Below are 57,671 nucleotides of genomic sequence, written 5' to 3'. Positions count from 1 at the left end.
CCGAACCGCCGATGATACCGCTGGCCGTCAGGTCGAACGAGGCTTCGTCGTTGGTGGTCTGGATGGTCAGCTTACCGTCCTTGTTGACCGAAGCCTGCAGGTTGCTGTTGGCAAGCTTCTTGTTCAGGTCGTCGAGCGTGTTGACCTGACCTGCGCCACTGCCGAACGTGATAGTCTGGGCAGCGCTACCGTCAATCGCACCGATGGTCAGTGCCTGTCCAGCCAAAGTGCTGGTCGGGACGGTGGTGCCGGCAGTGAGGCCGAGCTTGCTGAGTGCGGTACCGCCGAGCGTGATACTGGTCGACTTATCGCCTGCCGTGATCGTTACCGCGTTGGTGGCAATCGCGAAGGAGCTGCCTGCACCAGCGAGGCTTTCAACGGCGGCCTTCAGCGTGGCAGTCGTGGACTGATCGCTGGTGCCGGCGTTGTCATAGGTGAGGTTGATGGTGACGTTGCCATCCGCATCAGTCACCGAAGCAGCCGTACCGGCAGTCGCGGCTCCGGTCGCGAAGGTGATCGTCTTGCCGTTGACGGTGAGCGTGTCACCAGCAGCGAAGGCACCACCAGCGGCCGTGCTCAGGTCAGAGCCGGTTGCGAGGGTGGCGACCGTGGAGCCGGTCAGTGTCGCAGCCGTGTCGGGTGCGAGCAGGGTCTCGGCGGTCGCGCCGTCGATCGTCGTAGAGAACTGCGACTTGGTCGAATAACCCGAGGTCGCCTGCAGCGCCTGGTTGGCGATCGACTTGGCGGAGTCAACGAGCTTCTGCAGCGAGGTGATGCCGGTATTGGCAGCCTGCAGGATCTGCACGCCGTTGCCGATACCATCGAGCAGGTTGTTGATGTCGCCAGCGCGGTTGTTCAGGCCCTGCGCGGTGAAGAAGTTGGTGGGACTGTCGAGCGCCGAGTTGACCTTGTTGCCGGTCGCGAGGCGGTTCTGGGTGGTGGAGAGAAGATCCGCGGTCGACTGCAGCGAGAGCAGGTTCTGACGGACGGAGGACGAGAGTGTAATGCCGGACATGTTTGGTTACCTTCCTGGTAGACACAACGAACGACCTTCTTGGTCGACACGGGGTAACATGACCGTCAGATTCTAAGATTGCGTAAAAGGGAAGCACGCGATTTTACACGCCCGGAGGATGTATTTAACTACCAGTTCGCCTCGAAAACCGAGGCCGAATATCCCATAAAAACAGCGATTAGTTGAATTGTATCAGCGACTTTTCAATCCGAGGCAGCGCCTCATGCCGTGCTCATCCGCGGCGTCAAATCACCGACCCGGTTGCAGCTTCCCCAGTGGGCATTCAGACAAACTTAACTAGATAGATCGTGGCGCATGCAACAATTTCGCGTCTGAAGCATGTACCAACCGCCGCGTCGGCAATTGCCCGACATGCATGGTCGATTGCGACCGGCGGCTGCCAGCCGCTTCATCCTCAAGCCATAGTGTCATTGAGTTTGCCGCCGATCCTGGCGCGGCATGACACGTCCACCGCCGTCGACGGTGAGCCGTGGCGGTTGCGCTCGATCGGGCGGCATGAGCTTACGACGTCGACTCCTCGCAATACCTGGTCCACATGGCCCGGTATTGCTCCTCGACCGCGCGAGTATAGGCGGCCGGACTGCAGCGCTCGGCGATCATGTCCGGAAGCCGGGCACGAATGTCCGCGAGTTCGTCGAGCGTCGCACCGAGCGCGCGCGCGATATACGCCTCATCATCATCGACGACCCAGTCATTGAGCCCGACGGCAGACAGGATCGCTCCCGATAACCGGCTGCCGACGGCGATGCCCAGCTTCGCCACCACGGGCACACCCATATAGAGTGCCTCCCAGGTCGAGACGCCGCCGCCTTGCGGAAACGTGTCCAGTCCAACATCGACGCTGGCATAGGCGGCGAGATGCTCCTCGCGCGACGTCGCGCCCAACAAAGTGATGCGATCGGCGGCAACACCTTGGGCGGTGAACCGGCCGAGCAGCGTCGCCTGCACGCGCGCATCGTCGAGCGCCGTATCCTTGATCAACAGGCGCGACGTGGGATCGGCATCGAGAATGCGCGCCCAGAGGGCAATGGCGGCGTCGGAGAATTTGGTGATCCGGTTGAAAATGCCATAGGTCGTATAGCCGTTCGTCGCGCGCGGCAGCGCCGCCGAATGCAAGCCCGCAGGCGGCTCCTCGACGATGATCAGGCACGGTAGATCAGCGATCTTCTCGGCATGCAGATGCCGCGCATGGTCGGGAATCGCGACCGGATCGGAGAACAGATAGTCCATGGTCTGCAGCCCAGTCCCCGTCGCATGGCCCCAGGCGGTCACCTGCACCGGCGCGGGCTTCAGCGAGAAACTGCGCAACCGATTGCCAAAGCTATGGCCGGACAGATCGACCAGGATGTCGACACCGTCTGCCTTGACCTGTTCGGCCAGTTCGCCGTCCGACATTTGGGACACATCGCGCCACCGGTCCGCGCAGGCCTTGAACGTCTCCGTCACGGCGTCCTGATGCGCGGACACCGAATAGCACACCACCTCGAAGCGCGACTTGTCGTGGTTTCGCAGCACCGGCCGAAAGGCGAACGCTGCTGAATGCTGCCTGAAGTCTCCCGACACATAGCCGACGACGATCCGCTTGTCGCTATCGCGCGCATTGTCGTGCAGAAGCGTTCGCTCGACGGCGATCTTGGCACCGATCTGGCGCCACCACTCCGACCTCGCCGCCCAATGCTGCTCGAAACCGGCGCCTTCGATGAAATCCAGCATATAGATCCGGTTCGACAGCGCAGCTTCGGCATACGGCTTGAGGGCAAGCGCGCGGTCGATGCAAGCGTTCGCCGCCTCGATGTCGCCGAGAAACGCGTGGCACTGACCGAGCTGCGACAGCGCGTTGACGAATTCCGGATTGATCTTCAGCGCCTCGGTGTAGGCTTCGAGCGCCTCCGAGACTTTCATCGCGTGGAGTAGCACGTTGCCGCGCCCGAGCCACGCCTCGGCGATCGTGCGGTCGAGTGACAGCGCCTTGTCGAAGCTGCGCAGCGCGTCGATGCGCTGGCCGCATGCGAACAAGGCTTCGCCGCGATTCACCCAGGCGCCGGTGTGGCTCGTATCAAGCGCCAGCGCGCATTCGAAATCCGTGACGGCTGCTGAAAAATGCCGGATCTCCAGATGCACGGCGCCACGGTTGACATGGGCCAGCAGGAACGTCGGCTTCAGACGGACCGCGACGCTGTAGCATTCGAGCGCTTCGGCGAAGCGGCGCAGCCGGTGCAGGGCATTGCCCTTGTTGTTGAACGCATTTGCATATGACGGCATCAGCGCGATCGAAGCATCGAAGCTCTCGATGGCGTCCACATTGCGGTGCAGTCCAGCCAGCGCATTGCCGCGGTTGAAATGTGCGTCCGCGAAATCCGAATCCAGCACCAGCGCCCGGTCGGCAAAATCGAGTGCATCGGCAAAGCGGAGCTGGGCGGAGAGAATCGCCGACATGTTCGAATAGGCGGCGGCCGACGCCGAATCGAGCATGATCGCCCGGCGCACCAGACGCTCGGCCGAATCCTGATTGCCCGTCTGATGCTCGCAGACGCCAAGCAGATGAAGCGCATCGAAGTGATTCGGATGCTTTTTGAGAACCTGCTTGTAGAACCCGCGCGCTTGCTCGATGTCGCCGCGCTGATGCACTTGCTGCGCCTGCATCAGCAGCGCCATGAGCTTGTCCTGCTTGCGATGGACCGCAGGCGCAGCGTGTCTGGCCAAACTCATTCGAAATATTCTCCCTGCCTCTGCGCGATCAGAGGAACTTGACCAGACTCATCTGATATAATGACGACGTAGTCTGGTACGAAGCTTGCAACGCGGTCTGCAGCGCCAGGATCTTCGTCGCGACCTCGTCGTCGTTGATGCCCTCGATGGAGTCGAGCATCGTCTGGGCCATCGCCTTGGTCTGGACCTGACGATCCGTGCTCGACTTGATCGACGCCTGCGCTCCGGCGAAGTCGGCCTGGATGTCCTGAATCGTCTGCTGGCCAGGGATATTCGCCAGGTTCTGCGCCACGCGCTGGTTCAGCGCCGCGATTTGCGCATTGGCGCTCTTTGCATAGGTCGCATTGCTGAGCTGTGCCGGATCGACGGCCACGGCCGCGAACACCGCGACTGTCTGCAGTTGCGCGCGCAGGGCCTGCTCGTCGGCGCGCGCGCCATATTGCACCTTGATCGATGTATCGATCTGGGAGACTGCCGATCCGCGGGCCGTGCCGTTGGCGGCCGTGTTCTGTTCGCCCTGATACCAGATCACGGTATTGTCGGCCGTACCGGCAATGAGCGTGGTCGCTGAGCCGAGCGGCGTCGAGCCGACGCGCAGCGGCGGCTGGTCGAAGAAATTGTCGCCAGCCTGAATCGCAGATGCCGCCACCATCGGTCCGTTGGCGAGATCCTTCATCGCGGAGCCTAGCGTGGTGTTGAGGTTCGCCGCCGTCGCGGTGCTGTCGGCGCCAATGGCAAAACTGCCCGCCGGCAGCGGCGTCTGGTCCGACGCCGTCAGGACGATGTCTTCGGTCGTCCCGTCGGGCATCGTGAGCGTGAACTTCACCTGATCGCCGGCATTCGGGTTGGTCGCTCCGAGATCGATCGACATCGATTTTGCCACAGGCGTCGCCGGCAGCGCAGGCGGGATGGTCGCTGGCAGATCGACCGGCTGGGTGACGGTGGCACCGGCGATCGTGGTAGACACGCCGGTGACCTTCATACCGAAGGGTTGAGCTTCCAACGGCGGGGCTGGCGTCGCGTCTTCTTCGGAGATTACGACCGATGTCACCGGGGTTCCGACCGCACTCCCGACGCGCCCGTTTGCGTTGACACCGAGATCGGCCGTCCTGCGCTCGGCGATCACCTGCTTGAGGCCGGCGACGAGCGCACCATTGCCGTTCATGATCTGGTCGGCGGGAGCAACAGGCGCCGTATCGGTGGCGCGGCCGGAGAACAGGTAGCGGTCGCCCGACCGCGCATTCAGCATATCGACGGAATCGAAGAAGCCGAGCGAAGCCGTCTTCTGCCCCGGCGTCTGACCGGTATTATCGAAATTGCTGCCGGCGCTGACGGCGGCGCCTTTGACATCCGATCCGACCGCCACGAGGCGCTGTAGCGACAGGTTGGCCACGCCGATGCGCGTGTTCAGATTCACCGCAGTGTCCGCATAAGCGGCAACACCGCTGATCTGCGCGCGCAACGCGATGGCGAGACTGCGACCGCTGCCCTGCCCTGCATAGGTGTTGGAGATCTTGCCGCTCGACAGCTGCTGCGTCAGCGTATCGAGCTGATCGCGCAGACTGGTAATTCCGGATCCGATATAGGATGTTCGCCCGCTGACACCGCTGATCGTCATGATTACCTCAGAATGCCTGCATCAGGGTTTTGTACAATTCGTTGACCGTCGACATCACGCGCGCATTGGCCGAATAGGCGTTCTGCAACGACAGCAGATGCGCCATCTCGTCATCCATATTCACGCCGGACGCGTCTGCCATCTTCTTGTCGAGTGTGTTGAGAACGACGTTCTGGCCATCCGCGAGTTGCTTGGCGGAATCCGCCGCAGCGCCCTGTTGCCCGACGAACTGGCGCATATAGCTCGACAGCGTCCCCTTGAACGGTGCCGTATCACTGCCCGTTCCCGTCGCCGGCGAATAAGTGAAACTGGCATTGTTCAACTGGTTGAGCAGGAGGGCCGACCGCGTCGTGTCGCCTGCTGCCGTCGATCCACTATAAACCACCAGCTTGGAGGGATCGGCGACGATCGCATTGTTGATCGTCAGCCGGCCGGCGAGACCGGCCATCTGCGAACCGCTCTTGCTGATGCCACCGCTATAAGCGGTGCCGCTATCGGTGAACAGCGCCAGCTCCGGGTTGCCGTTGCTCAGATCGTTGGGACCTTGTGTGACCGTCACCGACGCCGCATTGACGTTGGAGAATGCGGGATTGTTGACGACGGTGAGCGCGCCGGCCGTGCCGGAGAACGTAGCCTGGCCGCCAAGCGCCGCGTTCAACTGATTCAGAACCGAGCCGAAGCCCGAAGAAAAATCGAGGCCGATGACGGTATCATTCGGATCGGTCGTTGCCGTGTTCGGCAGCGGCAGCACGCTGGGATCATCGACCCGCATGAACGAAATTTCGCGCTGCGTGTTGGTCGCCGTATCCGTATACGTGAAGTGAATCACATTGCCCGGCTTCATCTGCGACACATCGAGCGTAAAGCCGGTCGGCGTCCCTGCCGGCAGCGCCGTCGGCGGCACCGTCGGCACAGGAAAGACGCTTCCAGCTGTCGTCTTGTCCGAGAGCGCGCTCGAGATCGACGCTGCGAACTGATCGAGCTGGTTCTGCGCCTCGACAAGCGTCTTGTCGCGAAGTTCGGTATATGCGGCGATCGTGCCCGACTTGATAGCGCCGGCAGCAGTCAGGTCGATCGATCCGCCGTTCGGAAATTCGATCACCACCGAGCCGAGATTGCTCTTGCTGGGATCCGCGCTCCACGTCGTGCCGGCCGATACTGTGCCTTGGGCATTAAACGCCAGTGTCGCCGCTTCGTTGCCCACCAGCTGCACACCGGAACCGGTGAAGATGGTGACCTGATTGGCGCCATTGGTGGTGACGCGGATATCCATCAGCTGCGATAGCTGCGTGACATATTGATCGCGCTGATCGAGCAGCGCGGCGGTGTTGGAATCCGTCGATGTTCCGCCTTGCGGATTGGCCGTCAACTGATTGTTGATCTTGGCAATCTGCTTCATCAGAGTGTTGGCGGTCGTTACGGAATCCTTGATGCCGTTTTCCGCCGCGCTACGCAGGCTCTGAATGCCCTGCGTCATCGAATTCAATTGTTGCGCGAGTGTTTGCGCGGCGTTGAGCACGCCGATCCGCGCCGACTGACTGTCTGCGCTCGTTGACAGCGCCTGCACTGCCGTCGTCAGGGCATTGAAGGAATATTCGAGCGAGCCGACTGAACCAGGATCGCCATAGAGGCTCTGCATCTGCTGCAGGAAGCTCGAACGGAGCGAGGCATAGCCCGCGCCCGACGTTTCGGTGCGGAGCTGCGCCTGGATATATTGATCGAGTTCGCGATTAACGCCAACGGTGCGGACGCTACTGCCGTTACCGGAATTGACTGCGACCTGATCCGTCGACTTGCGAATGTAGCCAGGCGTTTCCGCATTGGCCACATTCGAGGAGACCAGCGACATCGCGGCCTGATTGGCGCGCAGGCCGGACATGGCAATGGAGAGTGCGTCGTTCAGACTCATAACTAACTGTCGCTCTCAAGGTTCACGCGGGAAGAAGGCCGCAGATGCGGCCTTGCGATTAACGCATCACGTTCAGCAGATCCTGAACCATGGTGTTGGCGGTCGTGATCACCTTGGTATTGGCCGAATAGGCCTGCTGGGTGACGATGAGCTTGGTGAATTCGTCGGCGATGTCGGTGTTCGACGACTCCAGCGACGAGCCGGAAATGCTGCCACCCTTGCCGTACAGTGCCTCGCCGGATTCGTTGGTGGTCTCGAACGCGCCGCCGTCGATGCGCTTGAGGAAGTTGGCACCGTTGAAGGTGGCGATACTGACTTCAGCAAGATCGATGTTACGGCCGTTGGAGTAGCTGCCGACCACACGTCCTTCATTGCTGACCGATACGCTCTGGAGCTGACCCGCAGCGTAGCCGTCCTGCTCGAGCTGATTGACCTGAACGTTGCCGTTGGTGTCGGCGAACTGGGTCAGGCCACCGGTGCCGAACGCCATGGTCACGTTGCCGAGTGCCTTGCCCGAGACGGTCAGACCGGTCAGCGTGATCTGGCCGACGACCGGCTGCATCTGGCCGTTCGGTCCGAACTTGAAGTCGGTGCCGACATTCTGCCAGGCCGCGGTTGCGCCCGTGGCCGCGGGGTCGGTCTGGTAGAACAGGTTCCAGGTATCCGTTCCGCCCTGCGTGGCGGACTCGACCTTCGCCCACCTGAATTGCAGGCTGACCGGTGCACCGTTGCCGTCATAGACGGTCTTGGCGCCGCCGCTGATCGATTCATCGAGGAAGGTCTGAGCGTCACTGCCGATCACGATGCCGGTGCCCGCCGTGCCGCCGCCCGAACGAAGGCCGGTGACGGTGCCGGTGAAGCCCAGGGCCTGGAATGCGGCGACCGCCGTGGTCGTCGAACCTGCCGCCAGCGTAAAGTCGTTTGCCGTACCGGAGTTCAACGTGATCACGCCGGTGGCGGACACGCTCGATAGCGGCGACGTGTTGCCGGTCGCGGCATCGATGGCGGTGAGCACGTCGCCGACATAGGCCGTATCGATAGGGATGAAGGTCGTGCCTGCCACGGCCGCAGGAGCAACGGCACCCGTGTAGAACGAAAGCGTCTTGGTCGTGGTGACACCGGCGCTGGTGGTCTTCAGCACGAGCGTATCGCCGTTGGCGAAGCCGACCGGCAGCGTATCGCTGCCGGATACGGGCGCGAGCATGGTATTCGCCGAGATCGGCGCCGGCGTCGTCGCGAAATTGTTGCGCGCGTTTCCGGGAACAGCCGTATTCCCGAAGGGCGTTGCCGCAGTGCCCAGCACGCGCGGGTTTGATACGAAGTCGGCCGATCGCAGCAATTCGGAACCAGGCACCGCCGTCTGATGCTTGGTGGTCAGCGGATAGCTGGCGAGGTTGGCGCGGTAGTCGATCTTGGTGGTGGCTTGCGACGGCAGGAAGTCATTCTGGAAGCGCAGCACTTCCGGCGAGCTGCCGGCCGGGTTGCCGGTCGTGGGATCAATCTTGACGCCCTGAAGATAGTAGCCGGCGCCGTTGACGAGATAGCCGTTCTTGTCGAGTGAGAAGTCGCCGCGACGGGTGTATTTGTTGACGCCGTCAAACACCGGCGTGCTGTCGGAAACGTTGCCCGGCTTCTGCACCGCAAAGAAGCCGTCGCCATTGATCGCCATGTAAGTCGCAACCGAAGACGACTGCACCGAACCCGCGATGGTGTTGGTGCTGCGCGATTGCGCCGTCACGCTGCCGGCCACCTGCGCGGATGTGCCGGCATCGGGAATGAGGTCGAGGAAGCTGGTATCGATCCGCTTGAAGGCGGTGGTCTGCGAGTTCGCGATGTTGCCGGAAATGTTTTCCAGCGCATAGGAGTTCGCCCGCAGGCCCGCAACGGACGTGGTGAGAGCGCCGAAGATACCCATTACATCGTCTCCAACTTCAATCCGGGCGGCCCGCCGGATGGTGCCAAATTCGCAGCCGCTGTCGGAGGAGACGTCGCAAGCCCCGTGCCAAGGGCATAAGTCCAGTAAATTCAATGCACTAAACAAAAAGCCCCGGTCCGAAGACCGGGGCACAATTGCCTAGAGGGGTAATAATTGCCGGATCGGCGCCTGATTTCGCCGGGTTCTACGTAGCGGGCGTCAGGCCTCCGGCTCAGGTCGCCGACGGCGCGGCGGGTTTGAAGATCATCGCGAACCCGTCCATGCAGTAGCGCAGACCAGTCGGCTTCGGGCCGTCATCGAAGACGTGACCAAGATGGCCGCCGCAGCGACGGCAGTGGATCTCGGTGCGAACCATGCCGAGCGTCGAATCCTTGCGCTCGCCCACAGCATTCTGCAGCGGCTGCCAGAAACTCGGCCAGCCGGTGCCACTCTCGAACTTGGTCTCCGACGAGAACAGCGGATTGTCGCAGCCGGCGCAGGCGAAGGTGCCCTTGCGCTTTTCCTTGTTCAGCGGGCTCGAAAACGGCCGCTCGGTGCCTTCCTTGCGCAGGATCTCATATTGCTGCGGCGTCAGCTGCTTGCGCCATTCCTCATCGGTCTTCATGACTTCGAACTTCTCGTCCGAGGCAGCCCGCGCCGACGAAGCCGTCAGCCATTTCAGCGACAGCAATCCTCCCAGGCCAGCAGCGGTCGTCAAAAGAAAGCGGCGGTCGATCATGGTTGGTCTCCCTGACAATCGAGACGATCATCTCGTTCGCCTGAAATACGGGCGGACGAGCCGGAAGTTACACGCCGGTTCCGAAATATTACTCACGTTTTGTTGCGCGCCAAAACCGGGGGATCGGCCTAGCCCGGCCGCGGGCCCCGCGTTCCCGCACGCAGATTAGCCTCCGCCAGCCGCGCCTCACGGATCCGCTCCCGCGCCCGCGCCCGTTCGCGATACCGCGCCAGCGTGCCGGCCAGCGCCGAGCCCTGCCGCTCCCATAGCCCGACCGCGTAACCGACGGCCCGCCCGGTCGTGCCACCAGCCCAGACCAGTTCGAACGGCGCGAACAGCTTGAAGCGATCATCATAGGCATACATGCCACGGGCGATCAGTTGCCCGGCCATGGCCGTCGTGTTCAGGCCCCGATGGCTGAAGCCACTGGCGACCCACAATCCCTGACGGAGTTGCCCGATCTGCGGCATGCCGTGCACGGTCTGGCCGAGCGCGCCGCCGAAGGTCTCGGCCATGGCAACCTTGCCCAGCGCCGGAAACACGGTGCGGATCCGGCGCGCGATGGCGCCGGCATAGCGCTCTGGGTGCCCGGCCCAGGTTGTTTCCGGGCTCGACCACATCAGCCGATCACCATCGACAATACGGAAATGGTCGACGCCGTCGCTGTCACTCACCGAGCCCTGAAACGTCACCGCCTCGGTGAGACGCTCGCCGAGCGGTTCGGTGATGCCGGCATAGCGCCACACCGGCAACAGCGTGTCCGAAAGCTTTTGCGCAGGCGCACCAAGATGGATATTGCCGGCCAGCACGATGTGTGTGGCACGCATCCGCGCCGACGGAGTCACGATGCGCTTGCGGATGCCGCCGGCATCGATGCTGACCACCGGCGTGTCCTCGAAGATCCGCACACCGGCCTGTTTTGCCAGCGCTGCGAGACCCAACAGATATTTGCGGCCATCGATCTGGAACGCCTTCGGATAATGCACACCGTGAAAGTAGCGTTTAGTTTTCAGCACGTCGCGGACGCGGTCGATCTGCCAGCCGTCCACTTCAGTATCGAAATCTTCGCCGAGCATCTGCAGGCGTGCGATCAGGCGATCGCCGACATCGACATTGGAGACTTCCAGCGCCCCCTCGGACAGGCCGAGACCGGGGATCAGGTCGTCTGATGCCTGGGTCCGGACATACTCTGCGCCCTGCTTCGACAGCGCCCACAACTCCCGAGCGTCCTCCAGGCCAACACGCGCAATCAGATCGGCGAGCGGCAGGCCAAAGCCCGGCATCACGGTTCCCAGCTGATTGCCGGACGCGTTCCAGCCAACATGACGTCCTTCGAGCACCGCGACGCTTGCACCCAGACGCGCCGCTTCCAGCGCAATGCTGAGCCCGGCGAGCCCGGCCCCGACCACGCAGACATCGACATCGAGGCTGAAGGTCAGCCGCGCGCGGTCGGCGTCGGCGACCTCAGGTCCAAATGTCACGCTTGCGGAAGGGGCGGTCATGACGTTTTCTTACGGACAGGTGGGGCGCTTGTCACCTTGTCCTCACGGTTCATGTCCATTAATCCGCAGACCTGACGTCTGGCGCGACCGCGCCGCCTGCCTCGCTACTACCTCTTGCTCTTGCCGAATCGAGATCGCGCCATGCGCCGTTTACTGCTGCTGCGTCACGCCAAGACTGAAACGGACGCGCCGAGCGGCAAGGATTTCGATCGCAGGCTGGATGACCGCGGCCGGCTGGATGCGGCGCTCATGGGCGCCTGGCTCAGTAGAAATCCGCCCCTGCCCGACCTGGTCTGCGTCTCCACGGCGGTACGCGCGCAGCAGACCTGGAGCCTCGTCGCCGCGGCGATGCCGGCGGCGAAACCGACAGTCGCCAGCCTTGATGAACTCTATGGCGCCGGCCTCTCCGAATTACTGGCGGTGATCCGCGGCGCGGCCGTGGAAGACCCAGAGCAGCTGATGCTGGTCGGCCACAATCCCGGCCTGCATGAAATGGCGCTCAGCCTGATTGGCGGCGGCGATGCCGCAGGCAGGAAAGCTGTCGCCGACAACCTGCCGACCGGCAGCATCGTGGTGATCGACTTTCCCATCGAGGACTGGAACGACGTTGCCTTCCGCGATGGACAACTCGTGCAATTCGTCAGTCCGAAACTGCTGAAGGGTGCCGCGGGCGAATAAGCCGGGCCCATCGGAACACGGTTTGTGCTATCCTCCTCCGGACGACGATGGAGGTGGGCATGTACAAATCCATTCTGGTCCCGATTGATCTGGCCGAAACCGATGTGGCCAAACCCGCGATTGCCCAGGCCGCGACGCTGTCGCAAACCTTCGGTGCCACCGTCCGGCTGCTCAACGTAATGCCGATGACGCCGGTGATGCTGGCCGAATATGTCCCGGCGGATTTCGATACTCAGCAACTGGAATCGTCGCAGGCCGCTCTTGCGGCGGTGGCACGTGATTGCGGCATCGACAGTACCCGCGTCTCCAGCGTGGTGCGACAGGGCGGCATCTATCACGAGATTCTCGAAGAAGCCTCGGCGATCAAGGCCGATCTCATTGTGATGACCTCGCACCGCCCGGCGATGCGCACCTACTTTCTCGGCTCCAATGCCGGCCATGTGGTGCGCTATGCGAAATGTTCGGTACTAGTCGTGCGGCCGTGACTACGGCAACAGCTCTTGCGGCACGCTGTCGAACGCATAGTTGCGCGGCTTGTTGCGGCGGATGAAACCGCTGATCTGCCAGCCGAAGAATACTGCGAAGCCAATGATGAAGACCACGCCGGCAAACTCGCCAGTGAGGAGTGCACGCAGCAGCAGCGCGGTCATTGCGAGACCGACAAAGGCCAGTGCCGCGACAATCATTATGTAGATGCCTGGTCGCAGGCCGGAGCTCAGCCTGGCCAGACTACCTGCCGCAGCGAGACGTCGATGTAGCTCCAGGATAAACGCGCTGTAGCCCGACTGCGGCTCCATCAGCGCGACGGTTTGTTTCGACGTCGAGAAGATCGTGATGTGACGACCGTCGGCATGATCGATATCGGCGCGAAAGCGCCGGTGCTGCATCCCCATCGGCCGGTAGGACAGCCGGATTGCCGCGATATCCGCATAGGCCCAGACGCCAGAGCGATGACCTGTGCGCCATAACAAACCTTCATCGGTCAATTCATAGCGATGCGCGGCGCCAATCAGGGAGGCCTTGTAGGCATAGGTGTGCCCCGGCGCTGCCGCTTCTGCGGCAGACGATGCGTCCCTGCGCCTGAAGAGGGTCTTGAGCAAACAGAAGTCCCCTGCGCTGTCCGACCTCGCTTGCTTGCGCGATCGCCTGCATGTCCCTTACAAGCTTGCCATGGCCGAGACGACCACTTTTCCGCGCCGCCTGATTCTGGCCGGCGCGATGATTTCAGGATTGCTGCTGGCGCTGGCCGTACACATGCTCGGCCAGCGCTTCGGCCTCGATCTCGGTGGCCTCTGGCGCAACGATCCCGACAATTTCATGCCGATCGGATCGGCCTTCGCCTGGTGGTTGATTGCGGCGATGGCCTTTGTCGGCGGCTATGTCACCGCGAACCTGCTGCACAGCGCAGCATCCGGTCGCATCCCGCAGCGCATGCGGCAGTTTTTGATCACCATCGGCGTGCTGTTTCTGGCCGGCGCCGGTCAGGCGGCCTCGGCGCCCAACGCACTACCGACCGCATCAGGTGTTCTGGCCAGTCTTGCCGCCCTCGGCCTCGGCGGCGTCATGGCGTTCTGCGGAGCCCATTTCGCGCTGCGAAAGGCGTAGGCGAAGCAAAAAGTCGCGCAGGTTTCGCCCGCGCGACGTTTCTGTGCCGTGTGATCGCTAGTACCACGATCAGCTTGCGGCGCGCATATTGACCTTGCCTTCGGCCAGCGAGGTCAGCTTCTTGTCGGTGGTTTTTTCCTCATCGAGCGTCTTCTGCAGCACGGCCGCGCAGTCATTGCGGCCGAGTTGGCGCGCCCAGGCGATCAGGCTGCCGTAACGCGCGATCTCGTAGTGCTCGGCGGCCTGAGCCGCATTGATCAGCGCGGCGTCGAGTACCTTCTTGTCCTCGACCTCCCCGGCGGTCTCGTCGGCTTCCTTGATGATACCGTCGATCGCCGGGCAGGTAACCGCCTTCACCTCGGCGCCGTGCATGGCGAAGACCTGCTCAAGCCGCTGCACATGCACTTCGGTTTCCTGCAAATGCGTCTTGAAAGCCTGCTTCAACAGTGGTTCTGCAGCCTTGTCAGCCATTTTCGGCAGCGCCTTCAGAAGCTGCTTCTCCGCGTAATAAATGTCCTGCAGCTGGTGCACAAACAGGTCATCCATTGTCTTGATGTCCTTGGTGAACAGTCCCATCGTTTCAATCCCGGTGTTCTGGAACGGGGTCGCCGCTGCGGCGCATTGTCCCGCTCGGTTGCGATAGGCCGGTAACCATCGATATTGGGACGTGTTCCGGGCCCGTCTTGATTTGCCGCATGGAACATTCGACTTGCCCGCCTATATGAAATGCGGGACGAATGGCTTGGAATTATCTGTGTGATTGCCTTGCAGGGTCAGGGCTTTGCAGCCGGCGCGGGTATGTGGCGACCTTGCGGCGCGGCATTAACGCTGGCGCTGTCAAGGACTGCACAACGAAACGTTTTTGCCGTAAGGGTTTGGGCTTGATGAGTGAACTTCGCGTATGAGTGAATTGGTCGCCGCTTGCCGCCTGTTACCCCGATCGGCTTTCCACCTGTTCGCGCTCCGCCGGGAGGACGAATGCAACGATTGCTGACCGCGCTCGGGCGCGGCTTCAAGCAACACGTCGGCTGGAAACGGCTGGGTGTTGTCGCAAGCCTGATCGTCATCGCCCTCGCTATCTCCCATCTGGTCCATACGCTGAAGGGCCTCGATACCGCCAAGATCCTGGCAGCGATGGCCGCGAAATCGACGATGCAAATCGCCATGGCGACGCTGTGCGTGATAGGCGCCTTCTGCACCCTCACCTTCTACGACTACTTCGCACTCAGAACGATCGGCAAGAAGCATGTGCCGTATCGGATCGCGGCGCTGGCAGGTTTCACCAGCTACACTATTGGCCACAATATCGGCGCCACCGTTTTCACTGGCGGCGCCATCCGCTTCCGCATCTATTCGGATTACGGCCTTAACGCCATCGACGTCGCCAAGATCTGCTTCATTTCCGGACTGACCTTCTGGCTCGGCAATCTGTTCGTGCTGGGCATCGGCATGGTCTGGCATCCACAGGCCGCCTCGGCCATCGATCTCCTGCCCAACGCCATCAATCGGCTGATCGGGTTCGGCTGTCTGGCCGGCATCATCGGCTATCTGGTCTGGCTGTCGGTCGGCAAGCAGCGCCGCGAGCTCGGTCAGAACGGCTGGAAGGTCGTCCTGCCCTCCGCGCAGTTGACGCTGCTGCAGATCGCCATCGGCGTTGTCGATCTCGGCTTCTGCGCGCTGGCCATGTATCTGCTGATGCCAGATCAGCCCACTATCGATTTCGTCTCGCTGGCCGTGGTGTTTATCCTCGCCACCCTGCTGGGCTTCGCCAGCCATGCGCCGGGCAGCCTTGGCGTGTTTGACGCCGCTTTGCTGGTGGCGCTGCCGCAGTTCCGCCAAGAGGAGCTGGTCGCCACCGTGGTCATGTTCCGGATCCTGTATTTCATGATCCCGTTCGCCATCTCGATCTGCATCATGGGCAGCCGCGAAATCTGGCTCAGTGTCATCCAGCCATGGCACAGGCGCCGCCTGGATGACCGCAATGAACGTCGCGAGACCGAGCCCGCCCCGGTCGTGGTGCATGAGCAGCCATTGAAGCGTCAGTCACAGGGTTGAATCAGCAGCGGGCGCGCCACACCGCGCGTCCGACCAATCGATTTCTTACTTCCGCCCCATACGTGACGTTCAACACCGCCATGGCCCCCATTTATTTCAGACGTTCATTAATCAACCTCGCCGTGCTGCTGGGCATGCTGGGCGCGCTGCCGGTTGGACCGGCCGCCGCGCAGGGCATCGCCAACAGTTCGATCCAGATCTCCTGGGAAGTGCGCAACCGCTTCCGGCTGTTCCGCGAAGAGCGTGACTTCCAGCTCCATGTCGACGCCATGCACAACCGCAGCGTGCTGGCCGCCGAACAGGTTCTGGGCGTGCAGAGCGACGGCCGCGGCTGGGCGCGCAACACCGTCAACCGGCTATGCATCGATCTGGCCGGAAAGGTCAGCGAGCCCTGCACCCGTGACACCGTCAAGGAAAGCTACCTGACGCCGACCGAACATCCGATCACCGTCCGCCTTACCGGCGAAGTGCCGGTCGGTGCGATCTGCGCCTGGACCTTCGAGGACGGCGAAGGCCCGCGTCAATCCACTCTCGATTGCGCCGAGCCGATCAATTTCCGCGCCATCTATGGTCGCCGCACGGTGGCGACCGTGGAGGTCACCAGCGGCGCCGAGGCGCCTGTCCGTGTCACCGCCGACATCGCCGTGCGCGACATCCTGATTGCGGGCCTCGGCGATTCCATTGCTTCGGGCGAAGGCAATCCGGATCGTCCGGTCGCACTGTCCGATGACGGCTTCTGCTTCCGCTCTTATCTCGGCGGCCCGAGCGGGCAGTTCTATCGGCCGAGTCGCGCCGGCTTCAAAGGCGGCCGCTCCTGCGACTCCTATGAGTCGCTGCAGGCCTGGCAGCGCGCGGGCGCGCAGTGGTTCAACGCCGCGTGCCACCGCTCGCTCTATAGCTACCAGACCCGCGCCGCGCTGGCGCTCGCCGTGCAGTATCCGCACATCGCCGTCACCTATCTGCCGCTGGCCTGTTCGGGCGCGACAATCGCCGACGGATTGCTGGGCGGACAGCGCGCGCGTGAGTGCCTCACCACAAAGAATGCGAGCACCTGTGCGGGCAGCGTCAACGCGCAGATCGCCGAGCTGCGTGAAGCCATCACTGCCGCGAAGCGCCGGCAGCCGGCACGCCGGCTCGATCTCGTCCTGCTGTCGATCGGCGCCAACGACATCAACTTCTCGGGCCTCGTCGCTGACGTCATCGTCGAAAACGCAACCGAACGTGCGCTGTTCAGGCGCGGTGGCATTCTCGGATCGGTCGAGGACTCCCGCAGCGCGCTGGCTCGCGAACTGCCCGCCAGCTTCGGCAAGGTGAGGGAAGCGCTGAAGCCGCTGGTCGGCGGAGACATGTCGCGCGTGGTGTTTGCCGCTTACGCCAACCCGACTTTCGCCAATGGCGCGCCCTGCCCCGGCGGCCCGGCCGGCTTCGACGTGCATCCGTCATTCTCAGCCGATCCGCGGCGGCTGGCCAATGTCGCCAACTTCGTCGAGTCCGAATTCCTGCCGCAACTGAAGTCCATCGCGCTGTGCCAGGGCGGCGTACTGTGCCGCAATCCCGAAGCCGACCGCATGACCTTCGTCGATCAGCATCAGGCGAGTTTCGCCAATCACGGATTCTGCGCGCGGTCGTCGTCCGATCCCGAATTCGATCGCGCCTGCTTCTCGCCCAAGGGCGACAGCTTCGAGACCAGTCTCGTCGAAGCCGCAGCGCAGCCGATGGTGTGCGGTCGCGGCGCCAGCGAATTCCGCCCCTATTTGCCGCGTGGCCGCTGGATCCGCGACGCCAATGACAGCTACTTCGCGGCGATGACCTACCCGCAGGGCTATTCGGCGGCGATCCAGCCGGCCGATATCCATGACGCGACCTGGGGCATTCTCTCCGCCGTCTATGGCGGTGCGATCCATCCCACCGGCGAAGGCCACGCCGCGATGGCCGATGCCGTCGTGCCGGCAGCGGCGAGCGTATTGCGGCTGGGCGCGGAAGCTGATGTCACGCAGGAGCCGCTGGCACCGATGGTGCTGCAGCCAGCCGCGCGATAGGTCGGTCCGGACTACGCCCTACCGTCGCCTTCGACACAGCTTTGACCATGGCGCGCGCGTCTCGGCAGTCCATGGCCGAAGACAACAAAGCTGATGCCCGCGAGAATCCACACGCTCATTCCGCCATAAAGCAGGACCCAGCCGAATCCTTGGGTCAGGGCGTCTTGAATGGCGGCTCCGCCGAGATTGTATTCAGACGCGAGCGCCGTGCCGGCGGCGACGCTTTCTGCCAGCGAGCGTAATAGCTCAACACTGGTACCGCTCGGCAGCGCGAACTTCAAAGACGCGCGCACCCCCTCGACGAGAATGAGGCCCATGAGCGCGATATTGATGGCAAGCGCAATCATGCGGGCACTCATATCGATACCTGACGCCATGCCCGCGCGTTCCTGCGGCACCGATCCGGTCGTCGTGTTGGTCACAGGCGTATTGGTCAAACCCAATCCGATGCCGGCAAGGACGCATCCCGGCAGCATCGTCAGCCAGCTCGCATGCGCGACCGAGCTACCGATCTTCATGGCGAAGAACCCTGTTCCGATCGTGAACAGGCCGAGCGGGATGACCAGACCCGGATGGAAACGTAGCACGAGGCGTTCGGCCACCGGCGGCACGACCAGCGTCGGCAACGTATAGGCCAGAAGCGACAGTCCGGCGCCGACGCTGCCATAACCCAACCCTGCCTGGAAATAGATCGGCAGATAGATCATGAACGGCCAGAAGCTGAAGTTCATGGCCATCGAGCCGACCAGCGCGCCGGCAAAATTACGGATCCGGAAGACGGTGAAGTCGAACATCGGCCTCGGGCTGAGATGCTCGGCGACGATAAAGCCGATCAGGCTTGCAGCGAACACGCCGACGATCGCAAACGCCGTCCAGCTGTCGAAGCCAATATCCGGACCTTGCGTAATGAAGAATGCGAGGCAGAAGACCGCAAGCGAGAGCGTGATGATCCCTGCAAGATCGAGGCTGCTGGCCCCCGGATCGCGCGACTCGCGAACTCCGCTCCCGGCGAGGATCAGGGCGATCACGGCAAGCGGGACATGGATGAGGAAGGCCCATTCCCAGCTCGACAAAGCCACGATCGCACCACCGATGATCGGGCCGAAGCCCAGACCGATGCCAAAGATGATCCCCCACCAGCCGAATGCAACGGCGCGTTGCCGCCCTTCCGGAAATTGATGGGATAGCACCGCGACCTGGCAGATCAGCATCGCCCCGCCGCTGATGCCCTGGAGAAATCTGGCAACGATCAGCACCATTATATTTTCGGTCAGGCCGCAAAGCAGGGATGCAGCGGCAAACGCGACGATCGAAATCAGATAGATGCGCTTGCGCCCATAGCGATCCGCGAGCGTGCCGGTTGCCATCAGCACCGTCGTCACCGCGATCGTATACGCATTCATGACCCATTGGAGCTGTTTGAAATCGGCATGAAGCACTCGCTCCAGCGTCGGCAGGACCGCGGGAATGCTGGAAATCTCCAGACCGAACATCAGGGAGGTGAGACAGGCAGCCGCCAAAGCCAATGTGCTTTGTCGTGTCGATTCGGAGAGCATGGGAGCCTTTCGGGATAATAACGCGCCACAGTGAAGCCCGACGACAGAGGATGAGGTCCACCCGGTCTCCGTTGTGATGAACGCAACATAGGCAGAGGTTGACAATTTCAGAATTGGATGATTGAGTATTTCAGAGACAACAAATCTGGATAATTCAAATGAGCGCCCTGGACGTGGATGCCGTGCAGGCATTCGTGACCATCGCCAATCTTCAGAGCTTCACGCGTGCGGCGGAAGCGCTCGGCACGACCCAGGGCGCGATCAGCGTGAAGCTGAAGCGGCTGGAAGACCGCCTCGGCCATAAATTGATCGAACGAACCCCGCGAATGGTGCGCCTCTCGGCGCAAGGCGCGCTATTCGTCGATTCAGCCCGCGACTTCCTGGCCGCGCATGATCGCGCTGTCGCAGCTTTGTCTGCGACCCGTCGCCGTTTCGCACTCGGCATTGCGGCCCATGTGGCCGGGCCGGAGGTTCCGACGCTGCTGGCTCGCCTGAATGCGCATGACCCCACGCTCACGATCGAGGTTCGCCTCGATAATTCACGCAATTTGCTGGACGCATTCGACCGCGGCGAAATCGATGCGGCCATCGTCCGGCGTGAGGATGACCGACGCGACGGCGAAGTGCTTGCGCCCGAGCATTTCGGCTGGTTCGCAGCACCAGGCTTTGTGCACCGGCCGGGCGAGGCATTGCGACTGGCGGCGCTAACGCCAGTATGTGGCGTGCACGACGTTGCCATTCATGCGCTGGACGCGGCCGGCATCGCATGGACGGAGGTGTTTCTCGGTGGCGGCTCTTCAGTCGTGTCGGACGCTGTCTCGGCGGGCCTTGCCACCGCGGTCTTCTCCTGCCGGCTTGCACCGGCCGGCACCATCGAAGTCAGCCAGAAATTTGGCCTGCCACCGCTGGCGTCATCGGAAATCGTACTTCTCTCGACACTGTCGGATATGCAGTCTCGCCAAGCGCTGCGAACCCTCGCGGCTGCGTTCCGCGAACACCGCGCGCATACGAGCTAGGTAGCGTATGGAAGGCGATCCAGCAGCGGCTGCGCCAGATGCAGGATCTGATAGCAAGCACCAGCATCGGTGCATTCATTCTCCGAGAGCAGAACGCGGGTGAAGACCCACGTCTCGGCATCCAGTCCGATGACGGCCGCAACGATTCCGGCGCGTGCCGAGAGATCCGCGTTGCGCTCGATCTCGCCTGTCATTGCCGCTGCGAGATCGGCATCGGGCGGAATGGCGACGTCCTGCCGATAGGCAAAGCGGGCCTCCCGTCCAGCCCCCTTCCGGGCATCGAGGGCAACGCGTGTTTCGATCCGCGCCCGACCGAACATATCGACAACGATCTTGTATCCGCCGTTCACGAGAAAATCGCGAAACGCCTCGTCGTGCCGCCATAGATAAAGCGAGGAATAGCTCGACGTCGTTGCCCCGAAGTGCCCGCTCTCTCGCAAGAGAAATCCCTTGAAGTAAAGCTCCGGCTTTGCATCCCAGAGCGGACCGCGCTCCCTTGCGCGTGAGCGGATCAAGCCGAGATCATAGTCGGCGGGCAAGCGATGCTCGTAATGCGCAACGATCATCGTGATGGGCTCCTTCAGCAGCCATTGTCATTGAATCGATGCACGATATCGATCGACGGACCGCGAAGAACAGACGTGGAATCATATTTCTATGATCCGGTATTCAAATGAATGACGTCCGGAGAGAGCCGATAAGCAACGTTGGAAGCTGGCGCGCCACGATTGAATTGGCACCGAAATGGCCGACGCGCCATGGCGTCGGCTTCCAGAATGTGGGGTGTTGGACAGTCTTCGCTTGTGGGGGAGCCACAAGCAAGTTGGCGACGATCAGCGCGCGACGTTGCTACCCGGGGTCACGTTGCTGGCCTTCTTCATCGGCGCGACGGGGGCCTTCGCGGCGGCATTACCGACGGTTGGCGGCTTGACGACAGCTGCAGCGAGCGTCGGCACATATTTCGCGATCACCGTCGGATCAAGCGAGGCCATTTCGGTATCGGGCAGACGGTACCAGGTCTCGTCCTTGCCGAGCAGCGCAATGCCCCAATAGCCGCGCACGGTGAGCGCCCGACCATCGGCGCTGACGCTCATCTTGGCCTTGTAGACCTTGCCATCGCGCGGATCGAGAATGTTGCCGTTCTCGTATTTCAGTCCCTGCTGCTGCATGTTGCGGATGAAGGAGATACCCAGCACTGGCTGGCCCTTCCGGTCATCGACGCACTTGCCGCAGAAGTCGTCGCCCGGCTTGTCATCGGGGCTCGGAAACGTCTTGGCGATCGCACCTTCGAATACGCCGCCGCCATGGTCAACCACCAGAACCCAGACGACAGGCTTGTTATTCTCAACCTTCTGCCAAAGCCCGGCAGCAGTCGGCTCAGCTGCGTGGAGAGGGCCGGCCAACATCGCGCACGCGGCCAGACCTGAAGCGACTGTGAGCGCCAGACGTCGGGATCGGAATTGTGCCATCGTCTTCCCCGTGCAGTTCGTCGTCCATGCACCCGCCGAGCATCCACACTCGATGCGATTGCATTGACTATCAATCTTCCGCGACGAGAGAGTGACTGCGGTTGATGGCTTTTGCAAGATTGCCGATCGCGCGCTGGATGTCCGATTGTGTCGGCGGCCATAGCTTTGCCACAAGCTGCCCACCGAACCCGACGCGGTTACCGGCGATCCGAACCGCCTTTGCATCTCCGTCATACAAGATGATTCCAACAACTAGCCGAAGTTAGTTAACGCCAAGCTTCTTCTGCAGGCTTGAGGAGGACGTCGTGTACTGAAACACCAGCCGCTTGTCCGGATAGACGTAGTGATACGCCTTCTGCGCCATCAACGCGCCCTCGTGGAAGCCGGACAGGATGAGCTTCAGCTTGCCGGGATACGTATTGATATCTCCAATGGCGAAGATGCCGGGCACGTTGGTCTCGAACGATGCTGTCCCCACCGGGATCAGGTTGTTCTCCAGCGTGACGCCCCAGTTGGCGACCGGGCCAAGCTTCATGGTCAGGCCGAAGAACGGCAGGATCGTATTGCAGTCGATCCGGACACTTTCGTTGTCATTGCCCTTGATGACGGCCCCGGTGAGATGGCCGCCCTCGCCTTCAAGCGCTGTGACCTGACCGATCTGCAGGTCCATCTGACCGGCTGCCACGAGCTTGCGCATCTGCTCGACACTGTGAGGCGCAGCACGGAAATCATCGCGCCGATGCAACAGCGTGACGCGCCGCGCGACCGGATGCAGGTTGAGCGTCCAGTCCAGCGCGCTATCGCCGCCGCCGACGATCAGCAGATCCTTGTCGCGGAATTGCTCCATCTTGCGCACCGCGTAGAACACCGACGTGCCTTCATAGGCCTCGATGCCCGGCACCGGCGGACGCTTCGGCTGGAACGAGCCGCCGCCGGCGGAGATCACCACCACCTTGGTTTCGAACACCTGGCCGGCATCCGTCGTGACACGAAACAAGGGATCGCCGATCTTCTCGATGGTCTCGATCATTTCATTCAGATGAAAGGTCGGATGGAACGGCTTGATCTGCTCCAGCAGTGCTTCGGTCAGCCCCTGACCGGTGACCAGCGGGATCGCGGGAATGTCGTAGATCGGCTTTTCCGGATAGAGCTCGGCGCATTGGCCACCGATCTTGTCCAAGATATCGACGAGGTGGACCTTCATATCGAGCAGGCCGAGTTCAAACACGGCGAACAGCCCGCAGGGGCCGGCGCCGATGATCAGCACGTCCGTCTTGATCGTTTCGCCCATAGTGTTTTTTCTCGGTTGAACCAGCCCTGCGAGATCGCAGAGCCCGGCGCCATCCGGCTATTGCGTCCAGCCTAGCGGCGCCACACGGGGAAAGCCACAGCGGCTCGGCCTGAAATCAGCACGTGCCCCGCCCTTGCCTGGGCTGTGCAACTGCGCTGTAACAGGCGCAAACCTGCCAAGCATTGCTGGAGATCAATTTCGTGAACGCCCCTGCCCGCGCCCCGGCGCCCGTCCTCGACGACTATCCCTATCGCCTGTCGGACAATGTGCGCTTTGCGGATCTCGATCCGAACAACCACGTCAACAACGCGGTCTATTCCAGCTATTTCGAGACCAGCCGCGTGTTGCTGATGCGGGACCCGGCCTGCGGGCTGATCGCGCCTGGCCAAAGCTGGGTGTTAGCGCGGCTCGATATTCACTTTCGCGCCGAATTGCACTGGCCAGGCAAGATCGAACTCGGGCTCGGCGTCACCAAGATCGGCCGGACCTCGGTAACCTATTCGCAGGTGGTGTTCTCGGAAGGCAAGTGCATGGCCTCGGCGATCGCAACGACCGTGATGGTTGGCCTCACCAACCGTCAACCAACGCCGATCCCGCCCGACGTTGTCGACCGGTTTCAGCCATGGATGCTGCGCGGTTTGAACGCGCAGTAAATAACAAGTCTGGGGACGCTCAGGCCTGGCGTTCCGGCGTGATCACAACAAGGCCATCGAGCGCATCGGTGATCTTGATCTGGCACGACAGCCGGGAGTTCGGCTTGATGTCGTAACCGAAGTCCAGCATGTCCTCTTCCATCGGCGTCGGCGCACCGACGCGCTCCTGCCAGGCTTCATCGACATAGACGTGGCAGGTGGCACAGGCGCAGGCGCCGCCACATTCGGCTTCGATACCCGGAATGGCATTTCGAATGGCCGCCTCCATCACCGTGGAGCCGGTCTCGGCGTCAATGCTGCGGGTCTCACCGGAGTGATCGACAAAGTTTATCTTGGCCATGATGCTCGCGCTGCCGAAAGGAAGATACCGGCTGTCCTATAACGGGTCGATCCGGATCGCGCCAGCGCTCCGCAGCAAAACCGTCATCTGGAAAAGCAGGCCAAGCATGCCCCCTTTTGGGGGATCAAAAACGATCCCTCGGGGATCAAAGCTGATCCCTTGGGGATCAGGACCGCTTCAGAAGGACGTCGATCTCCGCCCGCGCCTCGAGAACGGCGTCGGTGAGCGTCATCAGGGCCTCAGCGGTATCGATGTTGTCGCGCAGCGCACTTTCCAGCCACTCGGCGGCTTCCGTGATGCGGAACGCGCCGACCGCCTGCGCGGAGCCCTTCAGCTTGTGCGTGAGCTCAGCCACATCCGCCGGCATTTTGACGATCTTCTCGATCAACTCGCTCGACTGGGCCGCGAACATCGCCAGAACTTCACGTTCCAGGCTGCTATCGCCCATAGTCATACGTTGAAGGTGGGGGAAATCGATCGGTCCGTCATCGGGAACCAGCGGCGGTGACGGCATCCATTGAACCCGTTCGAGATGAAGCGGCATTGATGATGGCCCAAATTCCCGCCAACCGAACGATCCGGCTGCGATTTTTTGCAGCCAAACACGGAATTGGTTAACGGAACGTTCTAGGTACAATCCGCCGGGTTGACGCAGTTTTGACGCAAACTCGCCACGATTGAGGGGCCATTCCGTTTATTTGAGGTACCACAAGAAGTTACCGCGGCAAGCCGTTAACTATCATTAAGAATGTCTTAACCAGAACCATTTCATTCGCGCGACCAAGCCAATAGGATGTTTGCGGAAGTAGCGGACAAGCCGAGCGACCGGCAGTCCGAAATTCGTCCCGCGGGGTGCACATGGCCAGTCGTTATGCTGCAGGCGGGAACGAATCGTGGGGACTTCTGTGTCAGTTGCGTAATCAGGGGGCGTGGAACGAGCATGGCAAACAACACCAAAAAGGCCAAGGATCCGACCGAAGTCGCGCTCTCTGCCATCCAGGAAGCACTCAACATCAGTGACCCCGCGCATGTCGATCGCGATCAACCCGCGATCCGTGCCGACAACGCTCCCGCCAATCCATCTTCCCCCATCGACCTCGACGACAACGCCTTCGACGCACGCATCACCAATGATCGCCCGGGCTTCGAGCCTCAGGACGATCAGCGCTTTGGGCGCCGTCCCGCGAACGATGACCGCGAAACCATCGGCCAGATCCTGCAGGCGCTGCAGAAGAACCGCCCCGCCCGCAACGTCTATACGCTCGCCACCCTGTTCGCCGGCTTGTGGATCGTCGGCGCAGGCCTGTTGACCGTTGCGTTCCTGCCGTCGCTGCAGGCCCTGATCGGTCAGGGCTCCGGCGGCACGCTGGCGCTGGCTGGCCTTGCTGCGCTGCTGTTCGCCCCGATCTTGCTGTTTTACTTCCTCGCCAGCCTCGCCTGGCGCGGCCAGGAAATGCGCCTGATCGCCCAGTCGATGGCACAGGTCGCGATTCGCTTCTCCGAGCCCGAAAGCACTGCCAGCGACTCGATGGTCACGGTCGGCCAGGCGATCCGCCGCGAAGTCGCCGCGATGGGCGACGGCGTCGAGCGCGCGATTGCGCGTGCCGGCGAACTCGAAACCCTCGTCGCCAACGAAGTTTCCGCGCTCGAGCGCGCTTACTCTGACAACGAAGTCCGTATCCGCGCGCTGCTGCAGGACATCGCGCATCAGCGCGACAACCTGGTCGGTCAGGCCGAGCAGGTTCGCTCCGCCATTTCAGGCGTGCAGATCGATCTCCGCCACGACATCGCACTGATTTCAGACGCCATCGCATCGCGCGTCGATGAAGTCGCCAAGAGCATCACCGGTGCGCTGGAAGAGCGCGGCGAACACATCACCCGTGCGCTCGGCAACGCCGGCGACAACATGATCCTCGCACTCGGCGAGCGTGGCGGCGACCTGCTCGACCGCCTCGAAGAGGCCAGCGCCGAGACCACCCGCGCGGTGCTCGACGCCAGCGAGCGTCTGACGACGAGCCTCAACTTCAAGACCGGCCACGTGCACGACGAGTTCGTCGATCTCGCCGACCGCGTCCACGAAATGCTCAACGAGCGTATCGACCGCATCACCAGCGAATTCGAACAGCGTTCGTCCACGATTGTCGATCGCGTGTCGGATCGCACCGAGCAGGTCCACGACTCGCTTAAGAATTCCAGCGACTCCTTGCTGCTCGAACTCGAGCTGCGCAGCGGCGACCTCGTCAGCAAGATCGACGATGCCGGCAACCGCCTGGCCAACCAGATCCTCACGTCAGGCGACAAGGCGGGCGAGTCCCTCGACGCCACCGTCAACGCACTGGTGGCCAAGGTCGCGAGCCAGACCGAAACCGCGCACGACACCATCAGCCTGCAGATGAACGCCTTCGACGAACTGGTGAAGGAACAGGGCAGCGAGCTGGCCGAGCGCTTCTCGCGCGACAGCGGCACGCTTGGGGCGCTCATCACCAAGCACATCTCGGAATTCGACCGCACCGTGAAGACCTTCGGCGGCGAAGTCGTCGATCGCCTGGGTCAGCGCACGCAGGACATCTCGGAGACGCTGAAGACCTATGTCGATAATTTCGACACCCGCGTCGCGTCCAATGTCGGGGGCATCACGTCGTCGCTCGACACCCGCCTCGCAGAATTCGAGACCAAATTCGAAGGCCGCGTCGTCAATCTCGATGCGTCGCTCGACACCAGGATCAAGTCGTTCGACGAGACCGTCGATGGACGTCTCAAGAGCCTTGAAGAAACGTTTGACGCTCGGGCGCAATCGGTCACCGCGACCATCGATACGCGTCTTGAAAACCTCGCATCGACGCTCTCGGAAGGTGCCAACCAGGCCGTCCAGTCGGTCGACGCGCGCCTGACGCATCTGACCACCGCCCTGACCGAAGGCGCGAACCTCGCAGTCAGCTCGGTCGACGGCCGCCTGACCCACCTGACCACCGCGCTCACGGAAGGCGCCGTGCAGGCGATCCACTCGATCGACGACCGCCTTTCCTACTTCACGAGCTCGCTCACCGAAGGCACGACGCAGGCGATCACGGCCATCGACAGCCGCATCAACAACGTCACCGATGCCATCGACAGCCGCAGCACACAGTTCGCGGATACCATCACTGCGCGCTTCCAGACGATCCACGACGGCATGGAAGGTCGTATCGGCATTGTTGCCGGCGGGATCGAAACCCGCGTCGAACAGTTCGAGGAACTGCTCGGCTCGCGCATTGAGGCCGTTGCCGGCCGTATCGAAACCTCCGGCCGCACGGCCAGCGACTCGCTCATGGCCCGCGCCGAAGAACTCTCGATCGGCATCAAGACCAATGTCGAGGACGCCGAACGTTCGCTCACGCATCTCATGGTCAATACCAGCGAGACCATTCAGGCCGGCGCCCGCGCCGCGCAGGAATCCCTCGTGTCTGTCTCGACCGATGTCGGCGCGCAGCTGAAGCTGACGGCGTCCGATATCGAGAGCTCGCTGACCGCTGTCGGCACCACTGCCGCCACGGCCATCGTCAACAGCGCCCGCGATGCGCAGGCCACACTGGTCAACGCGTCTTCGGAAGCTTCGCTGCAGGTGAAGTCGCTATCGGCCGATGTCGAACGCACCCTCACTGCGGCCGGTTCAGCCACAGCTGCCTCGATGCTCTCAGGTGCCCGCGACGCCCAGTCGACACTGGTCGCCACCTCTTCGGAAGTCGCCAGCCAGATCCAATCGCTCTCGGCCGATATCGAACGCACGCTCACTGCCGCCGGCACGGCGACGGCCGACTCGGTCCTGTCCGGCGCCCGCGCCGCGCAGAGCACACTGGTCGCCGCATCGACTGACGCCTCGCAGCAGGTCCGCACCCTTGCGGCCGACGTGGAGCGCACACTGATCGCCGCCGGCACCGCCAGCGCGGACTCGATCCTGGCCAGCACGCGCAACGTCCAGTCCTCGCTGATCGACGCCTCGACCGAAGCGTCGAACCACGCCCGCAACCTCGCGGCCGACATGGAACGCAGCCTCACGACCGCCGGCACCGCGACCGCGGAATCGATCGTTGCCGGCGCTCGCGAAGCCCAGAGCACCCTGGTCAATGCATCGTCGGACGCGGCAAACCACGTCAAGTCGCTCTCCATCGACGTGCAGCGCACGCTCACCGCCGTCGGCGCCGATACGGCCGCTGCCATCCTGTCGAGTGCCCGCGAAGTGCAGACCTCGCTGGCGACCTCGTCGGCCGATGCTGCAAGCCAGATCAAGGTGATCTCCGCCGACATCGAGCGTTCGCTCTCGAACGTCACTGCCAACACTACCGACAACATCCAGACCAGTGCGCAGAATGCGCACAACTCGCTGGTCGCCGCCTCGAACGAAATCACCACCAAGATCAAGACCACCTCGTCGGAGATCGAGCGGTCGGTGTTCGCCGCTTCGGGCAGCTTCGGCACCACGATGACCGGCAAGACCGACGAAATCGTCACCTACGTGCAGCAGCAGACCGACCGCCTGTCGCAGATGGTCGACGCCAAGCGCGGTTCGCTCGTCGACGCGCTGGGCGCCAAGGCCAATCAGCTCACGGTCGATATCGATCGCGTCACCGCCGACGCGCTCAAGGCCATCGAGAGCCGCGGCCAGACCTTCTCGCAGACCATGGTCACCAACAGCACGGACGTGGCTCGCGCGATCACCACGGCCGGCGAACTTGCCACCGGTGCGGTCAACAAGTCGCTGAAGGATCTCGAGCAGAGCTCGCGCACCGCCATCGAGCAGTCGCGTCAGGTCTCTATCACTGCGGTCACCGAGATGCAGGAAACCAGCAAGATCCTGCGCACCGATACCGTGGCGCTGTTCGAACGCCTGCGTGAAGGCAACATCCTGCTGCAGGAAGTCCTCACCGGCGCCCACGACAATCTCAACTCGCTGGAGCGCGCTCTGGTCACCCGCGTGGCAGATTTCGTGTCCACCATGAACGACGTGACGTCGCGCAACGGCCTGGCTACCCAGACGCTGGAAGAACAGCTCACCGTGTTCACCTCCAAGACGTCGAAGGCTCTGGAAGATCTCGGCTCGCTCTCGGGCCAGTTCGAAACCCATGGCCACGCCCTCGTGGATGCCGCGGCTTTGGTCGAACAGAGCAACCGCACCACGATGTCGTCGGTCGGCGAGCGCAAGGCCGCGCTGGAATCGCTGGTCACCACCATCGATCTGCGCACCACCGATCTCGATCAACGCCTCACCCGCTTCACCGGCCTGCTCGATGAATCGCTGGCAGCCGCTGAAGAGCGTGCCCGCGACATCGCCCGCGTCGTCGCGGAGACCGCAGGTCAGGGCTCGGCAGCGATCAGCCGGCAGTTCGAAGCCGTCCGCACCGCCGCGGAAGAAGAGCGCCGCGCGACAACGCAAGCCATGAGCGAAATCTACCAGCAGGGCACGCAGGAAGCCGATGCCATGTTCAAGCAGTCGGCCGACAAGTTCTCGTCGATGGTCGCCAGCATGAAGCAGATGGCTGCCGAAATGCACAACGAGCTCGAGAGCACCCGCACCGAACTGCGCCGTGGCGTTCTCGACATGCCGCAGGAAGCCGCCGAGAGCACTGCGCAGATGCGCAAGGTGATCGTCGACCAGATCGAGGCGCTCGCCGAGCTCAACCGCATCGTCGCACGCCACGGCCGCGGCCTCGACGTGGTCTCGACCAGCCGCACCACCAGCGTGCAGCGTGACGAGGAGCCTGCGATGGCGATCGCCAGCAGCCGTAGTGAAGCGCGCCACGAGGCTCCGCGTCCGGCCCCGCGCCGCGAGGAGCCGCCGGCCCGCAGCGCATCGTCGAGCCTGCCGATGCCCGATATCGGTGGCCCCGCCCCGCGTCGCACCGAAGCGCCGTCGGTCGCTCCAGCCAACTCCGACCAGGGCCGTGACGGCTGGCTGTCGGATCTGCTCGGCCGTGCCGATCACGTCGAAGAAGATCGCACGCCGCCGCGCCGCGCACCGGCTCCGCAGCAGCCTGCAGCCTCGGCCAATCCGCTGGAGTCTCTGTCACTCGACATCGGCCGCCTGATGGACCGTACGCTGGCCGCTGAAATGTGGGATCGCTATCAGCGCGGCGAGAGCAAGGCCTTCAGCAAGCGGCTCTATACGCCCGCCGGCCAGAAGGCTTTCGATGAAGTCGCCCGCAAGTATCGGTCGGACCGCAACTTCAAGGGCACGGTGGATCGCTACATCACTGAGTTCGAACGCCTGCTCGACGAAGTCGCCCGCGATGAACGCGGCCCGGCAGCGCTGCGCAGCCATCTGACCTCGGAAACGGGTCTGGTCTACACCCTGCTCGCGCATGCAGCAGGTCGGCTGGGCTAAGCAAGATTAAATACGAACGCGAAAAGCGGAGGCAGCGATGCCTCCGCTTTTTTGTTGGGCCTGCTGATGTGCCGGAGCGCTATAGGCGGGGCCAGGCCGGTGCCGTCATCACGCGGGATTTTTGTCGTGAATGTTGACGCCGAACGGCAAGGACACCCAGGCATGCCGCCGACAATGATAGACGGAGATCTCCGGAGGCGGAAAATCCGGATCAGCAAAGCAGCCGACCGCCACAGCTACGGAACGCGCTTCATATCCTTCTTCGGTGTGGAAGAGATTGGTGCCACAGACGGGACAGAACCGGAATCGGAAGCGCGCCCCCTGATCCCCTGTGCGGACATATTCGGTCGCGATGCCGCTCACATTGTAACTTGGCCCGAAGCCCGCGAGCGCGGCGAAGACGCTGCCGGTCCGGCGCTGGCAGGCGAAACAGTGGCATATACCGACGCCCCTCGGCTCGCCTTCGAGCACGATGGACAGCTGACCGCACGAACAGGACGCAGTTCTCGACATGACGGACCTCCTCGATGCAGCGGTCTGCTGGATCACGGGCCGCGACAGTTACCTTATGCGAACCCGATGCGTTGGGTGAAGCTGCGCGTCTCGCCAACCGCGATGTGCATCACGCCCGGCTTGTCGGCGAACTCGCCGTCAAAATCCACCGGGCTGGCATAGCCGTACCACGGCTCGATGCAGAGGAATGCAGCGCCGGATGGTTTCGACCAGATGCCAAGTTCGCGAAAACCTTCCCAGGCGAAGGTGATCGTCGGTCCGCCAGGCGCGCTATAACTCAGCGATCTGCTGGCGAGATGATCGAAGATCATCGCATCCTTCACGAACAGCGATTCCGACAGCGCCAGTGCGCCGCCCTGCACCGGCGACGATTCCGGCTCCCTCAGCAACAGTCCACCCTCAAGCCGTCTGATCGGCGCCGGTTCGGCATCGGAGAAGATGATCGTATGCGCGCGCTTGTCGGCGCCATCCTTCAGCGGCCAGTGAAATGCCGGATGCGCACCGATCGAGGCCGGCAGCATCTCGTCACCAGTGTTGGTCACGGCATAACCGATCACCAGTTCATCGCCTTCGATCACATAGGTGACGTCAAGCCGAAACGAGAACGGATATTTTGCCCGGCTGGCGTCATTGTCCGCCAGCGACAGCGAGCAGGACGCAGGTCCCTGCCCGGTCCAGCTGAAGCGCTGGTCGCGCGCAAAACCGTGCTGGGTCATCGCATAGACCTGGCCGCGATGGCGCAGCACATCGTCTTTCAGCTTCCCGACAATCGGAAACAGCAGCGGCGCGTGGCGAGGCCATTCCTCGCCGGCCTGCCAGAGCACTTCATGCCCATGCGCATCCTTCAGCGAGCACAGTTCAGCGCCGTCGGACTTGATGGTCGCCGTGATCCGGCCGTTACTGATGGTGAAACGGTCCTCGATCTCCATCAGCGTTCTCCGTCCCTATTGAGCTTGGCGACGACGCGGCGGAGCAGCGGGTGCCGGAGGCGCCGCCGATGCAGGCGCAGCCGCGGGTGTGCCGCTGCTGGCGCCAAACAACAGACGCGTCGGGTTGCGGTCAAGATTGTTCACGGCACGGCTGATATCCGCGAGGGTACGGCGGCCATCGAGCATCAATGCGCCGGAACGCTTGTCGAGGTTCTCGGTCAGCTCATGGAACGACTTCACGGCCGCCGTGAGTTCGCCGCCGTCCTTGCCGCCCGCCAGCGCATCGAGGCCGAGCAGGATATTGTCGGTTCGCGCGACGACGCTATCGGCCTTGCCCATGACCCCATCGGCCTTGCCCATCACGCTGTCGATCTTGAGCATGATGCCGTCGATCACTTCAGAATTCTTCGCCAGCGTCGCCGTGAAGGTCTCGACGTTCTTCATCGCACCTTTCAGGGTTTCCTGATTGTCGGCGACCAGACGATTGACGTTGTTGAGCGTCGCGCGGATCGATTCCGAAATATCCCGCAGCAGCTCCGGATCGGCCGTCAGCACCGGCACGCCGTCGGTATCCAGCGGCACCGCGGGCGCAGCTTCATCACCGCCCTTCAGCGCGATCGCCGCTACACCCGTGAGCCCCTGGAATTCCAGGCCGACCTGTGTGTCCTTGCGAATGGGCGCGATATTCTCGACCATCGCTAGCGCGACGACGCGCTTGGGATTGTCGAGCTTCACCGAGACGACTTCACCGACCCGTATACCATTGAAATTGACATTGCCGCCGTTGCGCAGGCCCGACGCCGCGCCTTCGAAAATGATGCGCAGCGGCGTGCGCTGCGTAGTCGAATGCAGATTCTGGAACCACAACACGAAGCCGAACGCTGCGGCGATCACCGCCAGCGTGAAAATTCCGATCAGGACGAAGTTCGCCCGCGTTTCCATCAAACCAACTCCAATACAACTAGCCGATAACAGCGCGTGCGCGCTTGCCGTGGAAATATTCCCGAAGCCAGGGATGCTGCGAGGCCAGCATGTCGGCCATCGTTCCCTGCGCGATGATCTTGCCATTACCGAGAACGGCGATCCGGTCGCAGGCTGTATGCAGGCTGTCGAGATCATGAGTTACCATGAAAACGGTCAGCCCCAAAGTTCGCTGCAGCGTGCGCACCAATTCGTCGAAATCGCCAGCGCCGATCGGATCGAGACCCGATGTCGGCTCGTCCAGGAACACAATCTCCGGATCGAGCGCGAGCGCCCGCGCCAGCGCAACGCGCTTGATCATGCCGCCCGACAGTTCCGACGGATAGCGATCCGCCACCTCGGGCTTGAGACCAACCATGGTGAGCTTGGCCATGGTGATCTCATCGAGCAGACGCTCCGAGACCTTGAGATATTCGCGCACCGGAAACTGGATGTTCTGCCGCACGTTGAGTGACGAGAACAACGCCCCGTGCTGAAACAGGATGCCCCAGCGCCGCTCGACATCGCGGCGTTCCTTGTCGCCGCCATCGAGATCAGTGCCGAACACCTCGATCGTGCCGGAGACTTTCGGCACGAGGCCAATGATCGTGCGCATCAGCACGGACTTGCCGGCTCCCGATGCACCGACGAAACCGAGGATCTCACCGCGCGCCACGTCCAGGTTGAGGCCGTCGAGCACCCGACGGCTGCCGAACGCCACCGTGAGATCGCGCACGCTGATGATCGCATCGGCAGAGGTGGAGGCAGCACCCGTCGGCGTCTCAGTAATGGGCGTCGCAGTCGTCGAGGTCATGGCCGTCAGATCCCGATCGATGCGAAGAAGATCGCGAACACACCATCCATCACGATCACAAAGAAGATTCCCTTCACCACCGATGACGTGGTGTGCTGCCCCAGCGACTCCGCACTGCCCTGCACGGCCAGGCCTTCGACACAAGCCACGATGCCGATCACCATGGCCATCACTGGCGCTTTCACCATTCCGACTATGAAGTGGTTGATCGAAATCGCCTCGCGCAGACGCGACAGGAACGACGATGGATCGACTCCGCCATAGAGCCAGGCGACCAGACCGCCGCCATAGAGCGCAGCCATCGCGCCGAGAAATGCGAGAATGGGCAGCGCCAGCACCAGCGCCACCATGCGCGGCAGGATCAGAACTTCGATGGCATCGAAGCCCATGGTGCGAAGCGCATCGATCTCCTCGCGCATCTTCATGGAGCCGAGTTCGGCTGTGTACGCGCTGCCGGACCGGCCGGCGACCATGATCGCCACCAGCAGCACGCCGAGCTCACGCAGCACCAGCACGCCGAGCATATCGACCACGAAGACGTCGGCGCCGAAGCGGCGAAAATGGAACAGACCCTGCTGGGCTACGATACAGCCGATCAGGAAGGTGATCAGGACCACGATCGGTACTGCGTTCCAGCACACCTGCTCCAGGTGATGCACCACCGAGGTGAGCCGGAATTTCGACGGATGCCGCCAGACGCGGAACCAAGCCGCGATCACGGCACCAATCATATCGACCAGCGCGACGAGGGTTTCCCCGATGCCATAGATATTGCGGCCGATGCCATCGAGCACGGCAGTCAAGGCGCTACCGCTTGCCGGTAACGGGACCGCAGGCTTCACGCGGCGGACCTCGTCGACCAGGGTCGCGTAATTCGCCGAAAGGCCCGCGATCTGCGCCTCGTGGCCGCCATTGGTCAGCGCCCGACGCAACCGCTCGATCAGCCAGGCGCCGAATGTATCCAGCTTGGAGACCTGCGACACGTCGATGAAGATGTTGGGGCGGCTACCGGTCAGCTTTTCGGCCTCGCCGACGAGTTTTTCGAGCGCGGGGGCAAAACGAGCCGTCCACGACCCAGCCGCGCATAGCGCCAAGCCGTCGCCTTTCGCGATCTGTTCCAAAGTCGGGCCGCTCAAAACAGGCTCCCGCGGGCGTTCAGTCTGTGCATGAACAAAGTATTAACACGCCCAAATACGTTTCTGAGAAGCCAAGTGAAGCCAACACGTTGCTATGGTTAATATAGCCTTAATCCGCCCTTTCAGACACCGGCATTGCGTCGCAAACAAGTTCACGGCGATCACGTAAACTTATAGACACGCCATTACCCGCCGTTACCGGCACAGCCCGAAAGACGCCGCATTGTCCGCATCCGACGCTGCCCCCGCCCTAATAACCGCCCGGATCGAGCAATGGCCGATCGCTGGCGCCTTCACCATCAGCCGCGGCGCCAAAACAGAGGCCGTCGTCGTGGTCGCCGAGATCAGCCGCGGCGGACTGACCGGCCGCGGCGAATGCGTGCCCTATGCGCGCTATGGCGAGACCCCGGAGGCCACGCTGGCGGCCATCCTGGCGATGCAGGACCGATTTGCCGCGGGCCTCGACCGAAGCGCCCTGCAATCGGCCATGCCTGCCGGTGCGGCCCGTAACGCCGTGGATTGCGCCCTGCTCGACCTCGAGGCCAAGAGCCAAGGCTTGCGCGTCTGGGACATGCTGCAGCGGCCGGCACCGCGCGCCTGCACCACCGCCTATACGATCTCGCTTGGTACGCCCGAGGCGATGGCCTCCGCCACCGCAAAGGCGGCCTACCGGCCACTGCTGAAGATCAAGCTCGGCAGTGACGACGACATCAGCCGCATCACGGCCGTGCGCCAGGCCGCACCGGAATCCGAGTTGATCGTCGATGCCAATGAGGCGTGGACGCCGGACAACCTGAAAGCCAATCTCGATGCCTGCCACAACGCCGGCGTCACGCTGATCGAGCAGCCGCTACCGGCAGGCAAGGATGATGCGCTGATGCATGTGCATCGGCCGATCATGGTTTGCGCCGACGAGAGCGTGCATGGCCTCGCTTCGCTCAAGGCGTTACGCGGGCGTTACGATGCGATCAACATCAAGCTCGACAAAGCCGGCGGCCTGACCGAAGCGCTGGCGATGGCCGATGCCGCGCGCGCCATGAATCTCGACATCATGGTCGGTTGCATGGTGGCGACGTCGCTGGCGATGGCGCCCGCGATGCTGATTGCGCAATATGCACGCTTCGTCGATCTTGATGGCCCGCTATTGCTCGCCGGGGATCGCGACGGCGGTCTGCGCTATGACGAAAGCACGGTCTATCCGCCCGACGCGGCGCTCTGGGGCTGATCGCCCGCAACGCCTGGCGGCTGCCCGGCGCGATGCCGGCCGAACCATATGACGGTCGCGCCGGCAAGGCCAAGCACGGCCATCACGTAGTAAACGCCCTCGCCGTAACGCGCATAGATCGCGCCTGACAGAACCGCCATGCTGCTCATCACAAGGCCGGTGCAGGCGGTGACATAGCCCTGCGCACGCGCCATCACATGCGGCGGGACGTGATGCAGCAACAGGCCCATGGTGCCCAGCTGCGTCAGACCGTAGGTCGCGCCATGCAGCAATTGCACGACCACGAGAATCGGGAGCGGAAGCGTTTGCGCGGTCAGCGTCCAGCGCAGCAATGCGCCAAGGCCACCAAGGATGACCATGGTTGCAGGTGACAAAGTCAGGCGTGGCGACACTGCAAACAGGATGATTTCGGCGAGCACGCCGAGCGTCCACAGACCCGCGATGGTGAGGCCGTCGAGGCCGGACCCCTGCCAGGTGATCGACGCGAAGGTGTAGTAGCCGGCATGGCTGCCCTGGATCAGTGCGGCTGAGATCGCTATGGCGAGGAAGCCGGGATCGCGTAGCAACGCGCTTGCCTTCGAGAGCACCGTGCCGTCGCCTGTCGGCGCGCCAAGTGGCTGCAGACCAAGGCTGACGACAGCCGACAGCACCATCGCTGCAACAATCACCCAGATCAGATGCTCACCATCGAGCCAGTTGACCACCAGACCGCAGGCAAGCGCACCAACCACGAAGGCGGCCGAACCCCACAGCCGTAGCGGACCGTAACTGAAGCCGAAGCGCACCACGCCTTTCAGCGCATAGCCATCGGTCAGCGCCGTGAGCGGCGTCCAGACCACCGCCGTCAGCGCGAACACCAGGAGCACGGCGAGCGGCTCGCGTAGCGTGCCTACTGTCGCAAAGCCGATCATGGTGAGAAAGGCACAGACAATCATCGTCTGGCGCAGGGCATGACGGCGCTCCGCGAAAGCGGTGATGAAGGGCAGCGTGGTGAAGCGCGTCATCGACGGCACGGCAAGGATGGCGCCGATCCAGGTCGGATCGATGCCGATCGCCTTCAGCCAGACGGGGAAGAACGGCAGATAGAAACCGCTGGAGCCGAACACGGTGCCGTAGAACATCGCCAGCCGCTGCGCGAATTTGCGGCGGATTTGCGGGGCGCTATGGGTGGCAGATTCGGCTATCATGAGGTGAACTGCGATTCGCCACGGGATCGTGGAGATGGTTACATACCGCGCATCCCTGTGCGCGCCACGAGTTATCATGATGGCCGAAGAAGCATTTGCCCTGTCGCCGATCTCCGCCCGCCCCACCTTGCCGGGCGAGGCAGACTATGACGCGATCCGCGAAGCCTTCATGGAGACCGCGCGCGGCCGCTGGTTTCTCGCCGAATACGCCAAGCGCAACCGCACCGCCGATACCAGCCTGGTGCTCGAAGCCGTCACGCGCCTTGAAGCCAATCTCGCCGCCCAGAAGCAGGCGCCGGCGCTCAGCCTGATCGCCGCGCTCGGCGCGATCCGTTCTGCCGTCCGTCAGGCCAAGGCCAGCGCCATAGAGGCGATGCCGCGCGTCGACACCGACGAGGTTTTGACCGGTGCCCGCAACGGCACCCGCATCATCCGCGAGATCGCCTGGACGCTGCGCGAATGCGGCGCCGACACGCGCATCTGCGATCTCTTGGACACGCAGGTAAAGGCCATCGAGGCCGGCCAGCAGGCGTTCAACGGCAATGGCCGCGAGGACGTGTTGGCGAGCTACGACTTGCTGATGCAGCGCATCGAGCAGATGGTCGATGGCAGCGCGGCGACGGTTGCGCAAGCCGAGCCAGCTCCGGTTGCCGAAAAGGCTGAGCACGTTGTCGCAGAAGCGCGCGAAGCATCCGTGACGCCGTTGTTCAAGTCACAGGCGAGCGAAGTACTGGCCGAGACGGTCACGATCTCAAACGTCGAACCGCCGCGCGCCGCTGTACAGCCGGCCCTCGTAGAGACGGTCGTCGTAGAGACCGTCACTGAAACGGCCGCGCCCATCGCAGAAGCTAGCGTGGAGCTTGCCGCGACGATGGCTGAGGCCTCCCTGGCTATCGCCACCGACGATCTCGTGCAGGAACCTGAAACGGCGGACGTTGCCGAAGACGAGCATGACCTCGCCGTGCTCGATATGGTCGCCGCAGAGATGGGCGCGCTCGATCTGAGCGAACCGGACGTTATTGAGTCTCAACTTGCCGAGCCTCAATACCTTGAACCTGAGGTGATGCAGGTTGAAGCTGTCGCTGTTCAGCCAGCCGAGCCCGAAGCCCTCAATCCCGATCTGATGACGCTGGCGCAGATCGCCGAGGTCGCGCTGGCGCCTGAGCCGCCGCAGCCGGACCTGGTGCCTCAGGTGGAAGCGGCTGCGCCGTCGCTGGGCGCAGCGCTGATTGCTGGCGGCGTGATCGCGGATCCGAACGCGCCGGCATCGGACCCGCTGGCACCAATCCGCAAGATGACGCAGGCCGAGAAGATCGCATTCTTCTCGTAACGCGTCCGTCTCGATCAGGCGTTAATGATCCTGGCGTAGAGATCCGCATCGACATTACCGCCGGACAAAACGATCACCACCGTCTTGCCGCGCGCGTCGAAACGCCCCTGCATCAGCGCGGCCAGCGCCACGGCGCCGCCGGGTTCGACCACCAGCTTCAAGTCGCGGAACGCAAAGGCCATCGCCTTGCCGACTTCGTCGTCAGTGGCGGTGACAGCGCCCGACAGCAGACGCTGATTGACAGCGAAGGTGATTTCGCCGGGCGTCAGGGCCATCAGCGCATCGCAGATCGTGCGGCCCGTATTGCTGTGCGCGACGCGCTTGCCGGCGCGTAATGAGAGTCCGTGATCGTCAAACCCCGCAGGCTCGGCGACGATGATTGCCGTCTCGGGGAAACGCGCCTTCACGGCGGTCGCGATGCCACCGATCAGGCCGCCACCGGACGCCTGCGCAGACATGATGTCCGGCACGATGCCCAAGGCGGCCATGTCCTCGGCGATCTCGCGGCCGACAGTGCCCTGCCCGGCCATCACGAACGGATCGTCATAGGGCGGCACGACCGTGGCGCCGCTCTTGCCGGCAATATCGCGGGCGATCGCTTCGCGGTCTTCCTTGTCGCGATCATAGAGCACGACTTCGGCGCCATAGCCCCTGGTGCGTTCGACCTTCGACGCCGGCGCATCCGACGGCATCACGATGGTCGCCTTCATACCGAGGATCTGCGCTGCGGCGGCTACGCCCTGCGCGTGATTGCCGGAGGAGAATGCGACGACGCCCCTGCCGCGCTCACCCTCGGGGATCGAGGAAATCTTGTTGAAGGCGCCGCGAAACTTGAATGAGCCGGTTCGCTGCAGCACTTCCGGCTTCAGGAACACTTTCGCGCCCGTCAGCGCATCGAGCGCAGGCGATCGGAGCAACGGCGTACGCGCTGCATAAGGGGCGATGACGCGCGCGGCGGCATCGATATCGGCGGATGTGATCGGCAATGGGGTGTTTGTCATGAGCGCATTTTATCGCGCGGCACAACCGGCGGGCAAGCTATACAAAGAGCATGTCAGGCAGCGAAACGCGGATGCTTTGCTGCGGACGGTGCACGGGCGGCGATTTCGGCCCGCACATGGCTGATATTGCTGACGAAAGCACGTGCCGAGGCCTCCCAAGTGTGGCCTGCGGCAAAGCTGAGACAATCCTGCGGTGAAATTTCGAGCGACTTGAGACAGGCCTGCCGCAAGTCATCCGACAAGACACCGACCGGCGACGCGCCGATCACGTCCTTCGGACCCGTCACCGGGAAGGCTGCCACCGGCACGCCGCTCGCCAGCGCCTCGAGCAGAACGAGACCATAGGTGTCGGTCTTGCTCGGAAACACGAAGACATCGGCTGAAGCATAGGCAACGGCCAGAGCCTCGCCCTGCAACGCGCCGGTGAACAGCGCCTCGGGATATTTCGCTTCGAGCGCAGCACGGGCCGGACCATCACCGACCACGACCTTCGTACCCGGCAGATCGAGATCGAGGAAGGCTTCGAGATTTTTCTCGACGGCGACGCGGCCGACCGAAAGAAAAATCGGCTTCGGCTTGCCGAGATCGACCTGCCGCGGATGAAACAGATTGGCATCGACGCCGCGCGGCCACAGCACGACATTACGGAAGCCGCGGTCACGTAGCTCGCTCGCCAGCGCCGGCGTAGCCGCCATCACGGCAGAGCTGGCGCCATGGAAGCGGCGCAGGCCGGCCCAGACCCAGGATTCCGGAATCGGAAAACGCGCCGAGATATATTCGGGAAAGCGCGTGTGAAAACTGGTGGTGAAGGGAATGTTGCGACGGCGGCAATAAGCGCGCGCAGAAAATCCGATCGGGCCTTCCGTCGCGATGTGGATGTTGTCTGGTCTGGCCTCGTCAATCAGTCGCGCGATCTTGCGGCGGCTCGGGATCGCGACGCGTAAATCAGCGTAGCTGGGCAGCCCGACCGTGCGAAACGATTCCGGCGTGAGAAAACTCACGTCGACACCAAAGCCCTTCGCCGCCTCCGCCATCATCGTCAGCGTCCGCACGACACCGTTGACTTGGGGATGCCAGGCATCGGTAGCGACGAGAATGCGCATCAATCCGCCATCCTTCACGCCGCCTTGGCCGGTGCAAGCGCCGGCACCGGCATGCCGCGGCGGACCGGATCGGTCCAGGTAATGATCTCGAAGCGGCCATCCTCGTGTTCGACCAGCGCCGTACAGCTTTCGACCCAATCGCCGCAATTCATGTAGCGGATGCCGTGCTCGTCGCGGATCGTTGCGTAGTGGATATGGCCGCAGATCACGCCATCGGCGCCGTGACGCCGTGCCTCACCGGCCAGCGTCTCTTCGAACGCGCCTATATAGTTGACGGCATTCTTCACCTTCAGCTTGGCCCATTGCGAGAGAGACCAGTAGGGGAAGCCGAACAATTTACGCAACGCGTTGACCATGCGATTCATCTGGATCGCGAAATCATAGGCCTTGTCGCCGAGATGGGCGAGCCAGCGTGCATTCTGCACCACGAGATCGAAGATATCGCCGTGGATGACGAGATACTTCTTGCCGTCGACGCCTTCATGGAGAGCGGTCTCGACGACTTCGATACCGCCGAAATGCGTGCCGTAATAGTTCCGAAGAAACTCGTCGTGATTGCCGGGCACATAGACGATCTTCGCGCCCTTACGCGCCTTGCGGAGCATTTTCTGCACGAAGTCGTTATGGGATTGCGGCCAGTGCCAGCCGGATTTCAGTGCCCAGCCATCGACGATGTCGCCAACGAGATAGATGGTATCGGCATCATGGGTGCGGAGGAAGTCCAGCAGTCGGTCAGCCTGCGATCCGCGGGCGCCAAGGTGGACGTCGGAGATAAACAAGGTGCGAAAGCGCTTTTCGTTGCCTTCACTCATCACGTCTCTTTCCATGTCGAGCAGCTAACTGATTTGCATGACACGGCGATGACGATTTACGCCGCCAGCGCCGCCGCGGTTCGCTCAAAAGTAACCAATGTGTAGATGCCGAACGGCGCCACCTTGCGGCGTTCGACGAGGATCGATTCCGCGTTCGATTGCGACCACGCCTGCAGCCGCGCGAACGGGAATTCCGGGCGCAGCCCGAGGGAACGGGTCTTCACGGCGGCCCAGCGTTCAACGGCAGCGGCCAGACCGGTCTCCGAATACAGATGATTGACGAGAATGATGCGTCCGCCCGGCTTCACCACGCGGTGGCACTCGGACAATACCTGCTCGGGATTCTCGACCAGCGTAATCACGAACTGTGCGACGACACAGTCGAAGGTCGCGTCTGCAAAGCTCATCGCATGGGCATCCATCTCCTGGACGTCCTTGACCCATGGATAGCGGCCGGTTGTCATCTTGGCGCGCGCCTTGGCCAGCATGGGCGCGCTCAGATCGATACCGGTGATCTCGGTTGTCGCATCATAGTCATCGAATGACAGGCCGGTGCCGACGCCGACTTCGAGCACCTTGCCGCCCACAGCACGTGCGGCCTCGGCAGCGGCGCGACGGCCCTTCAGCATCACCGGACCGCACACCGCATCATAGATCGGAGCCCAGCGCGCATAGGCCGTTTCAACAATGGATTTTTCGAGATCCAGCGTCGTCATCGAAGGTTCCGTCCAGCGTGTCCCGAAGAATCGGACAACCCATTTGCTGTTCGGCTGATATCAAGCGGGGATGACAGATCGACGACAGAGTGTCGCATGAGAGGTACCGCTGGGTACGCCAGGGAGCCGCCAAAGGAACGACCGTAACTGATGTGTACCTACTGGCGAGCGTGAGCGCTTCGCGGACGTGCGCCTCTCGGCTTCGGCATCAAGCCTCAAGATGGGTCGCGACATCGCAGAGCGGCTGCAGCGCGTGGATCCGAATCCGGCGCTCATGCGCGCGGAATTTGCAAGATGAAGCCCTTCCTGAACGCGTTCGAAACGCTTGGCCGCCTTTTCGCGGCGCCGTGAGCGGAAATAACGCTGCTCTGACGCCTGACTGACGTCGGCGACGACGTCGACAGGCTTCAATGGCTGTCACACAGTGATGTGTCGGGACATCCCGGTCGCAAAAATCGGAGCACCACCATGCGCGCCTACGCACAGTTTGTATCAGGCGACGATCATCTGCGTCTCGGTGCGATCTTCAGCCTGCCTGCCACGTGGCGGCAGCGAGCCCGCTTCAGGGCAGAGTTGCGCGCGGATATCAGAGACAGGCCCGATTTTCTCCGCGATATCGGCATCGGCCTGTACGAAGCGCATGCCGAAGCGTCGCGGTTTTTCTGGGAACCTTGGCTACTGAAGCGCCGATAGTCCAAGATCGCAATCCGATTGCTGCGGCGGACCTGGACGTCTTTTCCAACAACGGTTGATCGGACGATCTAACGCTCATACTGCGCGCATTTCTCAACAACGCTTCTGTAGCGATGTCATGCTCGGCGCGGCGATCGTCTCCAACTTTGGACTGCGCGCGCTCGCGACTTTGACATTCGCGAGAATGGGGTTACAGACCGCCGGAACGATAGGCCTCGTGAGCGGAAACCGTAACGTCACTCTCGTGTGGGCAGCGGCCAGCTTTGGTCTGCCATCTCTCGCGGAGGGCTATGTCGCTGCGTGCGTCATCCCGGTCCTCGCGCTCCCTCTCATCGTCAAGCTTTGTCTCAAACTACCTTCCTTCAGCCGCCGCCTCCTCCCGCAAAACTGATGACTCAAGGGCAGCATTCTCCGATCAGCACGCGTACGGGGAAGCAAAATTCCGCGCAAACAGACATTGTATTTCACTGGGAAACGCGCTGGATCATAGATACGATTCATGACCTATGGGGGACGGCGCATTGGACAAGCTCACTCTGAACAATCCGCTATTCGCTACCTATGTCATCGCTGCGAGCCTGACGATCCTCAAGGCTGTGGCGATGTCGTGGCTGACCGTAGTCCGTATGGTCGGCGTCAAAGGCGGCTACCGGTCGCCCGAGGATATCAAGAAGACGCCCATGAACCCCGCACCCGACCCGGCGCAACTCTTGCCCAACGAGCGCGTCGAGCGGATTCGCCGGATCCAAATGAACGACCTCGAGAGCCTGCCCTACTTCCTGGTCGCGGGTTTGCTCTACATTCTCACGCAACCATCCCTGCTGCTCGCCCAATGGCTGCTATACGGTTACGTCGCCTCGCGTCTGCTTCACTTCATCGCCTATCTCACCGGACAGATTCATGAGATACGCGCGACCTTCTGGACTGTGGGCTCGCTCATCCTGATCTTCATGACCGTCCGTACGTTGATATCTGCAATCGGCGCGTGAAGCTCAATCCGTAACGCCGGCTTCGCGCTGAGCCGATAGGTAACGTTCAAGAGCATCGTCCTGCTTGAAAAAGCGCATAGCACGAAGCTCTGCGATAGTTGTCTTTTGCACAGCATCGCGCTGGCGCGTCACACCACGGGCCTCTTCCAATCGTCTGGCGGCTACGAGATTGGCTACCAGCATGCGATGGCCCGTACCGTTGGCCGGATTCTGCTGGATCGAGTTGCGCGCCCACAAGACACCATCCTCAGGGCGCCCGAGTGCAAAGCATGACGCAGCCAGGCCCGTCATCCAAAAATGGAGCATATTGTCGTAGGGACTGAGGGCGATCGACCGGTGAAGGCATGTAACAGCATGCTCATAGTCCCCACCCATGCTGTCGATCATTCCAAGGATGCCCCAGGCGAAGGCGGAGCTTGGATTGAGGCGCACAGCTTCCTTGCAGTGGATGCGCCCCTGATCGTTGTTGCCGACCGGACCAAACAATGTGAAGCCATAGACCGCATGGGCAAAAGCATCTGTGCCATCTTCCTCGACCGCGCGGCGCGCCAAGGCGAGAGCTTCGACCAACGTTTCCGGCAAAGCCACCGCCCCCAGAGGCGACGCCATGACAAGTGCCCAGGCAAGGGACGCCAGCGTGGCTGGGCGCAGCTGATCGAGGATGAGAGACTGTCGCAACAATACGATCGCTCTCGTGATCCCGTCACGGGTTCCGTTCCATAGATGGGGAAGCGCTCGCAGGTAGATGTCGTAAGCTGAAAGATCAGAGAGCGGCTTACGCCGTGCGCGTTCGACCTCGGCGCTCCGCACGGCCGGATCAATCACTGCAGCGACGCTCGCGCTGATGTCATCCTGCAGATCGAAAACATCGACGATGGCGCGATCGTAGCGATCCGACCAGACCTGAACCTCATCGCGGGCATGGGTTAGTTCGGCCGATACACGAATGCGGTTGCCCGCTTTGCGGATGTTGCCGCTCAGGACGTATTGAACACCCAGTTGTTGCGCGATTTGCCGGCTGGTCAGCCTTCTATCCTTGAAGGCGAAGCTCGATCCGCGTGCGATGACCACGAATTCGCGAAAGCGCGACAAAGCGGTGATGATGTCCTCGGTGACACCGTCAGCGAAGTATTCCTGCTCCGGGTCGTCGCTCATGTTCCGAAACGGCAGAACCACGATGGATGGTTGATCCACGACCATCATCAGAGCGGGCGCGGGTGGAGCCGATATCTCGACCTCGCTGACAGCCGCCGATTCGATCAGTGTCTGGGTTCTGCGTAGTTCAGCAACGAGCGCTCTGGTTGCCTCGTCCGGCTCCGTGTTGAGCTCTCGCTTCAGAAGCGTAACGACGTCTTGATAGTATTTGAGCGCTTCAGCTTTACGCCCAGTTGCAGACAGAGCCTGCATGATCAGCCGATGCGCATCCTCACGCATGTTGTTAAGTGCGCTGGCACGTTGCCCGGCCTTCAATGCGTGATCGGCGCGACCGGCGGCCAGCTCTTTTTCGCCGAGCCCGACTATCGCATTCAGAGCCAGCTCCTGAAATCGCTGGCGTTCACCAGCCAGCCAATCGCTCCAGCCTTCTTCGGTAACACCGATGTCATCGACGAAGCGCCCCCGATAGAGATCTGCTGCCTCACCCAGCGCATCACGGCCGCCCTCCCGCACCAGGGCCTCGAACCGGCTGACATCGCACAGGATCACCGTGGTATTCAGCGATACGAACTCACCATCACTCTTGAGAGCATCCCGCCCCAGAATTTGACGTAGCTTGAACAATGACTGACGGAGGTTCTGCTTGGCTTGCGCGTCGAAATAAGACCCCCAGAACAGAGTCGACAGTTTTTCGCGCGGCTGAGGCTCCGGTGCCGTGCAAGCCAGATAAGCAAGCAATCCCGAGAGCTTCTTGTTTGGCAAGCCGACGGCGCCGTTCGGCCCGGTGAGCACGAAGCGTCCCAAAAGCGAAAGATTAAATTTTGGGCACAATGCCAATTACTTCCAATTTTTGAACAGACGCACCCTCTGAATATACATTCTACGCGGATTGGCAACTTTGCGAGCAATATTAACGCGGCGATGACGGCTGACTAACGCCGGAGGAGACGGCGGCGGGTTCAAATCAAAATGCGACGAGATGCGAGCGGCATTCGGCGCAGAGCAACTTCACCCGGAAGCCGTCATGCGCACGCGTCACATCATTGCGGTCGTCGCTACCCTGACCGTGATCCTCGCCGGAGTTGATGTGGCGCTGACTTCTCTGGCTGCTCCGAAAGCCAGGGCGGCTTCGCACGCCACGCCTCCCGTCTCACCCCTCCTTTTCGGGGGCGACTGATCTGAGTTCGATTTCGAAGTAGCCAACAAGCAGGAGGTCGCATTGACCAATACCGCGCAACTACGAGCGCGATCGTATGCCTTTCTCTCAACCGAAGACGAACGACGAGTCGTCGCGAGATGGAGAACTGGAGTGATCGCGTTCTATGGCTCGATTTTGTTGATTGCATTGGCTGCAACGAGCCAAAGGCCCCAAGCCGATCAGCCTGACCTCGCTTCCGATGATTTCGTCACATACTACATGTCGAGCCCGCCGCTACCGTTGGCGAACAAAGCCAAAGCCGCGGTAGCATCGCTGCCAATGCCAGCAAGCGCAGCGAAGTTTTAATGCAAATTTCAAGGGTGTCAGGCAGGCCGAGCGGTCAGCAAGCTCACCTGCATCATCCCGTGAAGTATCAGGAAAAGAGTGATGAAGACCGACTTTCCGGCGCCATCTCCAGCACCTGTGGGGGCTTCGATGATCGTCAGCGCACTTCATGAATCCCGTCGCCGGCAGGCAATCAACATCATTCATCGCTACCGGCATCTTATCTCCGACCGCATCGAAACCAATCCTGGCAAGCCCGTTCCAGCGCCAGACGCGAAAATGCGCGTTCGCCAGATGCAGAATAGTGAAAGGACCAGAAACGTGAGGCGATTGAGCGAAACACACCTGATGATCATGGTCCTTATCGGCTTCGGCATTGTGCACGTGATTGGTGGCGTCCTGCTCGCACGGGCGGCGCCCGAGCACAGTCGCCCTGTAAATATAGCAGCCTGGGGCGACTGATCGCGGCAGGCGAAGACGGCATCAATCATCAATGGGCGGCAACAATCGTGAGGCTGACATGACTGCAATCGCGAGCGCGATGTCCCGCGCGCTTCGTTCGATCACCGGATTCGATGTGCTCAAGCATTTTATGTTTTTCTGCGGAGCCGGAATTCTGGTGTTCGTGCTCTCGCTCACTTACGGCCTGGATTTGAGTCCGGGCCTTTTCTGATCCCAGCCACGATTACGCAAACCGAAGCGTTCAATTCCCCGCAGGCCATATCCGCATGAGGTCACTACGTGAACGCTCTGATCGCCACCTATATCGCATGGATCATCGCCCAAACCGGCTTCGCCCCTCCGGCTCACCCGCCAATCCATTTCGCGACGTCAGCAGAAATGGCTGTGCTAAGTGGTGCGCCGGAGAATAGCGGGCTCGAATTTCAAGCCCTCTACAGCCGCGAACAAGGCGCGATCTACCTTCCCCACGAATGGCAACCGGTCAATTTGCGGCAGAAGAGCGCGCTGCTGCACGAGCTCGTGCATCACGTGCAACGGGCCAACAACGTCGAAGCTCCGTGTGTGGCAGCCCACGAACGCCAAGCCTATGATCTTCAGATGAAATGGCTCCGCGAACAGGGGGTCGAGGATCCCTACAGCCTCATCGGCACGAATGAGCTCACAATCTACATGGTGAGCGTCTGCCGCGACGGCTCGTAAGCGGCACGCGACGTTCCTTCGTCATATGCCATGAGATGCAACAGGCTCGTGCGCGGACCGATGCTCAGGCGATTGGAGCGCGCCGAGGTTGGTTTGAGCCGATCTTGATACGCCTAATAGAACGCGTGGAAGTGATGCACCGGGCCGTGGCCGTGACCGACCGTAAAACGATCCGCCGCAGAGATCGCCGCCGTGACATAGGCTTTCGCCGCACGCACCGCGGCTTCCATGTCCTGCCCCTTGGCGAGGCCCGCCGCGATCGCTGATGACAGCGTGCAGCCGGTACCGTGCGTATTCTTCGTGGACACGCGCTCTGCCGGCAATGCAATGGCGCGGTCTGCGGTGATAAAATAGTCAGTGCTCTCCGGACCGGTCCCGTGGCCGCCCTTGATCAGCACAGCCTTGCAGCCGAGCGCGAGCAGACGCTTGCCCTGCGCCTCGATGGCCGCATCGCCCTCCGCCATTGGTTCATCGAGCAGCGCGGCTGCCTCCGGCAGATTTGGCGTGATGATCTGGGCCAATGGGATCAACGTGCTGCGCAGCGCTTCGATGGCCTCCGGCGCCAGCAGGCGATCGCCTGACGTGGCCACCATCACGGGATCGAGCACCACATGTTTCGGCTGCCATGTCGCGAGGCCGGCGGCGATGACCTCGATCACATCGCGCTGCGCGACCATGCCGATCTTCACCGCGCCGACCGCGAGATCGACGAACACGGCGTTGATCTGTTCAGCGACAAACTCCGCCGGCACCTGATGGATGCCGGTGACGCCCTTTGTGTTCTGCGCGGTCAGCGCGGCGATCACCGAGGCGCCGTAGACGCCCAGCGCCGCGAAGGTCTTGAGGTCGGCCTGGATGCCGGCGCCGCCCGAGGAATCCGAACCGGCAATGGTCAGGGCAATGGGTGTGGGCATCGGAAAAACTCGCACGAGATCAAGGGATAAGCGGGCACCTCAGTCCTAGCCCTCTATTGCCGGACCGACAAGGTGGCGACATGCTGGCGGCTTGCGCCGCACCCTGTTTTGGGCTTGATGATCTCTAAAATCGCCCGTTTCCGGAGAAAACCGATGGTCCCCTTCTTTGTCCAGTTCAAGTGCAAGCTTGGCCAGTCCTACGCCGTCGCCAACGCCCTGGCCGAAGCCGAAATCGCCTCGGAGATCTATTCCACCGCTGGGCATTACGACCTGCTGGTGAAGTTCTACGTCGATAACGCCACCGACATCGGCCATTTCGTGAACGAGAAAGTGCAGACCATCCCGGGCATCCAGGACACGCATACGATCATTACGTTCAAGGCGTTTTGAGGCGGAGCTGCGCGCTCCAATAATTTCGCACCGGCGGTGTGCTCCCTCTCCCCGCTCTGCGCGGGGAGAGGGTTGGGGTGAGGGGCGAGGCAGTCGGCTCGCCAAGATGAAGCATTCTCGGATCACACGAATTCCGATCTGTGAACTCGAAATATGTGGTGAGGCCGTGCCATGCCCCTCACCCGCCGCGAAGACGCGGCGACCTCTCCCCGCAAGCGGGGCGAGGTTAAGTAAGACCTACACCGCCATCTTCCGGTGCAGGACCGGAATGCCGCTCAGCTCTTCCGCCGCGTCGACGATCGCATTCGCGTCGAGGCCGTGATGGCGATAGAGATCGCCGATGGTGCCAGTCTGGCCGAATTGTTCGACACCCAGCGCTTCCATGCGATGACCGCAGACGCTGCCGATCCAGCCCAAAGTCGCCGGATGACCGTCGAGCACGGTGACGATGCCGAAATCGCGCGGCAGCGGCTGGAGCAGCTTCTCGATGTGGCTCAGATGCTGCGGGTTACGCCTGTCGCGGCGAATTTTCCGCGCCGATGTCCAGCCGGCATGGAGACGATCCGCCGAGGTGATCGCCAGCAGGCCGATGTCGCGATGGCTGTCGCCGAGCAGGCCCGTCGCCTCGATCGCCTCCGGCGCCAGCGTGCCGGTATAGGCGATCACCAGATCGCAATTGGCGCCGGGCTTGCGCAGCCAGTAGGCGCCGTCGGTGATGCCCTGCTGCAGCTCCGGCGTCATCATGCGTTGCGGCTGTTCGATGGTGCGCGTGGAGAGCCGCAGATAGACCGCGCCGCCGGCGCGCTGGCCGCTGTCATCGGTGCCCGCGTCGCGCTGCATGTGCTGGAAGCCCCAGCGCATGATGACGGCGAGTTCGTCGACGAAAGCCGGCTCGAATGATGCGAGACCGTCCTGCGCCATGCCGATCAGCGGCGTCGCGATCGACTGATGCGCGCCGCCTTCCGGCGCCAGCGTGATGCCCGACGGCGTCGCGGCCACCATGAAGCGAGCGTCCTGATAGCAGGCATAATTGAGCTGATCGAGCGCGCGGCTGATGAAGGGATCGTACAGTGTCGCGATCGGCAGCAGCCGCGTGCCGTTGACACTGCTCGACAGGCCCAGCGCCGACATCAGGATAAAGAGATTGCTCTCGGCAATGCCGAGTTCGATGTGCTGGCCCTTTGGCGAGAAATCCCAATTGAAGGTCGAGGGGATCTTCTCGCTGCGGAAGTGATCGGCCTTCTCGGCGCGTGCGAACAGCCCACGGCGATTGACCCATGCTCCGAGGTTCGTCGACACTGTGACGTCGGGCGACGCGGTGACGATGCGCGACGCCAGTTCGGTATCGCCGCGTGCCAGCTCATGCAGGACGAGGCCGAAACCCTGCTGCGTGGACATCGCGGGCGACGGCTTGAACGACAGATGCGCGGGAACGTCGATCACGTCGGCGCTCAGGCGCCGCGTGCCCTGCTGCACGAAAGGCACATCCTTGAGGAACGCATCGAGCTTCGCGGCGCCCTGCGTCAGGCCCTCATATCTGTCCCATTCATGGCCGGGCCGGATGTTCTGCGCCGCGCGCCAGGTCTCCATCTGCGTCGGCGTCATCAAGCCGGCATGGTTGTCCTTGTGGCCCTGGAACGGCAGGCCGACGCCCTTGATCGTATAGGCGATGAAGCAGACCGGACGATCGTGATCGATGGCTTCGAAAGCCTCGACCATGCTGGCCATATCGTGGCCGCCCAAATTGGACATCAGTGCCAGCAGTTTCTCGTCGCTGCGCGCCTCGATCAGGCGCGACACCAGACCCTGATCGCCGATCTCGTCGTTGAGCCGCTTGCGGAACGCGGCGCCGCCCTGGAAACACAAAGCCGAATAGATCTGGTTCGGACAGTTGTCGATCCAGGTCTTCAGTGCCGCGCCGCCGGGCTCGGCAAAGGCGGCGTCCATCAGCCGGCCATACTTCACGATCACCACATCCCAGCCAAAGTTGCGGAACATGGATTCGAACTTCTCCCACAGACCCTCACGCACCACGGCGTCGAGGCTCTGGCGGTTGTAGTCGACGATCCACCAGGTGTTGCGCAGCCCGTGCTTCCAGCCTTCAAGCAAGGCTTCGAAGATATTGCCCTCGTCCATCTCGGCATCGCCGACCAGCGCGATCATGCGGCCTTCGCGGCGGTCCTTCATCCAGCCGTGAGCCGAGACGTAGTCCTGCACCAGCGATGAGAACAGCGTCTGCGCGACGCCGAGGCCGACCGAGCCGGTGGAGAAATCGACATCATCGATGTCCTTGGTGCGCGACGGATAACTCTGCGCGCCCTTGAAGCCGCGAAAGTTCTCGAGCTTCTCGCGCGTCTGGTTGCCGAACAGATACTGGATGGCGTGGAACACCGGACTCGCATGCGGCTTCACCGCGATGCGGTCTTCCGGCTTCAGCACGGCGAAATACAGCGCCGACATGATCGTCGCCAGCGACGCCGACGAGGCCTGATGGCCGCCGACCTTGAGGCCGTCGGTATTGGGGCGGATGTGATTGGCGTTGTGGATGGTCCATGACGAGAGCCAGAGCACCTTGCGCGCCAATGCGGTCAGGGTCTGCAAACGATGATGATCGATCGGCATGGTGGGCTCCCGCGTCGGCCAGCTGTGCTGGTTCGTGATGAGGTCGCCATTCTAGCAGGCGCCCCAAAGGGATTTTCTCAATTCATCGCGACAACCAGGGCCATATTGGGATAAATGAATGGTTCTGCTTCAGATTTCATGGAATTTTCCCAATGTCAGCCCTCGACGCAATCGACCGCAAGATTCTCGCCGCACTGCAGATTGACAGCCGCATCACCATGCAGGAGCTCGCCGAGAGGGTCGGGCTATCGATCTCGCCGTGCCATCGCAGGGTGAAACTGCTGGAAGAGCGCGGCGTCATCACCCGCTACATGGCCCTGGTCGATCAGAAATCGATCGGGCTGCCAGTCAGCGTCTTCATTTCCATCAAGCTTGTCAGGCAGAAGGAGGAAGACCTCAACCGCTTCGCCAAGGCGATCTCGAAATGGGAGGAAGTGCTGGAATGCTACCTGATGACCGGCAATCGCGACTATCTCCTGCGCGTCGTCGCAGCGGATCTGTCATCCTATGAGGCATTCCTGAAGAACAAGCTGACCCGGCTCGACGGCATCGCCTCGATCGAGTCGAGCTTCGCGCTCAGCCAGGTGAAGTATTCGATTGCGCTGCCGGTGTGAGGGCCCAGAGCTAGCTGGCCAGCTTCGCCGCGGCGGCGGTACCATCCAGGGTGCTGACGACACTCTGGTAATGGGCAATCGGCTGCGGGCGGCCGATCAGGAAACCCTGGATCTCCGCACAGCCCTCGGCCGCAAGAAACGACAGTTGGGCGACGGTCTCGACGCCCTCGGCGATCACCGGAAGCTTCAACGAGCGGCCGAGCCCGATGATGGCGTGAACAATAGCCGCGGACTGCGGATTGTCCTCAAGCTTGGCCACGAAGGTCTGGTCGATCTTGATCTTGTCGAAGGGGAAGGCCTGCAGATAGCTCAGGCTCGAATAGCCCGTGCCGAAATCATCCATGGCGACGCGAACGCCCAGTTCCTTGACGGCGTGCAGGATCGCGATGGCACCAGCAAAATCGTCAATCAGCACGCCTTCGGTGATCTCGATCTCGACACGCTTTGGGCAGAGACCGGTTTCCGCCAGAACGGCGGCGAGCATCCCGGGTACATCGCCGCGCTGAAAGTTGACCGGCGACAGGTTGATGGCGATCGACAGCGGATTGACCCAGGTCGCCGCCTCGCGACAGGCCTCACGCACCACCCACTCGTCGATGGCGCCTATCAGACCGCTCTCCTCCGCCAGCGGAATGAACACCGTCGGCGAGATGATGCCGCGCTCGGGATGCTGCCAGCGCAGCAGAACCTCGAAGGCGACGACAGCGCCCTCGGTGGTCGCCTGCGGCTGAAAATAGAGTTGGAATTGCTTGTTCTCGACCGCCACCACGAGATCACGTTGCAGCAGTCGTTTCTCGCGGATGTGCTGATCCATCGCAGCCTCGAAGAAGCGGATGGTGCCGCGTTCCTCGGCCTTGGCGCGATCGAGCGCCAGATCCGCATGCGCAATGAGAGCTTCGATATCCCGGCCGTCCTGCGGATAGACCGAGATGCCGATACTACAGCGAACATTGACGTGCTGGCCGTCGATCTGAAACGTATTATCGAGAATGCCCGACAACCGCGCACAGAGATCTTCCGCTGTTTGCGGCTCCGCGCCGAGATGAGACACGATCGAGAAGATATCGCCACTCGGCCGTGCCAGAAATGCACCGTTGCAGGCTTGCGCCAGCCGCTTCGCCAGCTCGGCCAGTACGGCGTCTCCGGTGGCCTGGCCGTATACATCATTTGTCTCTCTGAAGCGGTCGATATCGATCCGCGCGATCGCAAACGAGCCGTGTCCCGCCGAGGCCTCGTTGAAGACGCGGGCCAGATGTTCGTTGAAGGCAACACGATTGGGCAGATCGGTGATCGGATCGTGCCGCGCGAGGTGCACGATCCGCGCTTCGCTGAGTTTGCGGTCGGTGATGTCGGCGTGGGTCGCGACCCAGCCGCCATTCTTCATCGGCCGGTAGCGCACATTGATGGCGCGTCCATCCGGCAGCTCGGCGGTCTGGCTACTCGGCACGCGATCCGCGAGCGCCGTCCGCATCTTCATCTCATAACTATCCATATCGACGAACAGCGTGCCAGCTGCCGCGCGCATCGCCAGCATCTGATCCTCGGTCGCGCCGGCGAGCATGTTCGCCGGCGCGATATTGTACATGCGCATGTAGCTTTCGTTCCACAGTTCGAGCAGGCCATCGGCGCTATACATGCATAGGCCCTGCTCCATATTGTTGAGCGCCGCATCGAGCTGCAGATTGCGCTTGCTCATGCTGCGGCGGGTGCGCTGATCTGTTACGGCAACGACGAGGCCCGCGATCACCACGGCGGCGGTGAAGGCCGCAATGGCCAGCGACAGTTCGATCGGCGACAGCAGACTTTGGTTCTCAGCTGCTGCGGCATTGTAGGTCAGATCGATCGCGCCCATGGCAACGAAGTGATGTACGCAGATCGCGAGCGTCAGAAGCAGTGCGGCAACGAGCAGCTTGCCGGGCCGGTCGGCTGTCTGGGCGACGAGGATCGCCAGGGCGGCAATCAACATGCCGCCGACAACCGACGCCGTGACGAGGTCCGGCATCCACTGGATGATGGCGGGGATGCGCAGCGACGCCATGCCCATGTAGTGCATGCAGGCGATGCCGAGGCCGATCACCGCGCCGCCGGCCAGCGCGTTCCGTTTGGTTCGATTGAACAGCGCGATGGCGAAGCCGGCCGTGGTCATCACTGCAGAGGCGACGAGCGAACAGGCGGTGATGATGAGATCGTAGTGGAGTTCGAAACCAGGCGTGTATGCGAGCATCGCGATGAAATGCGTCGCCCATGTGCCGAAGCCGGTGACCGCGCCTGCGGTAATCAACCACGCAAGGCGCGTATCGGGCAATGCGGTGCGCGCACGCGTGAACAGATTGACGGCAGCAAGACTGGTGAGAAAACACACCGCTGCCGCCAGCAGGATCTGCCGCCAGTCATGCTGCAACTCGATGCAATTCCAGACTCGTAGCATAAGGATACCAACATATGACGAGATATCGAAAGCATAGCGCGTGCAACGTTCGGAATGTTTAAAACTCACGGAAAAATTGCACGGAAGAGCTGTTATTATTAAGCCGCGATAAAGCCGGAAATATGCCGGGTATCATCGTCCATGTTTGCGGAAAGATGTGCAACACATTCGGATGCACCTACCGCAAGCGCCATGGCTCAGGGAAAATCGAGCGGTGGGGACGACCCGTTTCGATCAACAGCTCATCATTAGGCGCTCGGATAAGGTTCCGCCGGTACGGTGACCTGCGCGCGGCGCACGCGTTCGCGATGTGCGGTGTAGACACCGCTGGCGATGATGACCGCAGCACCTGCAAAGGTCACCGCATCGGGCACTTCGCCGAACACGAAGAAGCCGATCAGCGTCACCCACACCAGCTGCACATAAGAGAACGGCGCCAGTACCGACGCATCCGCATAGCGGAAGGCCAATACGACAATCCAGTGGCCGACAGTAGCGGCGACGCCAATACCAACGCCGAGCGCGATCTGCGTCCAGCTCGGCACGATCCAGTAGAACGGCACGATGACACTGAGCACGAGAAAGCCGGTGATCGCCGAGAACGCCATCGTGGTGATGGCGCGATCTGCACCACTGATTTTGCGCGTCAGCACCAGCGCGGTCGCCCAGCCCAGCGCCGAAATGATCGGAAAGATTGTGCCGGGCTGAAACGCCGCGGTGCCCGGCCGCACGATAATCAATACGCCGAGAAGCCCGGCAATGGTCGCGGTCCAGCGGCGTAAACCGACTTTCTCACCGAGGAACAAAACTGAAAGTCCGGTGACGAACAGCGGCGAGATGAAGCCGGTTGCCGTCGCCTCCGCGATCGGCAGATAACCGAGCGCCATGATGAAGAAGATCGACGAACATAACAGGCCCAGCCCGCGAAATACCTGCAGCAGCGGCCGCGTCGAGCGCATCGGATTGCCCGAGGCTGGCGCCAGCACAATCGGCAGCAGGATCAGGACGAACACCAGAAACCGGATCCAGGCGATCTCCACCGATGGCATACCCGTGCGCGACAGATATTTCGCCATCGCATCCGACGAGGCCAGAAATGCCGTCGAGCAAATGATCATCAGAATGCCGTGCAGCGGCCGGTCGGTATGGCGATGAGCCGATACACGGGCAGCAGTCTTCGGCGGCGGAACATGGCTTGTCACGAGCGGGGACCAATATGCGGGCTCGTCGGTGCATGCGAGCCGAATCGAATAAAGCTCACAAAACGACGATCACGAGGCCGGGACAACTGCCGATATCAGGACACGGATATGCAGGCAGGCAAAAAAGCCTATGCAGGCTGACACATCAGCCGGCCAGCGTGCAGCGCAGCATCGATTTTACCGCATACCCTACAGCATCGGTAGACTGGAAGGCTCCCGGCCGAGCGGGAATGCCTTTCCAATATCAGCCAGTTCGGCCGCGCTGAGCGTCAATGCGCTCGCCGCCGCGTTGTCAGCGGCATGGGCAGCCGAAGACGCCTTCGGAATTGCGAAGACCGGTGGCTGGCGGATCAGGAAAGCCAGCGCCACTTGCCGCGGCGTGGCCTGATGGGTATCGGCGATCTGCTGCAGGATTTTGCCGCCCGGCGAGCGCGTCGACGGGAAATCATTATGACCGAACGGCGAATAGGCCACGACGGCGACGCCATGGCTCTCGCACCACGGGATCACGCGGTGTTCGATGGCGCGCTCCTGCAAATGATAGAGCACCTGATTGCAGGCGATGGCGCCCTTGCCTGCGAGTTTCGACAGTTCGTTGAGATCGTCGACATCGAAATTGCTGACACCCCAGGAGGCAATCTTGCCGGCGGCCTTCAACTCTCCGAAGGCAGCGACGGTCTCGGCAAGCGGCACCTGGCCGCGCCAGTGCAGCAGGTAGCAATCGAGCCGGTCGGTACCCAGTCGCTTCAGTGAGCGCTCGCAGGCGGCAATGGTGCCCTTTCGCGACGCGTTGCTCGGCAGCACCTTGGAGACCAGGAACACCTCGTCGCGACGGCCGGCGATGGCCTCTGCAATCACGAGCTCGGCGTCACCATACATTTCGGCCGTGTCGATATGGCTCATGCCGGCATCGAGGCCGGCCTGCAGCGCCCTGACCGCCGCAGCGCGGTCACTGTGGTCGATATACCAGGTGCCCTGCCCGATTACCGACACGTCGCGCGTGGTGTGGCCGAATGGATTGTGTCGCATGGTGCGCCTCCGCCTCCCCGTGGAACCTGCGCACGGGAGTGGACTTTAGCGCATCAGTTCAGAGGAGTCAGTGGCTGATCATCCACGGCCGCGCCGTCGGGAAGCTCTTGGCGCCCGAGCGGGTCTGCTTCACCAGCCGCGACGGCTTCTTGCCGGAACAGCAGCCGCAACCGGCCCCATGCGACGCCTTGTATTCCGCCGATGTCTTCGGCGCATTGCGGCTGCGTTCATTGGTGGCGTGGGCCTTGCGCTTGTCGGAGGGCATGCAGAAGAACGCGGGCGCAGTCAGGATCACGCGCGGCGCCTGCGTCGCGCAATGCGGACAGTCCTGCGGGTCATCGCATTCCGCCATCGGCCGCATGTCGGTGAAGGGGCCGCAATCGTCGCAAAGATATTCATAGACCGGCATAGCGCTTCACTCTCGTCTGCACATCAGGAAAAAGGTGGCTGCGGGGCCGTGACTTACCCCCGCAGCCGAGTTGACCGCATTACTTGTCGGGCGAGAGCGGCATCTGGATGTCGCCCTTGATGTGTTTGACGGGCCCAGCCGATGACGGATTGATATCGAAGTCGAAGATCTGCGTCGGCAACCACAGCGTGGCGCAGGCGTTGGGTACATCGACAACGCCGGAGATGTGGCCCTGAACCGGCGCCGTGCCGAGAATCGAATAGGCCTGCGCACCGGAATAGCCAAACTTCTTCAGATATTCGATGGCATTCAGACAGGCCTGACGATAGGCGATGTGCACGTCGAGATAATGCTGCTTGCCCTGCTCG

At 62.2% G+C, this 57,671-nt stretch carries 52 protein-coding genes (2 of these 52 cut by a window edge); 18 read left to right on the top strand and 34 right to left on the bottom strand.

What is annotated here, in order from left to right; genetic code table 11:
- The 7 genes from A4A58_RS20640 to A4A58_RS20610 form a co-directional block, all read right to left on the bottom strand.
- Positions 1–1,015: the 5' portion of a flagellin gene (locus A4A58_RS20640; RefSeq protein WP_068735615.1), read on the bottom strand. 575 nt of this gene lie to the left of the window's left edge; 1,015 of the gene's 1,590 nt are visible here — the first part of the coding sequence; it begins with the start codon at positions 1,013–1,015; its stop codon lies off the left edge, out of view.
- 522 nt (positions 1,016–1,537) lie between these two features.
- A complete protein-coding gene (locus A4A58_RS20635) occupies positions 1,538–3,745 on the bottom strand; it encodes a tetratricopeptide repeat protein (RefSeq protein WP_068735613.1) in 2,208 nt (735 codons plus the stop codon).
- 28 nt (positions 3,746–3,773) lie between these two features.
- A complete protein-coding gene (locus A4A58_RS20630; RefSeq protein WP_068735611.1) occupies positions 3,774–5,363 on the bottom strand; it encodes a flagellar biosynthesis protein FlgL in 1,590 nt (529 codons plus the stop codon).
- Positions 5,364–5,370: 7 nt separating this feature from the next.
- On the bottom strand, positions 5,371–7,272 hold the full coding sequence (gene flgK / locus A4A58_RS20625; protein WP_068735609.1) for a flagellar hook-associated protein FlgK: 1,902 nt from the start codon (positions 7,270–7,272) through the stop codon (positions 5,371–5,373).
- A 58-nt stretch (positions 7,273–7,330) separates the two neighbouring features.
- Positions 7,331–9,187, bottom strand: coding sequence for a flagellar hook-basal body complex protein (locus A4A58_RS20620; RefSeq protein WP_068735607.1), 1,857 nt, complete (start codon positions 9,185–9,187; stop codon positions 7,331–7,333).
- A 232-nt stretch (positions 9,188–9,419) separates the two neighbouring features.
- Positions 9,420–9,926, bottom strand: a complete 507-nt coding sequence (gene msrB / locus A4A58_RS20615) for a peptide-methionine (R)-S-oxide reductase MsrB (RefSeq protein WP_068735605.1) — start codon at positions 9,924–9,926, stop codon at positions 9,420–9,422.
- Positions 9,927–10,054: 128 nt separating this feature from the next.
- Positions 10,055–11,428 (bottom strand): NAD(P)/FAD-dependent oxidoreductase, encoded by a 1,374-nt coding sequence (locus tag A4A58_RS20610; RefSeq protein ID WP_068735603.1) that lies wholly within the window; start codon positions 11,426–11,428, stop codon positions 10,055–10,057.
- 141 nt (positions 11,429–11,569) lie between these two features.
- On the opposite strand from A4A58_RS20610, the gene A4A58_RS20605 reads away from it, so the two are divergent.
- Both A4A58_RS20605 and A4A58_RS20600 read left to right on the top strand, forming a co-directional pair.
- The gene (locus A4A58_RS20605) at positions 11,570–12,106 is read left to right on the top strand and encodes a SixA phosphatase family protein (RefSeq protein ID WP_068735601.1); all 537 of its coding nucleotides are present in this window, start codon (positions 11,570–11,572) and stop codon (positions 12,104–12,106) included.
- Positions 12,107–12,165: 59 nt separating this feature from the next.
- Entirely contained in the window at positions 12,166–12,591 is a 426-nt protein-coding gene (locus A4A58_RS20600; RefSeq protein ID WP_068736255.1) for a universal stress protein, read from the top strand.
- Here the strand turns inward: A4A58_RS20600 and A4A58_RS20595 are convergent, their stop codons facing one another.
- Entirely contained in the window at positions 12,592–13,206 is a 615-nt protein-coding gene (locus A4A58_RS20595; RefSeq protein WP_068735599.1) for a hypothetical protein, read from the bottom strand.
- 70 nt (positions 13,207–13,276) lie between these two features.
- Between A4A58_RS20595 and A4A58_RS20590 the strand changes: the two genes are divergently transcribed.
- Positions 13,277–13,711, top strand: coding sequence for a hypothetical protein (locus A4A58_RS20590; RefSeq protein ID WP_068735597.1), 435 nt, complete (start codon positions 13,277–13,279; stop codon positions 13,709–13,711).
- A gap of 69 nt (positions 13,712–13,780) precedes the next feature.
- Here A4A58_RS20590 and A4A58_RS20585 read toward each other — a convergent pair whose 3' ends face one another.
- Positions 13,781–14,287 (bottom strand): ferritin-like domain-containing protein, encoded by a 507-nt coding sequence (locus A4A58_RS20585; protein ID WP_068735594.1) that lies wholly within the window; start codon positions 14,285–14,287, stop codon positions 13,781–13,783.
- Positions 14,288–14,689: 402 nt separating this feature from the next.
- Here A4A58_RS20585 and A4A58_RS20580 point away from each other — a divergent pair, with 402 nt between their 5' ends.
- Entirely contained in the window at positions 14,690–15,766 is a 1,077-nt protein-coding gene (locus A4A58_RS20580; RefSeq protein ID WP_081421982.1) for a lysylphosphatidylglycerol synthase transmembrane domain-containing protein, read from the top strand.
- A gap of 80 nt (positions 15,767–15,846) precedes the next feature.
- Entirely contained in the window at positions 15,847–17,805 is a 1,959-nt protein-coding gene (locus tag A4A58_RS20575) for a hypothetical protein (protein WP_068736254.1), read from the top strand.
- Between the two features lie 11 nt (positions 17,806–17,816).
- Here A4A58_RS20575 and A4A58_RS20570 read toward each other — a convergent pair whose 3' ends face one another.
- A complete protein-coding gene (locus tag A4A58_RS20570; protein ID WP_068735593.1) occupies positions 17,817–19,361 on the bottom strand; it encodes an MFS transporter in 1,545 nt (514 codons plus the stop codon).
- 158 nt (positions 19,362–19,519) lie between these two features.
- Between A4A58_RS20570 and A4A58_RS20565 the strand changes: the two genes are divergently transcribed.
- Entirely contained in the window at positions 19,520–20,377 is an 858-nt protein-coding gene (locus A4A58_RS20565; protein ID WP_068735591.1) for a LysR family transcriptional regulator, read from the top strand.
- Here the strand turns inward: A4A58_RS20565 and A4A58_RS20560 are convergent.
- From A4A58_RS20560 to A4A58_RS20550, 3 genes are all read right to left on the bottom strand, one after another.
- A complete protein-coding gene (locus tag A4A58_RS20560; protein ID WP_068735589.1) occupies positions 20,374–20,943 on the bottom strand; it encodes a DUF4865 family protein in 570 nt (189 codons plus the stop codon). The two genes, A4A58_RS20565 and A4A58_RS20560, sit on opposite strands and share 4 nt — an antisense overlap.
- A 267-nt stretch (positions 20,944–21,210) precedes the next feature.
- Positions 21,211–21,846 (bottom strand): DUF2147 domain-containing protein, encoded by a 636-nt coding sequence (locus tag A4A58_RS20555; protein WP_068735587.1) that lies wholly within the window; start codon positions 21,844–21,846, stop codon positions 21,211–21,213.
- Positions 21,847–22,108: 262 nt separating this feature from the next.
- A complete protein-coding gene (locus tag A4A58_RS20550) occupies positions 22,109–23,137 on the bottom strand; it encodes an NAD(P)/FAD-dependent oxidoreductase (protein ID WP_068735585.1) in 1,029 nt (342 codons plus the stop codon).
- A 200-nt stretch (positions 23,138–23,337) separates the two neighbouring features.
- Between A4A58_RS20550 and A4A58_RS20545 the strand changes: the two genes are divergently transcribed.
- Positions 23,338–23,790, top strand: coding sequence for an acyl-CoA thioesterase (locus tag A4A58_RS20545; protein ID WP_068736253.1), 453 nt, complete (start codon positions 23,338–23,340; stop codon positions 23,788–23,790).
- A 19-nt stretch (positions 23,791–23,809) separates the two neighbouring features.
- Here the strand turns inward: A4A58_RS20545 and A4A58_RS20540 are convergent, their stop codons facing one another.
- The gene (locus tag A4A58_RS20540; RefSeq protein WP_068735583.1) at positions 23,810–24,130 is read right to left on the bottom strand and encodes a 2Fe-2S iron-sulfur cluster-binding protein; all 321 of its coding nucleotides are present in this window, start codon (positions 24,128–24,130) and stop codon (positions 23,810–23,812) included.
- Between the two features lie 166 nt (positions 24,131–24,296).
- The gene (locus A4A58_RS20535) at positions 24,297–24,674 is read right to left on the bottom strand and encodes an Hpt domain-containing protein (RefSeq protein ID WP_068735581.1); all 378 of its coding nucleotides are present in this window, start codon (positions 24,672–24,674) and stop codon (positions 24,297–24,299) included.
- 396 nt (positions 24,675–25,070) lie between these two features.
- On the opposite strand from A4A58_RS20535, the gene A4A58_RS20530 reads away from it, so the two are divergent.
- Complete coding sequence (locus A4A58_RS20530) at positions 25,071–30,488, top strand: hypothetical protein (protein ID WP_068735579.1); 5,418 nt, start codon at positions 25,071–25,073, stop codon at positions 30,486–30,488.
- A gap of 108 nt (positions 30,489–30,596) precedes the next feature.
- On the opposite strand, the gene A4A58_RS20525 is transcribed toward A4A58_RS20530, so the two are convergent.
- Genes A4A58_RS20525 through A4A58_RS20505 form a run of 5 tightly spaced genes read right to left on the bottom strand, consistent with a single transcriptional unit; the run spans position 30,597 to position 34,840 of the window.
- Complete coding sequence (locus A4A58_RS20525; protein ID WP_068735577.1) at positions 30,597–31,001, bottom strand: GFA family protein; 405 nt, start codon at positions 30,999–31,001, stop codon at positions 30,597–30,599.
- A gap of 53 nt (positions 31,002–31,054) precedes the next feature.
- Positions 31,055–31,930: an aldose 1-epimerase family protein gene (locus A4A58_RS20520; RefSeq protein ID WP_068735575.1), complete on the bottom strand. Its 876-nt coding sequence runs from the start codon at positions 31,928–31,930 to the stop codon at positions 31,055–31,057.
- 15 nt (positions 31,931–31,945) lie between these two features.
- Entirely contained in the window at positions 31,946–32,872 is a 927-nt protein-coding gene (locus tag A4A58_RS20515) for an MlaD family protein (protein ID WP_068735573.1), read from the bottom strand.
- Positions 32,873–32,891: 19 nt separating this feature from the next.
- Complete coding sequence (locus A4A58_RS20510; protein ID WP_068735571.1) at positions 32,892–33,704, bottom strand: ABC transporter ATP-binding protein; 813 nt, start codon at positions 33,702–33,704, stop codon at positions 32,892–32,894.
- A gap of 5 nt (positions 33,705–33,709) precedes the next feature.
- Positions 33,710–34,840 (bottom strand): ABC transporter permease, encoded by a 1,131-nt coding sequence (locus tag A4A58_RS20505; RefSeq protein ID WP_068735569.1) that lies wholly within the window; start codon positions 34,838–34,840, stop codon positions 33,710–33,712.
- 223 nt (positions 34,841–35,063) lie between these two features.
- On the opposite strand from A4A58_RS20505, the gene dgcA reads away from it, so the two are divergent.
- The gene (dgcA, locus tag A4A58_RS20500; protein WP_068735568.1) at positions 35,064–36,065 is read left to right on the top strand and encodes an N-acetyl-D-Glu racemase DgcA; all 1,002 of its coding nucleotides are present in this window, start codon (positions 35,064–35,066) and stop codon (positions 36,063–36,065) included.
- Here the strand turns inward: dgcA and A4A58_RS20495 are convergent.
- Positions 36,035–37,252, bottom strand: a complete 1,218-nt coding sequence (locus A4A58_RS20495; RefSeq protein ID WP_068735566.1) for an MFS transporter — start codon at positions 37,250–37,252, stop codon at positions 36,035–36,037. The two genes, dgcA and A4A58_RS20495, sit on opposite strands and share 31 nt — an antisense overlap.
- A 79-nt stretch (positions 37,253–37,331) precedes the next feature.
- Here A4A58_RS20495 and A4A58_RS20490 point away from each other — a divergent pair, with 79 nt between their 5' ends.
- Positions 37,332–38,582 (top strand): hypothetical protein, encoded by a 1,251-nt coding sequence (locus tag A4A58_RS20490; protein WP_158005715.1) that lies wholly within the window; start codon positions 37,332–37,334, stop codon positions 38,580–38,582.
- A 14-nt stretch (positions 38,583–38,596) separates the two neighbouring features.
- Here A4A58_RS20490 and A4A58_RS20485 read toward each other — a convergent pair whose 3' ends face one another.
- Genes A4A58_RS20485 through A4A58_RS20470 form a run of 4 tightly spaced genes read right to left on the bottom strand, consistent with a single transcriptional unit; the run spans position 38,597 to position 42,214 of the window.
- Complete coding sequence (locus tag A4A58_RS20485) at positions 38,597–39,583, bottom strand: threonine ammonia-lyase (protein WP_068735562.1); 987 nt, start codon at positions 39,581–39,583, stop codon at positions 38,597–38,599.
- A gap of 53 nt (positions 39,584–39,636) precedes the next feature.
- The gene (locus A4A58_RS20480) at positions 39,637–40,686 is read right to left on the bottom strand and encodes a glycosyltransferase family 4 protein (protein WP_068736252.1); all 1,050 of its coding nucleotides are present in this window, start codon (positions 40,684–40,686) and stop codon (positions 39,637–39,639) included.
- Between the two features lie 14 nt (positions 40,687–40,700).
- Positions 40,701–41,498: a UDP-2,3-diacylglucosamine diphosphatase gene (locus tag A4A58_RS20475; RefSeq protein WP_433993642.1), complete on the bottom strand. Its 798-nt coding sequence runs from the start codon at positions 41,496–41,498 to the stop codon at positions 40,701–40,703.
- Between the two features lie 56 nt (positions 41,499–41,554).
- Positions 41,555–42,214: a class I SAM-dependent methyltransferase gene (locus A4A58_RS20470; RefSeq protein ID WP_068735558.1), complete on the bottom strand. Its 660-nt coding sequence runs from the start codon at positions 42,212–42,214 to the stop codon at positions 41,555–41,557.
- 468 nt (positions 42,215–42,682) lie between these two features.
- Here A4A58_RS20470 and A4A58_RS30395 point away from each other — a divergent pair, with 468 nt between their 5' ends.
- Positions 42,683–42,907 carry a DUF1127 domain-containing protein gene (locus A4A58_RS30395; protein ID WP_139069894.1) on the top strand — a complete coding sequence of 75 codons (225 nt, stop codon included), beginning with the start codon at positions 42,683–42,685 and terminating at the stop codon, positions 42,905–42,907.
- Between the two features lie 521 nt (positions 42,908–43,428).
- Positions 43,429–43,896, top strand: a complete 468-nt coding sequence (locus tag A4A58_RS20460) for an MAPEG family protein (RefSeq protein ID WP_068736250.1) — start codon at positions 43,429–43,431, stop codon at positions 43,894–43,896.
- Positions 43,897–43,899: 3 nt separating this feature from the next.
- On the opposite strand, the gene A4A58_RS20455 is transcribed toward A4A58_RS20460, so the two are convergent.
- Together A4A58_RS20455 and A4A58_RS30850 are read right to left on the bottom strand one after the other, a co-directional pair.
- On the bottom strand, positions 43,900–45,882 hold the full coding sequence (locus A4A58_RS20455; RefSeq protein WP_244499819.1) for a BTAD domain-containing putative transcriptional regulator: 1,983 nt from the start codon (positions 45,880–45,882) through the stop codon (positions 43,900–43,902).
- 133 nt (positions 45,883–46,015) lie between these two features.
- Entirely contained in the window at positions 46,016–46,186 is a 171-nt protein-coding gene (locus A4A58_RS30850; RefSeq protein WP_158005714.1) for a hypothetical protein, read from the bottom strand.
- 174 nt (positions 46,187–46,360) lie between these two features.
- Between A4A58_RS30850 and A4A58_RS30390 the strand changes: the two genes are divergently transcribed.
- From A4A58_RS30390 to A4A58_RS20435, 4 genes are all read left to right on the top strand, one after another.
- The gene (locus tag A4A58_RS30390; RefSeq protein WP_139069893.1) at positions 46,361–46,555 is read left to right on the top strand and encodes a hypothetical protein; all 195 of its coding nucleotides are present in this window, start codon (positions 46,361–46,363) and stop codon (positions 46,553–46,555) included.
- An 81-nt stretch (positions 46,556–46,636) separates the two neighbouring features.
- Positions 46,637–46,996, top strand: coding sequence for a hypothetical protein (locus A4A58_RS20445; protein ID WP_086937102.1), 360 nt, complete (start codon positions 46,637–46,639; stop codon positions 46,994–46,996).
- Positions 46,997–47,027: 31 nt separating this feature from the next.
- Complete coding sequence (locus A4A58_RS30845) at positions 47,028–47,207, top strand: hypothetical protein (protein WP_068735550.1); 180 nt, start codon at positions 47,028–47,030, stop codon at positions 47,205–47,207.
- A gap of 68 nt (positions 47,208–47,275) precedes the next feature.
- A complete protein-coding gene (locus A4A58_RS20435) occupies positions 47,276–47,695 on the top strand; it encodes a DUF6647 family protein (protein ID WP_068735548.1) in 420 nt (139 codons plus the stop codon).
- Between the two features lie 113 nt (positions 47,696–47,808).
- Here A4A58_RS20435 and thiD read toward each other — a convergent pair whose 3' ends face one another.
- The gene (gene thiD, locus A4A58_RS20430) at positions 47,809–48,609 is read right to left on the bottom strand and encodes a bifunctional hydroxymethylpyrimidine kinase/phosphomethylpyrimidine kinase (protein WP_068735545.1); all 801 of its coding nucleotides are present in this window, start codon (positions 48,607–48,609) and stop codon (positions 47,809–47,811) included.
- 153 nt (positions 48,610–48,762) lie between these two features.
- On the opposite strand from thiD, the gene A4A58_RS20425 reads away from it, so the two are divergent.
- Positions 48,763–48,999, top strand: coding sequence for an Lrp/AsnC ligand binding domain-containing protein (locus A4A58_RS20425; RefSeq protein WP_068735543.1), 237 nt, complete (start codon positions 48,763–48,765; stop codon positions 48,997–48,999).
- Positions 49,000–49,236: 237 nt separating this feature from the next.
- Here A4A58_RS20425 and A4A58_RS20420 read toward each other — a convergent pair whose 3' ends face one another.
- Positions 49,237–51,621, bottom strand: coding sequence for a transketolase (locus A4A58_RS20420; RefSeq protein WP_068735541.1), 2,385 nt, complete (start codon positions 51,619–51,621; stop codon positions 49,237–49,239).
- Between the two features lie 152 nt (positions 51,622–51,773).
- On the opposite strand from A4A58_RS20420, the gene A4A58_RS20415 reads away from it, so the two are divergent.
- Positions 51,774–52,235, top strand: a complete 462-nt coding sequence (locus A4A58_RS20415; RefSeq protein WP_068735539.1) for an Lrp/AsnC family transcriptional regulator — start codon at positions 51,774–51,776, stop codon at positions 52,233–52,235.
- Positions 52,236–52,245: 10 nt separating this feature from the next.
- Here A4A58_RS20415 and A4A58_RS20410 read toward each other — a convergent pair whose 3' ends face one another.
- The 5 genes from A4A58_RS20410 to fmdA all read right to left on the bottom strand — a co-directional run.
- The gene (locus A4A58_RS20410; RefSeq protein ID WP_068735537.1) at positions 52,246–54,663 is read right to left on the bottom strand and encodes a bifunctional diguanylate cyclase/phosphodiesterase; all 2,418 of its coding nucleotides are present in this window, start codon (positions 54,661–54,663) and stop codon (positions 52,246–52,248) included.
- A gap of 248 nt (positions 54,664–54,911) precedes the next feature.
- On the bottom strand, positions 54,912–55,865 hold the full coding sequence (locus A4A58_RS20405; RefSeq protein WP_068735535.1) for a DMT family transporter: 954 nt from the start codon (positions 55,863–55,865) through the stop codon (positions 54,912–54,914).
- A 189-nt stretch (positions 55,866–56,054) separates the two neighbouring features.
- On the bottom strand, positions 56,055–56,894 hold the full coding sequence (locus A4A58_RS20400; protein WP_068735533.1) for an aldo/keto reductase: 840 nt from the start codon (positions 56,892–56,894) through the stop codon (positions 56,055–56,057).
- Between the two features lie 67 nt (positions 56,895–56,961).
- The gene (locus A4A58_RS20395; RefSeq protein ID WP_068735531.1) at positions 56,962–57,303 is read right to left on the bottom strand and encodes an FmdB family zinc ribbon protein; all 342 of its coding nucleotides are present in this window, start codon (positions 57,301–57,303) and stop codon (positions 56,962–56,964) included.
- Positions 57,304–57,382: 79 nt separating this feature from the next.
- Positions 57,383–57,671, bottom strand: the 3' end of a protein-coding gene (gene fmdA / locus A4A58_RS20390; RefSeq protein WP_068735529.1) for a formamidase. 941 nt of this gene lie beyond the right edge of the window; the window shows 289 of its 1,230 coding nt (coding positions 942–1,230); the start codon falls outside the window, past its right edge — the gene reads right to left on this strand; its stop codon occupies positions 57,383–57,385.

Source organism: Tardiphaga robiniae, assembly GCF_001618955.1.
GTDB classification, from domain to species: domain Bacteria; phylum Pseudomonadota; class Alphaproteobacteria; order Rhizobiales; family Xanthobacteraceae; genus Tardiphaga; species Tardiphaga robiniae_A.
This window is presented reverse-complemented; position numbering and strand designations above follow the sequence as displayed.

Bases quoted from the DNA above. Each gene is read 5' to 3' on its own strand.
- A4A58_RS20470 (WP_068735558.1), bottom strand. From the start codon at position 42,214: ATGACGACGCTGGATCTCGAAAAATCCATTGTTGAAACGGCCTATGCG.
- A4A58_RS20635 (WP_068735613.1), bottom strand. From the start codon at position 3,745: ATGAGTTTGGCCAGACACGCTGCGCCTGCGGTCCATCGCAAGCAGGAC.
- A4A58_RS20575 (WP_068736254.1), top strand. From the start codon at position 15,847: ATGGCCCCCATTTATTTCAGACGTTCATTAATCAACCTCGCCGTGCTG.
- A4A58_RS20585 (WP_068735594.1), bottom strand. From the start codon at position 14,287: ATGGGACTGTTCACCAAGGACATCAAGACAATGGATGACCTGTTTGTG.
- A4A58_RS30395 (WP_139069894.1), top strand. From the start codon at position 42,683: ATGCGCGCCTACGCACAGTTTGTATCAGGCGACGATCATCTGCGTCTC.
- thiD (WP_068735545.1), bottom strand. From the start codon at position 48,609: ATGCCCACACCCATTGCCCTGACCATTGCCGGTTCGGATTCCTCGGGC.
- A4A58_RS20610 (WP_068735603.1), bottom strand. From the start codon at position 11,428: ATGACCGCCCCTTCCGCAAGCGTGACATTTGGACCTGAGGTCGCCGAC.
- A4A58_RS20510 (WP_068735571.1), bottom strand. From the start codon at position 33,704: ATGACCTCGACGACTGCGACGCCCATTACTGAGACGCCGACGGGTGCT.
- flgK (WP_068735609.1), bottom strand. From the start codon at position 7,272: ATGAGTCTGAACGACGCACTCTCCATTGCCATGTCCGGCCTGCGCGCC.
- A4A58_RS20410 (WP_068735537.1), bottom strand. From the start codon at position 54,663: ATGCTACGAGTCTGGAATTGCATCGAGTTGCAGCATGACTGGCGGCAG.
- A4A58_RS20540 (WP_068735583.1), bottom strand. From the start codon at position 24,130: ATGGCCAAGATAAACTTTGTCGATCACTCCGGTGAGACCCGCAGCATT.
- A4A58_RS20570 (WP_068735593.1), bottom strand. From the start codon at position 19,361: ATGCTCTCCGAATCGACACGACAAAGCACATTGGCTTTGGCGGCTGCC.
- A4A58_RS20630 (WP_068735611.1), bottom strand. From the start codon at position 5,363: ATGACGATCAGCGGTGTCAGCGGGCGAACATCCTATATCGGATCCGGA.
- A4A58_RS20605 (WP_068735601.1), top strand. From the start codon at position 11,570: ATGCGCCGTTTACTGCTGCTGCGTCACGCCAAGACTGAAACGGACGCG.
- A4A58_RS20620 (WP_068735607.1), bottom strand. From the start codon at position 9,187: ATGGGTATCTTCGGCGCTCTCACCACGTCCGTTGCGGGCCTGCGGGCG.
- A4A58_RS20600 (WP_068736255.1), top strand. From the start codon at position 12,166: ATGTACAAATCCATTCTGGTCCCGATTGATCTGGCCGAAACCGATGTG.
- A4A58_RS20555 (WP_068735587.1), bottom strand. From the start codon at position 21,846: ATGGCACAATTCCGATCCCGACGTCTGGCGCTCACAGTCGCTTCAGGT.
- A4A58_RS20445 (WP_086937102.1), top strand. From the start codon at position 46,637: ATGAAGACCGACTTTCCGGCGCCATCTCCAGCACCTGTGGGGGCTTCG.
- A4A58_RS20565 (WP_068735591.1), top strand. From the start codon at position 19,520: ATGAGCGCCCTGGACGTGGATGCCGTGCAGGCATTCGTGACCATCGCC.
- A4A58_RS20415 (WP_068735539.1), top strand. From the start codon at position 51,774: ATGTCAGCCCTCGACGCAATCGACCGCAAGATTCTCGCCGCACTGCAG.
- A4A58_RS20420 (WP_068735541.1), bottom strand. From the start codon at position 51,621: ATGCCGATCGATCATCATCGTTTGCAGACCCTGACCGCATTGGCGCGC.
- A4A58_RS20485 (WP_068735562.1), bottom strand. From the start codon at position 39,583: ATGACAAACACCCCATTGCCGATCACATCCGCCGATATCGATGCCGCC.
- A4A58_RS20590 (WP_068735597.1), top strand. From the start codon at position 13,277: ATGGCCGAGACGACCACTTTTCCGCGCCGCCTGATTCTGGCCGGCGCG.
- A4A58_RS20475 (WP_433993642.1), bottom strand. From the start codon at position 41,498: ATGAGTGAAGGCAACGAAAAGCGCTTTCGCACCTTGTTTATCTCCGAC.
- A4A58_RS20400 (WP_068735533.1), bottom strand. From the start codon at position 56,894: ATGCGACACAATCCATTCGGCCACACCACGCGCGACGTGTCGGTAATC.
- A4A58_RS20515 (WP_068735573.1), bottom strand. From the start codon at position 32,872: ATGGAAACGCGGGCGAACTTCGTCCTGATCGGAATTTTCACGCTGGCG.
- msrB (WP_068735605.1), bottom strand. From the start codon at position 9,926: ATGATCGACCGCCGCTTTCTTTTGACGACCGCTGCTGGCCTGGGAGGA.
- A4A58_RS20480 (WP_068736252.1), bottom strand. From the start codon at position 40,686: ATGCGCATTCTCGTCGCTACCGATGCCTGGCATCCCCAAGTCAACGGT.
- A4A58_RS20495 (WP_068735566.1), bottom strand. From the start codon at position 37,252: ATGATAGCCGAATCTGCCACCCATAGCGCCCCGCAAATCCGCCGCAAA.
- A4A58_RS20520 (WP_068735575.1), bottom strand. From the start codon at position 31,930: ATGGAGATCGAGGACCGTTTCACCATCAGTAACGGCCGGATCACGGCG.
- A4A58_RS20535 (WP_068735581.1), bottom strand. From the start codon at position 24,674: ATGCCGCTTCATCTCGAACGGGTTCAATGGATGCCGTCACCGCCGCTG.
- A4A58_RS20490 (WP_158005715.1), top strand. From the start codon at position 37,332: ATGGCCGAAGAAGCATTTGCCCTGTCGCCGATCTCCGCCCGCCCCACC.
- A4A58_RS20560 (WP_068735589.1), bottom strand. From the start codon at position 20,943: ATGATCGTTGCGCATTACGAGCATCGCTTGCCCGCCGACTATGATCTC.
- A4A58_RS20550 (WP_068735585.1), bottom strand. From the start codon at position 23,137: ATGGGCGAAACGATCAAGACGGACGTGCTGATCATCGGCGCCGGCCCC.
- A4A58_RS20530 (WP_068735579.1), top strand. From the start codon at position 25,071: ATGGCAAACAACACCAAAAAGGCCAAGGATCCGACCGAAGTCGCGCTC.
- A4A58_RS30845 (WP_068735550.1), top strand. From the start codon at position 47,028: ATGGGCGGCAACAATCGTGAGGCTGACATGACTGCAATCGCGAGCGCG.
- A4A58_RS20525 (WP_068735577.1), bottom strand. From the start codon at position 31,001: ATGTCGAGAACTGCGTCCTGTTCGTGCGGTCAGCTGTCCATCGTGCTC.
- A4A58_RS20580 (WP_081421982.1), top strand. From the start codon at position 14,690: ATGCAACGATTGCTGACCGCGCTCGGGCGCGGCTTCAAGCAACACGTC.
- A4A58_RS20395 (WP_068735531.1), bottom strand. From the start codon at position 57,303: ATGCCGGTCTATGAATATCTTTGCGACGATTGCGGCCCCTTCACCGAC.
- A4A58_RS20425 (WP_068735543.1), top strand. From the start codon at position 48,763: ATGGTCCCCTTCTTTGTCCAGTTCAAGTGCAAGCTTGGCCAGTCCTAC.